Origin of the sequence: Frankia sp. AgB1.9 (assembly GCF_016786355.1) — a bacterium.
In the GTDB taxonomy this organism is placed as follows: Bacteria; Actinomycetota; Actinomycetes; order Frankiales; family Frankiaceae; genus Pseudofrankia.
Genome location: NZ_JADWYX010000020.1, coordinates 1 through 43,300 on the forward strand (window position 1 = coordinate 1; position 43,300 = coordinate 43,300).

The following is a 43,300-nucleotide window of genomic DNA, read 5'->3' on the forward strand; positions in this document are numbered from 1 at the left end:
CTCGGGTACGCCCGAGCGGGCCGGCGGCCGCCCTCAGCCGGTAGCCGACGCGCGCGCGTGCCGCTCGCGGTCGGCCCTCGCGGCGGATTCGGCGGATTCGGTGGCGGCCACGCTGGCCACGGTGGGCGCGGCCGGCAGGTCGAGCGCGACCAGCAGACCGCCCGACTCCGCCTCCGCCAGCCTGACCTGGCCTCCGTCGGCCGCGACCAGCGCGTGCACGACGGCCAGGCCGAGGCCGTTCCCGCGCCGGTCGGCCCGGACCGCGCGGGACTTCGCCGTCTCCGACCGGAACCGCTCGAAGGCCCTGGCCCTCGCGGCCGCGGGCATTCCCGGCCCGTCGTCGGCCACCGTCAGCCGGAGCATCGGGACCTCGCCCACCAGGGCCGGGGCCGGCGCGGTCGCCACGACCACCCGGCCGCCCGGCGGGCTCGCCTCCAGCGCGTTGGCGAGCAGGTTGTCCAGCACCTGCTCCAGATGGCCGGGGGTGAGCAGCGCGGCGGTCGTGTCGCGGACGTCGGTCCACAGCTCGACGCCGGCGGCCTGGGCGACCGGCCACCAGGTCACCGCCCGCTGGGCCACCACCTCGTCGACGGCCACTGGCAGCCGGGCGGTGTCCCTGGCGTGCGCCCGGGCCATCGCGAGCAGGCCGTCGACCATCCTGGACAGCCGGTGCACCTCCGTCAGCGTGCCGCTGACCTCCATGGCGGCGACCGGGTTGTCCAGCAGGTCCTCGGTGAGCAGCTCCAGGCGCAGCCGCATGGCGGTCAGCGGGGTGCGGATCTGGTGGGAGACGTCGGCGAGGAAGGCCCGCTCGCCGCCGACCAGCCCCTCTATCCGGTCGGCCATCGCGTCGAAGCTCGCCGCGAGCTGGCGCACCTCGCCCGGCCCGCCGACCGCCCGCGCGCGGGCTGACAGCTCGCCGTCGCCGAGAGTCGCGGCGGCCCGCTCCAGCCGCCGCAGCGGGCGGCTGACCCACTGGGCCAGCAGCACCGACAGCGCCAGCGCCACCAGGCTCGCCAGCCCCGCGCCGCCGAACAGCCGGATCCACCGGTTGCGGATCGCCACCTGGGTCGAGTGGTCGGACCGGGCCAGCACCAGGACCGCCAACAGGCCCTTGTCGCTGTTGACCGGCGTCAGGACGATGACGCGCCGGCCGTCGGTGGCCGAGGGCGACAGCACCACCCGGGTGGCACAGGCGGAGTGCAGCTGCGCGGCCGTCAGCGGGATGGGCCGGCCGGACGAGGAGGTCAGCACGCCGTCGGGGCTGTAGAGCGCCATGTCGTCGTCCTCCTCACTGGGCAGCGTCGACTTCCCGGTGGACAGCCGACGCCACTTCACCTCGGAGGCGTAGGCGTCAGCGGCCGCCGCGGCACGCGCCGTCAGCAGGTCGCGGTCGTGCTCGGCCGCGTCCATGCCCAACGGGATGCACACGCCGACCAGCAGCAACGCGATCAGCAGGAGCTGGATGGCGATGACCCGCTTGCTCACGGCTGCCTCGTTCCCGGGTCAGCCGGCCGGCTCGGCCGGGTCGGCCAGCCGGAAGCCGACGCCGTAGACGGTCTCGATCAGCTCGGGCCGGCCGAGCTTGCGCCGCAGCGACCCGATATGAACGTCCAGCACCTTCGTCGAACCGAACCACGGGCCCCAGATCTCCTGGAAGATCTCCCGGCGGGTGCGGACCCGGCCCGGGTCGGCTGCCAGGTACGCCAGCAGGTCGAACTCGCGCGCCGTGGCGGCCACCGACCGACCGGCCAGCGTGATCCGCCGGGTCCGCCGGTCCACGACCAGGGTGCCGTGCCGGATCACATCCGGGTCCAGGCCGCCCCCGCCCGTGCCGTCTGACTCGGCGGCGCGGGGTGCCGGCGAATCGTCCTCGGCGGCCAGCGCCGCCGTGACGCCGGAGGTCGCCGCGCGGGCCGCGTCGACGAGCGCCTCCGCGCGGGCGAACCGGCGGCGGACCGCCCGGATCCTGGCCAGCAGCTCGGCGAACCCGAACGGCTTGACGAGGTAGTCGTCGCCGCCAAGGTCGAGCACCTCGACCCGGTCGGACTCGTCGCCCCGGGCCGTCACCACGATCACCGGGATGTCGGCGTGGGCGCGGATCCGCCGGCAGACCTCGGTGCCGTCCAGGTCCGGCAGGCCCAGGTCGAGCAGGACGAGGTCCGGCGGCCTGGGTCCCTCGACCGCGGCCAGCGCCGCGGTCCCGGTGGCGACCCGCGTCGCCGTGTAGCCGGCGCGGACCAGCCCGCGCACCAGCTGGACGCCGACCGCGTCGTCGTCCTCGACCACCAGCACCGCCGCGTGGTCCGCGGTGGCCTCCGGTGACGCCAGGTCCAGCACCCGAGCCGTCATCGTCACGGTCGGTCCTCCTCGCTCGCCCGCGCGCCGCCGCGCGGGGTGGCTGTGGTCGCCAGCAGGTTGGTCGCGGGCCGGGTCGTCACCGCGTCGGCGGTTTCAGCGTCGGCTGTTCCAGCGTCGGCGGTTTCAGTGTCGACGATCAGGGCGTCGGCGGTCTCGGCCGCGGCGGCGAGGACGGCGGCGAGCGTCCGGCGCGGCAGGTCGACCAGCCGGGCGGCCAGCACGTCGGCCGCGGCGGGTACGCCAGCCAGCGCGGCGGTGACCCGCTCGCCGGCCTCGCGACGGGACAGCTCGGCGCCCGTCGCGTCGCGGGCGAGCCGCACGAGGCCCTCGCGCCAGACGTTGCCGACCCGGCCGTGCGCGCGGTCCAGCAGGTACCGCGGTAGCTGGCCCGCGCCCGCGCCGGGACTCCGCCGGCTCTGGTCGGCGTCGACGGCGGTGTAGGAGACCACCCACAGCGGCTCGGTCCGGTCCTGGCTGGAGCCGGCCGGGCGCGGCGGGCGCGGGCGCCACTTCGCCGCGAGCAGCGGCTGCCCGGCGGCCAGGACCGGATGGTCGGCCCGGACGAGCGCGGCCACGCCGTCGGCGTTGGCCGCCAGCAACAGCCTGGGCAGCCAGCCGCCCGGGTCGTCGGTCAGGTCCGCCGCGACGGCGACCCGGCGCGGCCCCTTCGCCGCCGGCAGGCCCTTCACGAGCAGCGTCGCCAGCCGGGTGTGGCCGGCGCCCGCCAGCTCGGCCGGCGGGGTGTCCGCAACGACCACCAGCCGAAGCTCCGCGCCGCCGGGCACGCCGCCTGCCTCGGCCGCGGCGTCACGCAGGATGGCGACGGGCGGGCCCGCCAGGGCGGCGGGTGCCGCGGCGGACTCCAGGGCGGCCCGGCCCCGCGTGTAGATCGCGGTCTGGCCGGCCCACGGGCCGGTGGAACGGTCCAGCTGGCGCCAGGTGTGCGGCGTCGGCCGGCAGACGTAGTGGTCCGCGCGGGCGCCGATCGCCTCGGCGCCGTCGTAGGCGTGGAACCCGGGCAGCATGGCCTCGATCACGAAGCCGGCGTCGGACAGGGCCCGCTGGACCTTCCAGCCGAGCGTCGGCGTCCGGTCGGAGAACCCGTAGGCCAGCAGCACCCGGCCGCGCTCGCGGTCGCGCAGGGCCTCGGCGCCGCGCGCGCAGAACAGCGCGACCCCGTCCGGGGTGTACGGCGGGTCGGTGAAGACGAGGTCCGCGTCGCCGGCGACCGACGGCGGCAGGCCGAACCGCAGGTCGGCGAACAGCGTCCGGACGGGCAGCCGGCGGCGCGCCGCCTGCTCGCCGACGAAGTCGAGTAGCTCCTCGTCGACGTCGACGACGGTGACCCGCAGGCCCGGGACGAGACTGGCGGCGGCGAGCGAGGTCAGGTCGTGGTCGCCGGCGCAGAGCAGCCGCGCCCCGGCGAGGTCGTAGTTGTCGCGCAGCCAGACCGCCCTGGCCAGCGCGGTCGTCGCGGTCGCCGCCACGTGGTCGAGATCGGCCCGCGCCCGCGGCGCGGCGGCGATCAGCGCGCTCAGGTCGTCGTGGATGGCGCCCTGGTCGGGTTCCTTTCCCGGCGCCCCGCCGGCTGGCCCGAGGGAGCCGGACCAGCCTGGGGCGAGCAGCGGGCGGTAGGCGTCCACCCGGTCGGGACGCAGCCGCGGCCCAGCTCCCGGGTCCTCGACGACGTCGTCGCCGAGCGCCGCGAGCACCTCCTCGACGGTCCGCCGGGGCAGCCCGACGCCGCGGACCAGCCGGGCCACGCCGGCCGAGCCCGCCTCGCCATCCAGCGCCGTGGCGGTGACCAGCCGCGCGAGCAGGGACCGCAGCGGCCGGCCGTAGGGGCCGTAGGCGCCGAGCAGCTCGGCCAACCGGGCGGGGCCGTCCGCCGGCGGCGCGTCGGTGGCGGGTCGATCGCCGGAGGTCACCCTTCCAGCGTGCCACCCCCCGCCGCGCGGCCGGGCGCCGCGTGCCCGCACCGAGCGTCGGATACCCGACTTTCCCGATCGTGCGCGCCGCCGGGGCCCGTCGGCGGCGGCTGATCGGTGGCTGACCGATGCTCACTGTGAGACCACTGTGTGATATCGGTGCACGGGAGATCCGCGTTTCTCGTACGCCGGCCGATACCCTCGTGTGCGTGTGGAGAAGGCTGGACCTGCGCGGCGACGCCGCCACCGTGACCAAGCTGTCACCCGTCGAGATCCGTCGGCGGCTGCCTCGCGCGGCGCTCGACGTCGACGTGGCGGTCGAGACGGTGCAGCCGATCTGTGACGACATCCGGGACAGGGGCGACGCCGCCGTCCTGGAGTACACCGAGCGGTTCGACCAGGTTCGCCCCGCGAGCCTGCGGGTGCCGGCCGAGGCGCTGCGCCGCGCGCTCGACGAGCTCGACCCATCGGTTCGGGATGCCCTGGTCGAGGCGATCCGGCGGACCCGCGTGGTCCACCGGGCCCAGCTGCGCGAGGCGGTGACGGTCGAGGTCGCCCCGGGTACCACCGTCACCGAGAGGTGGGTGCCGGTCGACCGGGTCGGGCTGTACGTGCCGGGCGGTCGGGTCGCCTACCCGAGCAGCGTGGTGATGAACGTGGTGCCGGCGCAGGAGGCCGGGGTCGGCTCGCTCGCCGTCGCCTCCCCGCCCCAGCGCGACCTGTCCGGCCCGGGCGGAACACCCGGCCCCAGGGACGGCCTGCCGCACCCGGTCGTCCTCGCAGCCTGCCAGCTGCTGGAGGTCGACGAGGTCTACGCCGTCGGCGGTGCCCAGGCTGTCGCGATGTTCGCGTTCGGTACCGAGAGCTGCCCGCCGGTCGACCTGGTCACCGGACCGGGCAACGTGTACGTCGCCGCGGCCAAGCGGCTGCTGCGCGGGATCGTCGGCATCGACGCCGAGGCCGGGCCGACCGAGGTCGCGATCCTCGCCGACCACACCGCCGACCCGGCCTACGTGGCCGCCGACCTGATCGCCCAGGCCGAGCACGACCCGCTGGCGGCCTGCCTGCTGGTCACCTCCTCGGCCGACCTCGCCGACGCCGTCGAGGTCGAGCTGGGCAAGCAGGTCCCGGCGACGCGCCACCGCGAGCGGGTCGAGGAGGCGCTGAACGGCCAGGGCGCCGTCGTGCTCGTCGACGACGTCGACGCCGGCCTGCGCGTCGTAGACGCCTGGGCCGCCGAGCACCTGGAGATCCAGACGGAGAACGCGGCGGCGGTCGCCGCCCGGGTCCGGCACGCCGGTGCGGTGTTCGTCGGCCCGTACGCGCCCGTCCCGCTCGGCGACTACCTGGCCGGCTCCAACCATGTGCTGCCGACCGGCGCGACCGCCCGCCACTCCAGCGGGCTGGCCGTCGGCGCCTTCCAGCGCCAGGTGCACGTCGTGGAGTGCACGAAGGAAGCACTCGCGGCCGTCGCGCCACGCATCGCCGCGCTCGGCGCGGCCGAGGACCTGCTTGCCCACGTAGACGCGGTGGAGGTGCGCTCTCAATGACGAGGCCCACGACCAGTTCCCGAGTCCAGGCCACCGGCCACGCCGCGGCGGTGCCACCGCCTTCGGCGCTCGGACCCCAGCAGACGCAGGCGGTGGCCCGGTGAGCCCCTTGAGCCGTGACAACGTGGACGTGTTCGGGTCGGGCCGCCCGGTGGTCCGGGTCAGCGCCCGGCGCCCGGACGAGACGACGTCGACGGACCGGCCCTGGCGGCCGGTGACCCTCGACAGCCTGCCGCTGCGCGACGACCTGCGCGGCCGGTCGCCCTACGGCGCGCCCCAGCTGGACGTCGCCGTGCGGCTGAACACCAACGAGAACCCGTACGCCCCGTCGGCCGAGCTGGTGGACGCGCTGGGCAAGGCCGCGACGCTCGCGGCCACCGAGGCCAACCGCTACCCGGAGCGGGAGGCCGAGGCGCTGCGCGCCGACCTGGCCTACTACCTGACCCCGGACGCCGGCTTCGGGCTGCACACCAGCCAGCTCTGGGCGGCGAACGGCTCCAACGAGGTCCTCCAGCAGCTGCTGCAGGCGTTCGGCGGCCCGGGCCGGCGCGCGCTCGGCTTCGAGCCGTCGTACTCGATGCACCGGCTGATCTCGCTGGCCACGGCGACGCAGTGGATCGCCGAGGACCGGTCCGACGACTACACCATCGACCCGGTCGCCGCGGCCGACGCGGTCCGCCGCCACCAGCCGTCGGTGGTGTTCCTGTGCTCGCCGAACAACCCGACGGCCACCGCGCTGCCGCTGGACGTCGTCAAGGCGGTCTGCGTCGTGGCCGAGGAGATCGGCGGCTGCATGGTCGTCGTCGACGAGGCCTACGGCGAGTTCCGCCGCGAGGGTGTGCCCAGCGCGTTGACGCTGCTGCCCGAGCAGCCGAAGCTGGTCGTCACCCGGACGATGAGCAAGGCGTTCGCGCTGGCCGGCGCCCGGGTCGGCTACCTGGCCGCGCACCCGGCCGTCGTGGACGCGCTGCAGCTCGTCCGGCTGCCGTACCACCTGTCGTCGTTCACCCAGGCGGTGGCGCGGACCGCTCTCGCGCACGCCGACGAGCTGCTCGGCACGGTCGAGGCGGTCAAGGCACAGCGGGACCGGATCGTCGACGAGCTGCCGACGCTCGGCGTGCGGGTCGTCCCGTCGGACGCCAACTTCGTGCTGTTCGGGCTGTTCAGCGACCAGCGCGCGGTCTGGCAGGGACTGCTGGACGCCGGTGTGCTGGTCCGCGACCTCGGCCTGCCCGGCTGGCTGCGGGTCACCGCCGGTCTGCCCGGCGAGATGGACGCCTTCGTCAACGCGCTGCGCACCGTGCTGGCCACCAGCCCGTCGTTGCTGGCGGGGGAGTAGGGGACATGGCAGGAACCCGGACCGCCCGGATTGAACGCAAGACGCTGGAGTCCGACGTTCTCGTCGAGCTGGACCTCGACGGGGCCGGCGTCTGCTCCGTCGAGACCGGCGTGGGCTTCTACGACCACATGCTCGCCCAGCTGGGCAAGCACGGCGGCTTCGACCTGACCGTGCGGACCAGGGGCGACCTGCACATCGACGCCCACCACACCGTTGAGGACACCTCGATCGCGTTCGGCGAGGCGCTGCGGGCGGCCCTCGGGGACAAGGTCGGCATCCGCCGGTTCGGCGACGCGATGGTGCCGCTCGACGAGGCGCTCGTGCAGGTGGCCGTGGACCTGTCCGGGCGGCCGTACTGCGTGCACGTCGAGCCCGACCTGGCGCCGATGATCGGCAGCTACGACACGACGCTGACCCGGCACATCTTCGAGTCGATGACCGCGGCGGCGCGGATCGCGCTGCACGTGCGGGTGCTTTCCGGGCGCAACGCCCATCACGTCGTCGAGGCGCAGTTCAAGGCGGTCGCCCGGGCGATGCGCGACGCGGTGGCGTACGACGCCCGGGTCACCGGGGTGCCCTCGACCAAGGGCGTCCTGTGACCCTCCGGCACGGGCGGCCGATGACCCTCCGGCAAGGGCGGCCGATGACCCGTCGGCCCGCGGGGACGGCGCCGTGAGCCAGCCGAACGTCGTCGTGCTCGACTACGGGTCGGGCAACCTGCGCTCGGCCCAGCGGGCCGTCGAGCGGGTCGGTGCCACCGTCACCGTCACCTCCGACCTGGCCGCGGCAGCGGAGGCGGACGGTCTCGTCGTCCCTGGGGTCGGCGCGTACGCGGCCTGCATGGCGGGCGTGGAACGGATCGGCGCCGGGCCCGCGATCCGGGCCCGGGTGGCGGCCGGCCGGCCGGTGCTCGGGATCTGCGTCGGCATGCAGATCCTCTACGAGCTGGGCGACGAGCACGGCGTTCAGACCGAGGGCCTCGGGCTGCTGGCCGGTGAGGTCCGCCGGCTGGCCGCCCCGATCCTGCCGCACATGGGCTGGAACACCGTGACCGCGCCGGCCGGCTCGACGCTGTTCGCCGGGCTGCCGGCCGAGACCCGGTTCTACTTCGTGCATTCCTACGCGGCCAAGCCCGATCTCTCGGCCGGGGACACGACAGCCGAGCACGGCGAGCCGTTCACCGCCGCGGTCGAGCGCGGCGCGCTGTGCGCCACCCAGTTCCACCCGGAGAAGTCCGGCGACGCGGGCGCGCACGTCCTCGCGAACTGGCTGCGCACGCTGGGCTGACCGCCGGACCGAGCCCGACCGGCCGTCACAGGAGCACCCCGCTGTGCGCGAGCCAGGTGTCGGCCGCGATGACGGGCCAGAGGGCGACCAGTCCGTGCTCGGGCACCGCCGGCGGCCGGCCGCGGCGCAGCGCGGCCACGGCGGCGTCCCAGCAGTCGGTCGCGACGTCGACGTCGACCCAGCCTGCGCCCACGAGCGGCCCGCCGGCCAGCAGCGCCCGCAGCCCGCCCGCGCCGTCGACCGCGTCGGCCAGCGCGTGCAGGAAGTGCGCCCGGCCGGCACGGTCGCGGACCACCGGCGCCAGCACGTCGCCCGCCGCGGCCCGCAGCACGGGCTTGGTCAGGTCACGGCGGTACATGGTCGCGCCCGGGGTCGACAGCGCTGCCTCGATCACCCGCCGGTCGTGCAGCGGATGGCGCCAGTCGATGCCGGCGCTCGCGTAGAACGTCCGCGCCGTGTCGATCAGCGGCGTCGCGACCCGGTACGCCGCCGGGACCCAGCGCCCCCGATGGTCCGCCGAGGCGAACGCCGCCGTGTCAGCCGCCGTCGCCACGGCCAGCCGGTCGGCCAGGTAGAGCGGGCGCAGCCACTGCGGCCGGATCCACGGCGGCACCACCGACGGCGGCCCGGCGGCATGGGCGCTCGACGCCGCGGCGGCGAGCGCGCGGGCCGTGCGCGCCTTGGCCAGCAGCCCGCGCGGGCCGCCGACCGGGCCGATCTGCCGGCGCAGCGTGGCCAGCCGGCCGGCCCGCAGCAGGTCCGGCCAGTGGCCGCGCCCGCCCCTGAACCAGTCGTCGCCGCCCTCACCGGACAGCAGCACCCCGACGCCCTCGCGTCGCGCGGCCGCGCGGACGGCGTCGGCCAGGGCCAGGTTGGCCCAGGGCGGCAGCTCACACGTCGCCGCGGTCCAGGAACGCCAGCGGTCCCAGTCGTAGGCGTCGGGCTTCACCCGGAGCACCGGGACTCCGGTGTGCTCCTCGACCGCGTCGATCCACCGTGACTCGTCGTGCGGCTCGCCCGGGAAGACCATGCTGATCGGCAGCAGCCGCGCCGCGCCGTCTGGGCCCAGGCGGCCGGCAGAGGCGAGCCGGGCGGCGATCCCCGTCACGGCGCTCGAATCGACCCCGCCCGACAGCCCCACGGCGACCAGCCCGCTGCCCGCCCCGGCGAGGCGCGGACCGGTGCTCGACGCCGCCAGCTCCGGGCCAGATCGCGTCGGGGCCAGGGTCGGGCCGGGTCGCGTCGGGGCCAAAGTCGGGCCGGGTCGCGCGGCGCCGCCCCGGGCGGCGTCCGCGACGGCCCCCCAGAGCGCCGGCCTGGCCCGCGCGGCCGCAGCGTCCACGGGCTCGGCCGCCAGCGGCGGAACGAGGGCGTACAGCGAGCTGTAGGCCCGGCGGCTGGGCCGCTCGCCGGCCCGCGCCTCGATCCTGACGAGGTGGCCGGCCGGTACCCGCTCGACGCCGCGTACCAGCGTCTCGTGCTCCGTGGTCGGGCCGTGCAGGAGCATCTCCGCGAGCACGGTCGGGTTCGCCTCGAACGCCGGGCCGGCCGCCCGCAGCTGGGCGAGGTCCGTGGCGACCAGCAGCCGGTCGGCACCGTGGCGCAGCACCAGCGTGCGCATGCTGCGCGGGGACCGGGCCAGCACCAGCCGCCCGGTCCGCTGCTCGAACACGAGTGCGGCCCAGTCCCCGAGCAGCCGGTCGAGGCCGAAGGCCCCGAACCGGGTCCAGGCGGCGGCGAGCTGGCCGGAGGCGCTCCGTGGGTCCAGGGCCGGGCCGCCGGGGTCGGCCTGGGAGAGTCCGGCCACGGGTGGTGACCAGCCGTCGACGACGGCGACCAGGCCGCCGACGGTTCGGGTGACGTCCGCCCCGCGGCCCCGCCCCCCGGCCCCCGCCAACCCCACTGCCCCCCCCCCCCGGGCCCGGCCCCGCCCGCGGGCGCGCCGGGCCCGCGGCGGCCGCGACTGCCAGCGGCCCGACGACGAAGGCGCGCACGTCGCCGCCGGTGGGAGTACTGGAGGCCGCGAGCATCCGTTCGACGAGCGCGATCGTCGGCGGCTGGCCGTCGAGGCGGAGCTCGGCGCAGAACGTCATGTCGATGCCCTCCGCTGGTCGGCGAGCGGGTAGGTCGCGATCGGGTGGTAGGCGATGGTGGGGTCCTGCTCCTCGGCGTGCACCGCCCCGTCCACCTCCAGCCAGGCGTGCGCCCCGAACGGGGTGCCCGGCTCGCGGCGGACACCGACGACGAGGGACACACTGCGACCGGCGGTCGCGGCGAGCCAGCCGCGCAGGAGGGACCTGGACAGGCACGCCGAGTCGCCCCGCCAGAACGCGCCGGAGTCAGCGGCGAGCTCGTCCAGCCGGGTGGCGGTGAGCGCCCGGCGCCCCGCCGGGTACCAGCGCGCGGCGGGTGATCCGGCGGCGCGGCCGGCGGCCGCGACCAGGTCCGGCACCCGGCGGTGGCGCAGCGCGATCTCCACCAGGCCGGCGGCGAGCCACAGCTGCGCTCGTACCACCCGGTCCCACGCCGCGGGCGCGCGGCCCGGCGCCAGGGCGGCGCCGGCCGAGGTCATGACGCCGGTCGGGGAGTGACCGTGACGAGACGGCGGCGGGCCAGCTCGTCCAGCAGCTCGCGCAGATCGTGCTCGGCGTGCGGCTGGTCGATGAGCCAGCCGTCGCTGACGGTCGCCGCGGCCCGGCGGATGGCCGCGCCGCGAGGCACCCCCGTCGGGCCGAGCTGGCGCCAGAGCTGGGCGCCGGTCTCGTTCAGCGCGAAGTACGCGCCGTCGTCCGGATGCAGCAGGACGATCTCGCCGCCGATGTCGGCGGCCTGCACGCCGGGCCCGATCCGGACCTCGTCGTGGTCGTCGGCCCGGTCGGTGCCCGGCCCGCTGCCCGGCTGGCGCTGGTCCGCGTGGCCGGTGGCCTGGCTCGGGCCGGCGTCGCGGGTCGCTGGGCGCGGGCCTGCTGGTGCCTGCTGGCTGGCATCCGGCATCCAGACCTCCGTCACGGTCGCGGGGGCGGCGCACACACGGCCGCCACGGTTTCTACTGGCAGCGAGAATGAAAGCATCCTGGATGCGGAGAGTGAGGCGTCGACACTCGCCATCGACGCATCAGCGCGGGCGCGTGTCGTGGAAGCGCGAGTGGTATCGCTGCATCGTTGATCTGATACGTTCGGTAATCGATGATGTCGTAGGGTGACATCCGGCAGGCGGTGGTCGGCGGGTAGAGATCGGGGATCTCGGGCCGGTCCGCCGGGCGCGGTGCGCTCGGGTCGCCGTGGCGACGCGAGCGGACCCGGCCGGGGCTGGCGACCAGGGGGAGCGACGATGTCCGTGCCAACAGCGCCGACCGCCGCCGGCGAGACGGCCGCCGGGGGTCACCCTGGACCCGCCCCGGAGCCGGCCGATCCGCAGGCCCGGGACCTGGCGCGCCGGGTCGCCCGCGCGGCGGCGGAGCTGGTGCACGACGCCGCCGACGCCGTGCTGATCGAACGTCTGCACCAGGCCGGAATCCGGCCCATCCTGCTCAAGGGACCGGTCACGGCGCACCGGCTCTACCCCGGCGAGTACCGGCCGCGGGCCGACTGCGACCTGCTCGTCGCCTCCGGCCGGCTGGCCGCGGCCCGAGCGGTCGCCGTGGCCGCCGGCTACTGTCCGCGCGAACCGAGCCCACACGCCCAGGCCTACTGCCATCCGAACGGGCAGGTGCTCGACCTGCACTGGACGTTGCCGGTCGTGTCGCCGCCAGCCGAGCGGGTGTGGGCCACGCTGTCCCGCCATCGGGTCGCGTTCGCGCTCGGCGGGACCGCCGTCGACGCGCTGGACCTGCCGGCGCACGCCTTCCACCTGCTCGTGCACACCGCGGGGGCGCCGGCCCGCTCGTCGGGCGCGCGCCGTGATCTCGACCGCGCCGTGGCGGCCTTCGACCTCGCGACCTGGCGGGGCGCCCTGGAGGTGGCCGACGAGCTGGATGCCCGGGCGGCCGTCATCGCGGCGCTGCGGACCGGCTCACCGGCCTGCTGGCGGCTCGCGGACGAGCTCGGTCTCCCGGTGCGGGTGCCGTTCACCTGGCGGCTCTGGCTCGCCGACCAGAGCCTGTTGCTGAACGCCCAGCTGATCCTGCGGAGCGCGTCGCCGCAGCGTCGGCGCACCATCCTGCGCCGGTGGCTGGTCCCGACCCGGGCGGAGCTGGCCGGCTGGAGCGCCCGGCCGGAGGTCCAGGCCGCGACGCCGGCCGCCCTCCCGCCGGCCGCCCGGCTGCTGTGGTACCGGGTCCACCAGCTCGCGCTGTTCTCCGTCGCCCTGCGGCGCGCGACCCGGCAGCCGGCCGCCCCGCGCCCGGCTCCGGCGCAGCCCGGGAGCGCGCCCTCGGGCTGACAAAGGTCGCCAGTGTGCATTTCGGGAGAGTTGACTACCCAAACGACACGTGCGGGCGCGTTAGGTAATCGCCTTTGCGTGAATCCAGCCACGCTGATCCCCATGGGGACCGGATGAGGCCCGCATGACCCGGCCAGGCCCGCGTCTGGCCGCAGGCGACGCTGGCCGCCGACTGGCCTCGCAGGACACGGACGGCGCCGCCATCCGGTCGGGCGAGGACGTGGACATCGCGGACGCCGAGACACTGACGTCGTTCGTGCTCGATCGGGGCCGGCTGCCCTGGCTCACACCCGTGGCGGACGCGGCCCCGGGTGTGAACCTGGAGCGCCAGGGCCCGGCCACGAACCCGGCCCGCCCGGCCTCGGCCCGCCCGGGTCCCGCGCCGGCCCGTCCTGGTCCCGCACTGGCTCGCTCGGGCCCGGTGCCGGCGCGGCCCGACTCGGTCGGCACCGCGCGAGGTCCCGGCCCGGCCCCCTCCCGGGACAAACCTCGGCCGTCGGGCCAGCCGGCCGCGTGGCCGGCCCGCACCCGGCCAGGGCGGCATGCCGAGCCCCCACGGGCCCGTGGGCATCGGCTCAGCTACGGCGAGGTCGCGCTGCTGGCAGCCGTCGCGGGGATCGTGGTGTGCCTGGCCGGAATGTGCGCGGCCGCCGCCTGGCAGCGGGCCGCCTCCGAGCGCCGGCTGCCCTCCGTGACCGGCCCGGCCGCGTCGCCCGCGATGAGCGATTCGCGAGCCTCGACCGCCGCGTCGACCGCGCCGTCCGCGCGGCTGGCCCCGACGCCCGAACCGCTGCGTGCCGCCGGCTCGGACGGTTCCGTCGACTCGCGCCCGAGGCTCGCGGACGGCTCGATCGTCCTCGACGCGGACCGGGCGGCGACGCGCTCCGGTGATCCCCGCGAGCCGGCCGCGGGCCCCGGCGCGCCGGGACCGACGTCCACCTCGGCGGTGGCCACGACGGAGGCGACGACCGTCGCGGCGTCGCTTCCCGCGACCACCGCGCCCCGCGAATCGGCCACCGCCACGGCGTCACCGTCATCGCCGCGGCCGTCGGCGACCGGCCAGCCGGCGACGAGCCGGCCGGCGACCACCGGAGCCCCCACCCGGCCGGCCGCCACCGCCGGCGCCACCAACCCGCCGGCCACCACCGGGGCTGGAGCCTCGGCGCGGCCGTCCGCCACCGGTTCACGAGCCACGCCGCCGGTGACGCATTCGGCATCGGCCGCGGCCTCCGCGCGGTCCGCCGCCGCGGGCGGCGCCCCGTAGGCTGGGCGGGTGACGTTGACGTTGTTGCCCGCGGTGGATGTGGCGGACGGAGTGGCCGTCCGGCTGGTGCAGGGAGAGGCCGGGTCGGAGACCGTCTACGGCGACCCGCGCGAGGCGGCGCTCGCCTGGCAGCGCGACGGCGCCGAGTGGATCCACCTCGTCGACCTGGACGCCGCCTTCGGCCGTGGCTCCAACCGTGACCTGCTCGCCGCCGTGGTGAAGTCCCTCGACGTCGCCGTGGAGCTGTCCGGTGGCATCCGGGACGACGCCTCGCTCGACGCGGCGCTCGCCACCGGGGCCGCCCGGGTGAACGTCGGCACGGCCGCGCTGGAGAACCCCGACTGGGTGCGCCGGGCGATCGACCGGGTCGGCGACAAGATCGCCGTCGGGCTGGACGTGCGCGGCACCACGCTGGCCGCCCGGGGCTGGACCAAGGAGGGCGGCGAGCTGTTCGACGTCCTCGCCCGCCTCGACGCGGACGGCTGCGCCCGTTACGTCCTCACCGACGTGCGCCGCGACGGCACCCTGACCGGTCCGAACCTGGAGCTGCTGGCCGCGGTCACGGGCGCCACCGACCGGCCCGTCGTCGCCAGCGGCGGCGTGTCCTCGCTCGCCGACCTGATCGCCATCGCCGGCGTCCCCGGGGTCGAGGGCGCGATCGTCGGCAAGGCGCTCTACGCCGGCGCGTTCACGCTCCCCGAGGCACTCGCCGTCGCGAACGGCGCGGCCGGCGTGGCCCAGTGAGCGTCGCCGTCCGCGTCATTCCCTGCCTGGACGTGGACGCTGGACGGGTCGTAAAGGGCGTCAACTTCCTCGATCTGCGCGACGCCGGCGACCCGGTCGAGATGGCCAGGCTCTACGACGCCGAGGGCGCCGACGAGCTGACCTTCCTGGACATCACGGCCTCCAGCGGCAACCGGGAGACCACCTTCGACATCGTCCGGCGCACTGCCGAGCAGGTCTTCATCCCGCTGACCGTCGGCGGCGGCGTGCGGGCGGCCGATGACGTGGACCGGCTGCTGCGGGCCGGCGCCGACAAGGTCGGCATCAACACGGCCGCGGTCGCCCGCCCGGAACTGCTGCGCGAGTGCGCGCTGCGCTTCGGCAGCCAGTGCGTCGTGCTGTCGGTCGACGCCCGCCGCTCCCCGGACCCGGACGGGCCGGCTTTCGAGGTCACGACCCACGGCGGCCGGCGCGGCACCGGCATCGACGCGGTCGCCTGGGCGGCGCGTGCCGTCGAGCTCGGTGCCGGGGAGATCCTCCTGAACTCCATGGATGCCGACGGGACCCGCGACGGCTACGACCTGGAGATGATCACCGCCGTGCGCCGTGAGGTGGACGTTCCGGTGATCGCGAGCGGTGGCGCCGGCCAGCTCGCCGACTTCGCGCCGGCGGTCGCCGCCGGGGCCGACGCGGTGCTCGCGGCGAGCGTCTTCCACTTCGGCCAGCTGCGGATCACCGACGTCAAGGCCGCGCTGCGGTCCGCCGAGGTCCCCGTCCGCTGAGTCTCTGTTAGCTGAGTCTCTGTTAGCTGAGTCTTTGTCCGGCGGCCGTGCGCCGCGGAGATGTCCGCCGGCCGTGAGCCGCGGCGGAAGCCGGGCCGGCCGGCTGACGCCAGGAAATCCGTGGCGTCGCCTGCGCGTTGCCGTTTTGATGCCATGGGGCTGTCACACAGCCGTAGCACCACGCGGCCAGCACCCGGCGTCGTCGTCGCCGCGCGACCGCGGCGCCGCGCGAGAGGAGAACGGTGTCCCCATCCGCTGACGCTCCGGACGGATCGGGCGGTCTCACGGGGTCCAGCTCCGCCGGCCCCGGTGGCTCCGCCGTCAACCCGGCGTGGTTCGCCGACGCGGCGCGGGCGGTCGACGCGTCCGGCTCGGTGATCCGGCGCGGCCTGCGGGTCCTGGGCCTGGCGGTCCGCGAGGAGCCTCGGCTGTTCGCGCTCTCGGTCACCGGCAGCGCGCTGTTCGGCCTGGCCACCGTCGCGAGCTCGTACGTCCTCGGTGAGGTCACCCAGCGGGTCGTCGTCCCGTCGCTGGACAGCGGGCACGCCGGCTGGGGCGGCGTCGTCGGCGCGGCGCTGCTGGTGTTCGCGGTCGGCGCCGCCCGGGCAGTCGGAATGTTCTTCCGCCGGTTCGCCGCCGGCATCCTCCAGTTCCGGATGCAGGCGCACTACCGGCGCCGGGTCACCCGCCAGTACCTGCGGCTGCCGCTGGCCTGGCATCAGCGGCACTCGACCGGTGCGCTGCTGTCCAACGCGAACGCCGACGTCGAGGCGCTGTGGGCGCCGATCGCGCCGTTCCCGTTCGCGGTCGGCGTCGTGGTCATGCTGGCGGCGGCGGTTGCCCTGCTGGTCGCGACCGATCCGGTGCTCGCCGCCGTCGGGTTCGTGGTCTTCCCGGTCGTCGGCGTGCTCAACTACCTCTACTCGCGGCGGGTGTCGCCGTTGTTCGCCCGGGTGCAGGGGCTGCGCGCCGAGGTGAGCGCCGTCGCCCACGAGTCGTTCGACGGTGCCCTGGTCGTCAAGACGCTCGGCCGGGAGGCCGACGAGACGGCCCGGTTCCGCCACGCGGCCGAGGAACTGCGCGACGCGATGATCCGGGCCGGCCGGGTGCGCGGGGCCTTCGACCCGCTGATGGAGGCGCTGCCGAACTTCGGGGTGCTCGCCGTTCTCCTCGTCGGGTCACAGCGGATCGCGGGCGGCCACCTGTCGGTCGGCGACCTGGTCCGGGTGGCCTACCTGTTCACGCTGCTGGCCTTCCCGATCCGGGCGATCGGCTGGGTGATCAGCGAGCTGCCCCGCTCGGTGGTCGGCTGGGGCCGGGTGTCGGCGGTGCTGACCGCGAGCGGCGAGCAGGTGTTCGGGCCGGCACGGCTGACGAGCTCCGGCCCGGCCGCGCTGCGGCTGGCGGGCGTCGGCTACCGCTACCAGGCCGCCGAGTCCGACGCGCTCAACTCGACCGAGGACGGCCGCGAGCCGGCGACCGAGCGTGCCGGGCGCGCCGCCGCGCTCGCCGACGTCACCTTCGACGCCACCCCAGGGAAGATCATCGCGGTCACCGGGCGGACCGGCTCCGGAAAGTCGACCCTGGTCGGCCTGCTCGCCAGGCTGGTCGACCCGGACGCCGGCTCCGTCCGCCTCGACGGCACCGACCTGCGCGAGCTGGCCGTCGGCGAGGTGACCGGCGCGGTCGCGCTGGTGGCCCAGCAGGCGTTCCTGTTCGACGACACGGTCCGGGCCAACATCACCCTCGGCGCGGACCTGCCCGACGACGAGGTCTGGGACGCGCTGCGTCGCGCCCAGGCGGACCGGTTCGTCGCGGTGCTCCCGGCTGGCCTGGACACCGAGGTGGGGGAGCGCGGCACCACCCTGTCCGGCGGCCAGCGCCAGCGGGTCGCGCTGGCCCGGGCACTGGTGCGCCACCCCCGGCTGCTGGTGCTGGACGACGCGACCTCCAGCGTCGACCCCAGGGTCGAGGCGTCGATCCTGTCCGGGCTGCGCGGGCTCACCGCGTCGACGGTCGTGGTCGTCGCCCACCGGCGGGCGACGATCGCGCTCGCCGACGAGGTCGTCTACCTGGAGGACGGTCGGGTCGTCGCCCAGGGCCGTCACGACGAGCTGCTCGTCGGCTCGCCCGGCTACACCGAGCTGCTCACCGCCTACGAGCGGGCCGCGCGGCTGGCGGCCGGCGCCGACGCGGCCCGAGACTCTGACGCGATCCGAGACTCTGACGCGGCCCGGGACTCTGACGCGACCCAGGACTCCGACGCCGCCGACGAGGGGGTGCTGTCGTGACGGCTGACGCCGCGATCCCACCGCAGCGCGGCTCGGTGCCGCCGGCCGCCGTGATCGAGGAGCGGGACCGGGCCGGGCGCCGGGAAGGGCTCCTGGGCACGGCCCGCCGGCTGCACCGGCTCGCCCCGGAGGCGACCCGCGGCCTGTCGGTCACCCTGCTGCTGGCGCTCGTCGCCACCGTCGGCAAGGTCGTCATCCCGCTGACCGTCCAGCAGACGCTCGACCGGGGCATCTCCGGGCCGCACGGCGTCGACCTGGGCATCGTGCGCACGGCCGTCGAGATCGCCGCCGGCACGATCGTCCTGACGGCGGTCGCGACGTACCTGATGAACGTCCGGATGTACCGGATGTCCGAGGGCGCGCTCGCGGCGCTGCGGGTCCGCGCCTTCCGGCACATCCACGACCTGGCGATGCTCACCCAGGCGACCCAGGCCCGCGGCGGGCTGACCGCCCGGGTCACCACCGACGTCGACCAGATGTCGCAGTTCCTGCAGCTCGGCGGCGTGATGCTGGTCGTCTCGGTCGGCCAGATGATCGTCGCGACCTGCCTGATGCTGGTCTTCTCCTGGCCGCTGACCCTGCTGGTCTACGTCTGCTTCGTCCCGATGGTGCTCGCCACCCGGGGCTTCCAGCGCAAGCTGTCGGTCCGGTACGCGATCGTGCGCCGCCGCGTCGGAGACCTGCTCGGCGCGGTGTCGGAGGCGGTGGTGGGCGCGCAGGTGGTCCGGGCCTACGGCTCGCAGGGCCGCACGGCAGCCCGGATCGACCAGACCGTCGAGGCCCACCGCTCGGCGCAGACCCGGGCCCAGGTCCTGGTCGCCGTCGTGTTCTCGACCGCCGAGCTAGTCTCGGCGGCGGCGCTGGCCGGTGTCGTCCTGCTCGGGGTAGCCCTGGGAGTCGGCGGCCATCTGTCGACCGGCCGGCTGGTGGCGTTCCTGTTCCTGATGACGCTGTTCGTCATGCCGGTCCAGACGCTCACCGAGGTGCTCAACGACGGCGCGAACGCGCTCGCCGGCCTGCGCCGGGTGCTGGACATCCTCGACACCCCCAGCGACATCCGCGACCCCGCCGAGGCCCTGCGCGGCCCCGACGCCGCACCCGGCGGCCGTGACCTGGCACCCGGCTCGCTGGACGTGACCTTCGAACGGGTGACGTTCCGCTACCCGACCGGCCCGCCCGTCCTGCACGGCGTCGACCTGCGCGTCCCGGCCCGCGCCCGGGTCGCGGTCGTCGGCGAGACCGGTTCGGGCAAGACGACGATCGCGAAGCTGCTCACCCGGCTGATGGACCCGACCGATGGCCGGGTCCTGATCGGCGGGGTTCCGCTGACCGAGGTGCGCTTCTCGTCGCTGCGTGGCCGGGTCGTGATGGTCCCGCAGGACGGCTTCCTGTTCGACGCGACGATCGCCGACAACGTCCGCTACGGCCGGCCGGCCGCGACCGACGAGGAGATCGTCGCCGCCTTCAGCCGCCTCGGCCTGGCCGACTGGCTCGCGCGCACCCCGGCCGGGGTGCTGACCCAGGTCGGCGAGGCCGGCGGGCTGCTCTCGGCCGGCGAGCGCCAGCTGATCGCGCTGGCCCGCGCCGAGCTCGCCGACCCGGACCTGCTCGTCCTCGACGAGGCGACCTCCGCTGTCGACCCGGCCACCGAGGTCCGCCTCGGCGCCGCGCTGCTGGAGCTCACCCGCGAGCGCACCTCTGTGACGATCGCCCACCGCCTCTCGACCGCCGAGACCGCTGACCTGGTCGTCGTCGTAGACGCCGGCCGCATCGTCCAGCAGGGCACTCACGCGGAACTGGTCGACCGCCCCGGCGTCTACCAGCGCCTGCACGCCTCCTGGTCCGCGGGCGTCGCCGCGCTCTGACCCGGCCGCGGGGATGCCCCCGCCCCCGTCAGTGGGCGCGAGCGTCCTGGACCAGGAGGATGCGGCTGGTGGGGCCGGCGAGCTGGCGCCAGCGGTGAGGCAGGACGCCGGGGTAGTAGAGGGTGTCGCCGGGGCCGACGACGAACAGGCCCTCGCCCTGTACCTCGACCTCGATCGTGCCGGCGATGACGTGGACGAACTCGTCGCCCGGGTGGGTGTAGGCCTGGCCGAACTCGGCCGGCGCGCCGTCGAAGAGGACCGGGTAGATCGCCCGGGCGCCGGCGACGAGGGAACGGGCGACACCGCCGGGGTTGTCGACGGGCACGCCGCTGCCCTCGGTGACCAGGCTGACCCGCCCATCCGGGGACAGCGCCGCACCGTCGTCGGCCGCCATCGACATCAGCGCCGGCTGGGTGGTGCCCAGGGCCTGCGCCAGCCGGTGCAGCGACGACATGCTGGGCCGGGCGAGGCCACGCTCCAGCTGGCTGAGGAACGGGTGCGACAGCTCGGCCTTCGTCGCGAGCTGGACGAGGGTCAATCCCTGGCGCCGACGCAGCACCCGGATCGACCGCCCGATCCGGGTGCTCAGGTCCTCTCCGGCGGCTCCGGCGTCAATTGCCATACCGGTCATGGTCCCATCACCACCCGCCGCGCGGCGCTCCCGCCGCCGGCTCGGCCGCCCCGACCGCCCGCCGCGTTGATCGCTGTTTTGGCCCTCTGGTGGCTGCGAAGCGGCTCCGATTGCGACCACCGCAGGGCCGAGGTAGCGATCATGGGGTTCAGCTGCCCGCCGCCGTGGAGGCAGGTCCGCCGCGGGGTGAGGACGCCGGAACGGGTGAGCCTTGCCTGCGGCGGCACTGGCTAGTCGGCGGTGTGGGCCTGTTGGGGCGGGCAGGCCGCGGCGGCGCGGGTGGCGAGGGCGAGCAGGGCGCGGTCCGTTCCGGCGGCGCCGATCAGGGCGACCCCGACCGGGCGGTCGCGGACGCGCAGCATCGGCAGCACGACCACGGGCAGGCCGGCGAGCCCGGCGCCCGCCGTCAGGGTGAGCGTGGCGGCCCGGACCCGGTCCTTCACGTCGACGGCGAGGTCCATCCGTGGCGCCGGGCTGCTGCTCGCCGGCGCGACGAGTACGGTTCCGCCGGCCAGCGCCGCCGCGAGGGCGTCCCGAGCCTGGGCGCGCACCCGCTGGGCGGTCCTGAGCTGCCCCTCGGTGACAGCCGCGGCGGCGGCGAACCGGCCGGCCACCCCGGGCCCGAGCGCGCCCGGGTGCGCCGCGACCCAGGCGCCGTGCGTCGCGTTGGCCTCCCAGCCCTGGTTCTGGCGGAACGCGGTGACCCAGTCGTCGAGCCGGGCGCCGGCCACCTGGGGGACGTGCCGCGTCGGCAGCCCCACCGCGGCGGCGAGCGCGGGCAGCACCGCGGCCAGCGCGGCCGCGACCTCCGGCTCGGCGACGGCCACGAGGTCGTCGGCTACCAGCAGCCGCGTCGGCGTCGGCGCGGCCGGGTCCGCCGGCGGCAGCAGCACCCCGCCGGCCCGGGCGAGCAGGTCCGCGTCCCGGGTCAGCCAGCCGACGGTGTCGAAACTGGGCGCGAGCGGGACGAGCCCGGCGGCGGACACCGCGCCGTGGGTCGGGCGAATCCCGAACAGGCCGCAGTAGGACGCCGGTACCCGCACCGAGCCGCCCGTGTCGGTTCCGAGGCCGACGTCGACCAGGCCGAGCGCGACGGCACTCGCCGGCCCGCTGGTGGAGCCGCCGGGGACGACCCCGGGCGCGGTCGGGTTGGGCGGGGTGCCGTAGTGGACGTTCGTCCCGGACAGGCTGTAGGCCAGCTCGTCGGTCTGGGCGATGCCCGCCACGTCGGCGCCGGCGGCGAGCAGCGCGGCGACAGCCGGCGCGTGTTCCGGCTCCGGGGCGGCCTCGGCGAGCCACACCGGGTTCCCGGCCCCGGTCCGGTGGCCCTGGACGGCGAACAGGTCCTTGACGGCGACGGTGAGCCCACGCAGCGGGCCCTCACCCGCGCCCGCGACCAGCGGACCCCCGCGCACGCGCCACACCGCGCTCGTCTCGTCAGGCGCCGCGCCGGCTGCCGAGCCGGCCGAAGGCGAGACCGAGCCGGCCGACGAGCGTGGGCCGGATGACGAGGCCGGGCCGACCGGCGAGGACGCCGCCGGGGCTCCCGTCGGGGAGGCACTGACGTGGGCCGCCACGACACGCCACCGGGGCCCGTCGCCGTCGGTGCCGACGGCGGTCCACAGCTGGGTCTGCAGGCCGCGGGCCCCGTCCTCGTCGCGCAGCACCTCGGCGATCAGCAGCGCCGCCGCGGGGCCGTGTACCTGGACGTGCAGCCGCTCGACCGTCCGGGCCCCGGGCAGCCGGGCCCCCGCGCCCCTGGACCGGCGGAACAGGCTGATCTGGGCGTGTCCGACGAGGACCCCGGCGCCGTCGGCGCGCAGCGTCCCAGGGTCGTCGAGGAACAGCTCGTCCAGGACCTCCAGGTCGTTCGCGAGCAGCGCGCGCTCGTACCGCCAGAACGCGGCCTCGAGACCCTCGCGCCAGGCGGGGTCGTCGGCGGGGGCATCCGCCGTCGGGCCGGCGGGCTGGCCGACCGCGTGATAGCGGACCTCGGTGGACACAGACATGCTCCTTAGGCACCCGGGACCGTCGGCCTCCCCTGGTACCCGGAGGCCGACGGCCCCAGTAGACCACCGCAGGATGACGGTTCACGACGCGCGACGGCACGAGCGGGCCGCGGTCCTGCGGACCAGCTGGCATCCTGGCGCGGTTCGGCCGCGGAGCCCGCTGACCAGCGGTTCCGGGGCGCGACGGCGGCCGGCGACCAGAGGCCTAGGTCCCGAGACAGTGGTCCGCGGGCCGCGGGCGGCGGCCCCGGGGGAGGCTCCGTCCGGGTGTTACGGGTGCTTGACGATCCTGAAATACGTGGCCGGCAGTGTTGATGACACCAACAATCAACCGCCTGCCGGCCCAGGCCGGCCCGGGTGCGGGCCGCGCGGCGAGCACGAGGCCACGCACGACCCGACCCGGACTGAGGGGAGCGCGATGCGCGTCGGCGTCTTTCTTTTCGGGGCCGTCGAGATGGGCGACACGCTCGGCGCCGGCGGCATCGAACCGACGTCGCGCCGCTACGGGCAGCCGGAGGTGCTCCGGGCGATGCGGCGCCTCCTGGACACCGGGGCGCTCGCCGACGAGCTCGGCTACGACGCCTTCTGGCTGACTGAGCACCATTTCCAGCACGAGGGTTACGAGGTCGTGCCCAACGGCCTGATGTTCGGCGCCTTCCTCGCCGAGCGGACCAGCCGGATCCGGATCGGCACGATGTTCAACGTCGTCGGACAGTGGCACCCGCTGCGCCTGGCCGAGGACTTCGCCATGCTGCACAACCTGTCCGGCGGACGCGCGGTGCTGGGGCTCGGCCGGGGCACGGTGCCGCGCGAGATCGAGCCGCTGTCGCTCGGCCGGGTGTCGATCGGCTCCACCGACAATCCGGACGCGCAGGCCGCGGACACCGTCAACCGCCAGGTCACCGCCGAGGCCGTCGACCTCCTGCTGACGGCTCTGGACAACGAGACGTTCACCCACCGGGGCCGGTACTTCCAGGCCCCGCCACCCGGCATCCCCGACCGGGGCGGCGAGGTCGAGGAGCTGACGCTCATCCCGCGGCCGGTGTACCCGTACGACATCTGGCAGGCGATCAGCAGCCCCGGCTCGCTGGCCGAGGTGCCGACTCGGGGCTTCGGCGGGGTGTTCTGGCTGGTGAGCCGCTCGCTGCTGAAGGCCCGGTGGGAGCGCTACGCCGAGGTGTACGCGGCGGCCCACGGCGGCGCGCCCGAGCCCGGCGAGAAGCGGATGGTCGTGCTCAACACCTACGTGGGCGACACCCACGAGGACGCGATGGAGCGGGCCAGGCCGGGCCACGACGAGTTCTGGCGTTTCCTCGGGCCCTACGGCTGGACCAGGGCCTACCTCGGTCCTGACGGCGGCCCGCCGCCCGCCGGCTGGGTGCCGACCCTGGAGGACTCGGTCGAGCAGGGCGTCTGGGCGGTCGGCACCGCCGAGGAGGTCGCCGCCGCGATCCTGAGGCTGCGCGACGACCTCGGCGGCCTGGCCGACCTGACGATCTTCCCGACCGGCCCGGGCGAGAGCTACGACGCCACCGAGGAACAGCTGCGCCGTTTCGCCCGCGATGTCCGCCCGCTGCTCGACGCCGCGGCCGAGGTGCTCATCCGGTGACGGACGATCCGGTGACGGACGACGACCGGCCGCGACCAGCCGTCCGCCTCGGCCCGACCGCCGTCAACAGCTGGCTGGTCGGTCCGGGGGCGGTCGACCTGCGCCGCCCGGCCCGCCCGGACCGCGCCGTCACGGTGGCCGCGCTGCCGCAGCGGCTCACGTTCGACCTCGCCCGGTCCGCGATCGTCGTCGTCGACATGCAGAACGACTTCTGTCACCCCGACGGCTGGCTCGCCGGCATCGGCGTCGACATCAGCGGGGCGCGGGCGCCGATCCCGGTGCTGGCCGCGCTGCTTCCTGCGCTGCGCACGGCCGGCGTCCCGGTCGTCTGGCTCAACTGGGGCAACCGGGCCGACCGCGCCAACCTGCCCCCGGGCGTGCTGCACGTCTACAACGGTGACGGCGCCGCGACCGGCATCGGCGATCCGCTGCCGAACGGCGCGCCGGTGCTCACCGAGGGCTCCTGGGCGGCGGCCGTCGTCGACGAGCTGGTGATCGAGCCCGGCGACCGGTGTGTGTCGAAGTACCGGATGAGCGGCTTCTGGGACACCCCGCTGGACGCCGTGCTGCGCAACCTGCGGGTCGACACGCTGCTGTTCGCCGGCGTCAACGCGGACCAGTGCGTGCTCGCGACGCTGACCGACGCCGCCTGCCTCGGCTACGACGTGGTGCTGGTCCAGGACGCCGTCGGCACGACTTCGCCGGAGTTCTGCGCGCGGGCGACGGAGTACAACGTCCGGCAGTGCTTCGGCTTCACCCTGACGGCGGCCGACCTCACCGACGCGGTCAGGGCGCTCGCGTGAGCGAGGCGCAGCGCGCCGGGCCGCCGCTGTCGCGGCCGCTGACCGAGGTGACGGCGCACCGGATCTCGCCGGACGACACGGTCCGGCTGGCCGTGCTGTCCGGGCCGGAGCAGGGCTCGCCGACCACCGTGGTGTTCGAGGTGTGGGAGCCCGGCGGAGCCCAGCCGCCGAACTCGCACCCGGTCTCGACCGAGACGTTCGTCGTGCTCGCCGGGCACGGCGTGGCGCACAGCGACGAGCACACCCGGGCGATCGGGCCGGGCGACGTCCTTGTGCTCCCGCCCGGGTCGGTACACCGGATCGTCAACCCGTCGACCACCGACCGGCTCTACACGATCACGGTCATGGCCCCCGACGACGGCTTCGCGGCGCTCGTCGAACGCGGCCCGCTGGCCCCTCTGGACCCAGAGGACCTCGCAGTCCTGCGGGGGCAGCGTCGCTGAGGTGCCGCCCCGCCGGGCGGGAGAGGCAGTATCCCGTCGGGCCGGCACAGTGTCGCTGCGGTGCCGCCCCGCCGGGCGGAGGAGGCAGTATCCCGTCGGGCCGGCACAATGGCACCGTGAGTACCACGTCCCCCGGGCTTGATCCCGCCGTCGCCGGCCGGCTGAAGCGGGACGCCGCCGGGCTGGTCGCGGCCGTCGTCCAGCAGTACGACACCGGGAAGGTGCTGATGGTCGGCTGGATGGACGACGAGGCGCTGCACCGGACGCTGACCACCGGCCGGGCCACCTACTGGAGCCGTAGCCGCCGGGAGTACTGGGTCAAGGGAGACACGTCCGGACACGTCCAGTGGGTGCGCTCGGTCGCGCTCGACTGCGACGGGGACGCGCTGCTCGTCCAGGTCGACCAGGTCGGCCCGGCCTGCCACACCGGGACGTCGACCTGCTTCGACGGCCGTGACCTGGTCGCGGCCGTCGGTTCGCGCGCCGGGCCGAAGCCTCCGACCGCCGCGGCCCCCGCCGTGGATCCGACCGCGGGAGACCAGCATGACGACCGGTGAGATCAGCCCGACCCGCGCCGAGTTCCGGGCGCTGGCCGCCGAGTACACCGTCGTCCCGGTCGCGCGCCGGCTGCTCGCCGACGGCGAGACCCCGGTCGGCATGTACCGCAAGCTCGGCGGCGGCCCCGGCACCTTCCTGCTGGAGTCGGCCGAGCACAGCGGGATGCGGTCGCGCTACTCGATCGTCGGTGTCCGGGCGGCGGCCACCCTCACCGAGATCGACGGTGAGGCCCGCTGGACCGGTGGCGAGGCCCCGCCCGGCGTGCCGACCGGCGGCAGCCCGCTGGCCGCGCTGCGCGCCGTCGAGCGGTCCCTGCGCGCGCCCCGGCTGGACGAGGTGTGGCCAGGCGCCGGCACGTCGGGGATGCCGCCGCTGATGGGTGGCCTCGTCGGCTACCTGTCCTACGACTTCGTCCGGCGGATCGAGCGGCTGCCCGAGCATGCCGTCGACGACCTGCACGTGCCCGAGCTGCGTCTGCTGCTGTGCATGGACCTCGCCGTCCTCGACCATGCCGACGGCTCCTGCCTGCTGGTCGCCAACGTGTTCACCCACGCCGCCGCGCCGCCCGGGCCCGACGGGCTGCCCGCGACGGTCCCGCTGGACGAGGCCGCGCTCGACGCCGCCTACGACGACGCGGTCGGCCGGCTGGAGCTGATGACCGCCGAGCTGCACAAATGGACCGAACCGACCGTCGCGGCCACCCGCGAGATCGCGCCGCTGGACCTCAGCCAGTTCACCTCCGCGATGGCGCCCGGCCAGTTCCAGCAGGCCGTCGAGCGCTCGATCGAGGAGATCCGCGCGGGCGAGTGCTTCCAGATCGTGGTGTCGCAGCGCTTCGAGCGGGCCACCACCGCCGACGCCCTCGACATCTACCGGGTGCTGCGCGCGTCCAACCCGAGCCCGTACATGTACCTGCTGCGGTTCGGTGACTTCGACGTCGTCGGCACGTCGCCCGAGGCACACGTCAAGGTCACCGGTGACCGGGCGCTGCTGCACCCGATCGCCGGCAGCCGGCCGCGCGGGCAGACTCCGGAGGCCGACGCGGCGCTGGCAGCCGAGCTGCTCGCCGACCCGAAGGAGCGGGCCGAGCACGTGATGCTCGTCGACCTGGTCCGCAACGACCTGGGCCGGGTCTGCGTGCCGGGTACCGTGCGGGTGGTCGAGTTCGCCACGATCGAGCGCTACTCACACATCACCCACATCGTCTCCACCGTGATCGGCCAGGTCTCGCCCGAGCACACCGCGATCGACGTGCTCGCCGCGACCTTCCCCGCCGGGACGCTGTCCGGCGCGCCGAAGGTGCGGGCGATGGAGGTCATCGACGAGCTGGAGCCGACCCGGCGCGGCCTGTACGGCGGGGTCGTCGGCTACCTCGACTTCGGCGGCGACCTCGACACCGCGATCGCGATCCGCACGGCCCTGGTCCGGGACGGCCGCGCGTACGTCCAGGCCGGTGCCGGCATCGTCGCCGACTCGGTGCCCGACGCCGAGGACCACGAGAGCCGGACCAAGGCCGCCGCCGTGTTGCGCGCGATCGAGATCGCCGAGACCCTGCGCGCGCCGGGCTGACCATCATCGCAACCGACGGGACCACAGGCATGAGCGCAGACACCGAGCAGGCCGCGTCGACCGGTCTCGCGACCGACCCGGCGACACCCGCGCCGGGCGGTCCGTCCGCCAACCGGCTGGCCGGGCGGTCCGGGCTTGGGGTGGCGGTCGCCGGCTGTCTGCTGGGCGCGGTCCTGGCGCTGCTGGCCGCGTCGGCGACCTGGGTCCACACGGGGGTGCGCGACGCCGCGACGGCCGGCAGCGGGGCGACGGCGGCTCCGCTGGCGGTGAAGCTGGGCGGCGGCGACCTGGCCCCCGCGATCAGCGCCTTCGGCCTGCTGGGCCTGGCCACCGCGGTCGCGCTGGTCGCGACCCGCGGGGTGGCCAGGTGCGTCGTCGGGCTGCTCGTGGCCGCGGCCGGCGTCGGGGTGATCATCTATGCGGCCCGGGTCGGCCTCGACCCGGGCCCGGTCGTGCGGTCCGCGCAGCCCGTCATCGCCCTCGCCCCCAGCGGGCACCCGAGCCTCGGCCCGATCCGGGTGTCGGCCGCGCCCTGGCTCGCGCTGGTGGGCGGGCTGGCGCTGCTCGGCGCCGGCCTGCTGGCCGTCGCCTTCGGCCGCACCTGGCCGGCGATGGGCGGCCGGTACCAGACCAGGTCGCCGCGCCCGCTGGACGCCTGGGAGGCCATCGAGCGCGGCCAGGACCCGACCGTCACGGCGGACTGACGGCCCGCGTCGCCTGCCCGCCCGCGTCGGGCAGCCGGCCAAAAGGTAGCGAATGCATGGCCGAAGGGTGGCCGTACGACACGCCGAACGGCGCGCCGGCCGCCCCGTCCGGTTCGCCGGAAGTGGCGCGCTAGACACGAACGTCACCCCGTGGCAATCCTGTCGCTTGGCGTCGCCGGGCCCGTGTGCTGGGCAACAAGGGGACAACCACGCTGCGTGACCGGTTCGGGCCCACCCCTTGCTGGGTATGGGCTGTTTGGCGGTTGATCGGCCCGACGGTTCCGGCCCGGACAATCAGTGGGCAACTACGGACCGTCAGTGGGTTGATGCGTGCGTGGGGGGCGATGTGCGATGTCCGGCTGGGGGCCTACCATCGGCGCCATGGCAGCGAGAGCCACCGGAGCCCGGCCGTGACCGTCCTCGACGAGATCATTGCCGGCGTCCGCGCCGACTTGGCCGAACGCGAGTCCCAGACCCCGCTTGACGTGCTCAAACAGCGCGTCGAGAAGGTGCCGGACCCGCGCGACGCGCTGGCGGTGCTGCGCGCCCGCCGGGTCGCGGTGATCGCCGAGGTCAAGCGGCGCAGCCCGTCGAAGGGTGACCTGGCCAACATTCCCGACCCGGGGAAGCTGGCCGGTATCTACGAGAGCGCCGGCGCCGCGGCCGTCAGCGTGCTGACCGAGAAGCACCGGTTCGGCGGCTCGCTGGCCGACCTGGACGCCGTCCGGGTAGCGGTCGACGTGCCCGTGCTGCGCAAGGACTTCATCGTCGCGCCGTACCAGATCTGGGAGGCGCGGGCACACGGCGCCGACCTGGTGCTGCTGATCGTCGCGGCGCTCGACCAGCCGCGCCTCGTCGGCCTGCTGGAGCGGATCGAGTCGCTCGGGATGACCGCCCTCGTCGAGGTCCACGACGAGGAGGAGACCCACCGCGCGCTGGACGCGGGCGCCCGGTTGATCGGCGTCAACGCCCGCGACCTCAAGACGCTGGAGGTCCGGCGGGACACCTTCGCGCGGCTGGCGCCCCTGGTGCCGCCCGGCATCCTGAAGGTCGCCGAGTCCGGCATCCGCGGCCCGCGTGACCTGCTCGGCTACGCGGAGGCTGGCGCCGACGCGGTGCTCGTCGGCGAGGCCGCCGTCAGCGGCCCCGACCCGCGGCAGACCGTCGCCGACCTCGTCGCAGCCGGCGCCCACCCGGCGACCAAGGTCGGCCGTTAACCGGCTCGCGTCCAGAAAATCGGTTGGCGGTGGCCGATAGAGTCGGGGCCGTGAGTGCTTCCAGCGCCGGGTCGACCGGTCTTGCCGCTTCGCCAGCTGCCGCTGCCCCGGATGCTGGGGAGTGGGCCAGCGTGCCGGACGGGCTGGGCCACTTCGGACCGTTCGGTGGGCGGTTCGTGCCGGAGGCGCTGATGGCGGCGCTCGACGAGCTGACCGCGGCCTACGACGAGGCCCGCCACGACCCGGCGTTCGTCGCCGAGCTCGACGGCCTGCTGGCCAGCTATGCCGGCCGGCCGACCCCCGTCACCGTGGCCCAGCGGCTCACCGAGCGGATCGGCGGGGCCCGGCTGCTGCTCAAGCGCGAGGACCTCGCGCACACCGGCTCCCACAAGATCAACAACGTCCTCGGCCAGTGTCTGCTGACCAGGCGGATGGGCAAGACCCGGGTGATCGCCGAGACCGGCGCCGGCCAGCACGGCGTCGCCACCGCGACCGCCTGCGCCCTGCTCGGCCTGGAGTGCGTCGTCTACATGGGCGAGGAGGACACCCAGCGCCAGGCGCTGAACGTCGCCAGGATGCGGCTGCTCGGCGCGACCGTCGTCCCGGTCACCTCCGGCAGCCGCACCCTCAAGGACGCCATCAACGAGGCGCTGCGGGACTGGGTCGCGACTGTCGAGCACACGCACTACTGCATCGGCTCGGTGATGGGCCCGCACCCGTTCCCGATGCTCGTCCGCGACTTCCAGCGGATCATCGGCGTCGAGGCCCGCGAGCAGGTGCTCGAGATCACCGGACGGCTGCCCGATGCGGTCGTCGCGTGCGTCGGCGGCGGCTCGAACGCGATGGGCATCTTCCACCGGTTCATCCCCGACACCTCGGTCGCGCTGATCGGCTGCGAGGCGGGCGGCGACGGCCTGGCGACCGGCCGGCACGCCGCCGCGATCGCCGGCGGCGGCTCCGGCGTGCTGCACGGGATGCGCTCCTACTTCCTGCAGGACGAGGACGGCCAGACCCAGGTCTCGCACTCGATCTCCGCGGGCCTGGACTATCCCGGCATCGGCCCCGAGCACGCCTGGCTGCACGACACCGGCCGGGCCACCTACCGGGTGGTCGACGACGCCGCCGCGATGGAGGCTCTCTCCCTCGTCGCGAAGACCGAGGGCATCCTGGTCGCGATCGAGAGCGCCCACGCGTTCGCCGGGGCCTTCGACGTCGCCCGTGAGCTCGGCCCGGACGCGACCGTCCTCGTGAGCTGCTCAGGCCGGGGCGACAAGGACGTCGACACGGCCGCCCGCTGGTTCAACGTTCTCGACGGCGCCGACGGTACGGCCACGAACGGCTGACCGCGCCAGCCAGACAGCACAACGGCCAGCGCCCGGGCAGTCCGGGCTCGCAGAGGTCGGCCGGGCCAGCCGGCCGGGAGATGGACAACCACGTGGTGGGACAGGGCACGCCTGGGCGGATCGCGGACACCTTCGCCGCGGCGCGCAAGGAGGGCCGTTCGGTCCTCATCGGCTACCTGCCGGCGGGCTACCCGTCGGTGGACGGCGCGATCGAGGCGATCCGCGCGATGGTCGAGGCCGGGGTCGACATCGTCGAGCTCGGCCTGCCGTACTCGGACCCGACGATCGACGGGCCGGTCATCCAGGAGGCCGTCGACGCGGCGCTGCGGGCCGGTGTCACCACCGCCGACGTGCTGCGCACGGTCGAGGCGGTCACCGCGACGGGTGCGCCGACGCTCGTGATGACCTACTGGAACCCGATCGAGCGGCACGGCGTCGAGCGGTTCGCCGCCGATCTCGCCGCCGCCGGTGGCGCCGGCACGATCACCCCGGACCTGCCGCCTGAGGAGGCCGGCCCGTGGCTGGAGGCCGCCGGCCGGCACGGCCTCGACTCGGTGTTCCTGGTCGCGCCCAGCTCCTCGGACGCCCGGATGCGACGGGTGACCGGCATCGCCAGTGGCTTCGTCTACGCCGCGTCGCTGATGGGCGTCACCGGCGTCCGCGAGTCGGTCGGCGCCTCGGCCGAGGGTCTGGTCAAGCGAGTGCGGGGGGTCACCGACCTGCCGGTGGCGGTCGGGCTGGGGGTCCGGGACGGGGCCCAGGCCGCGACCGTGGCGGGCTTCGCCGACGGAGTGATCGTCGGCACCGCGCTGGTCCGCTGCCTGGTCGACGCGGAACGCTCTGGCGCCGGCCGCGAGGCCGGCCTCGCCGCGGTCCGCAAGCTCACCGCCGACCTCGCCGCCGGCGTCCGCGCCGGTTCCTGACCGGGGCCTGCCCGGCCGCCGGTCAACGGCCGCCGCTGGCCGGCTGTGCTCTGCCTCGCCGCCGCGCCGGCCCCAGCTCGCGGCTTGATCGCTGTTTTGGCCTTCCAGTGGTTGCGATCCGGCCCAGCTGACGACCACTACAGGGCCAAAACGGCGATCATCAGGTCACGGCCGGACGCGCGGGGCCGCCACCGGCCGACGGCCGGCCCGGGTTCTCGTGACCGGCCCGGTCGGTAGTCCCTCCGGGGGCGAGGTTGGCCACGGCGGCGTCCAAACTGGCCGGAGTTGTCAACCTTTGTTCCAGGACGGGTAGACGACAGTGGGTCCCCGCTAGGTAGCCTTGCGCCGTGGTCCTAGCCGCGATCCCTAGCCCCTCTCGAGGTGTCCTGCACCTCGGGCCCCTGCCGCTGCGCGCCTACGCCTTTATGATCATCATTGGCGTCATCGTCGCCGTCTGGCTGACCGGCCGCCGGCTGCAGGCCCGCGGCGTCGACCCGAACTTCGCCAGCGACGCGGGCGTGGGCGCGGTGCTGCTCGGCATCATCGGTGCCCGGATCTACCACGTCCTCACCAGCCCGCAGGCCTACTTCGGCAAGAACGGCGACCTGGTCCACGTCCTGTACGTGTGGAACGGCGGGCTCGGGATCTGGGGGGCGGTCGCGGGCGGCGCGCTCGGTGTGTGGCTCGCCTGCCGCCGGGCCGGCGTGCCGTTCCTGCTGTTCTCCGACGCCGCCGCGCCTGGCCTGATCTTCGCGCAGGCGATCGGCCGCTGGGGCAACTACTTCAACCAGGAGCTCTTCGGCCGGCCCACCACGCTGCCGTGGGGCCTGAAGATCGACCCGGCGCACCGGCCCATCGGCTACGAGCAGTACGCGACCTTCCACCCGACGTTCCTGTACGAGTCGATCTGGGACGTGGCGGTCGGCGTGACGCTGCTGGTCATCGACCGTCGGGCCAGGCTCGGCCGCGGCCGGCTGCTCGCGCTCTACATCCTGATGTACACCGTCGGCCGCGGCCTGATCGAGGCGCTGCGGATCGACGACGCCGAGCACTTCCTCGGCCTGCGCCTCAACGACTGGACCAGCATCGTGGTCTTCCTGGGCGCCGTGGTGATGTACCTGCTGATCCGCAAGCCCGTCGACCGGGACGTCAGCTCGGCCGACGAGATTGCCGTCGGGACCGAGTCGGCCGAGATCGCCGCTGCCCCCGAGGCGGGTGGCGCCGGCGACGCGCAGGACGGTGCCACGGTCACCGCCGGCGCCGTCAGTGGGCGGCCGGCGGCGGACACACCCGCCGCCGTGGCCCCGTCCCCAGCGACGGACGGCGGTGACAACACGGCCGTGCCTGGCCGCGCCGATGGCTGACGAAGGCCCGGCCCACGGACATCCGGGTGACGGAGGCTCGGCCGACGGGGGCTCGGGTGACGGGAGCCCGGCTGCCGGGGCCCCGCTGGACGGGAGTCTGAGCCGGGCCGCTCGCCCGGACGACGCGATCCCTCCTGACGGGAGCCAGGCCGGCCGACGGGGTGCTCGCCGGGCGTCCAACCGGTCGGAGGCCGCCTACCGGCCCGGGATGCACCAGCACCACCATGACGCCCACCGCGACGTCTCCGGTGGCTGGCTGCGCCCGGCGGTGTTCGGCGTGATGGACGGGCTGGTGAGCAACGTCGCACTGCTGTCCGGGTTCGCCGGCAGCAACGCGTCCCACTCGACGGCGACGCTGGCCGGCCTCGCCGGGGTGGCGGCCGGGGCGTTCTCGATGGCGACCGGGGAGTACACCTCGGTCCGGTCGCAGAACGAGGCGATGGCCGCGGAGATCGAGGTCGAGCGGCAGGCGCTGACGCAGTTCCCGTTCGACGAGCGGGCCGAGCTGGCCGCGACCTACGCCCGCAAGGGCGTCGACCCGGCGCTGGCCGAGGCCGTCGCTGGCCAGCTGCACGACAACCCCGAGGTCGCGCTGGCGGTGCACAGCCAGGAGGAGCTCGGGGTGACCCCGGGCCGGCTGCCGAGCGCGGTGCTGGCGGCCTTCTCGTCGTTCACGGCGTTCGCGCTCGGTGCGCTGGTACCGGTGCTGCCCTACCTGGTCGCGCACTGGGTCCTGGGCGGCTACACGTTCCTCGCGAGCGCGGTGCTGGCCGCCTGCGCGCTGTTCGGGGTCGGGGTGGCCGTCAGCCGGTTCACCGGGCGCTCACCATGGCTGTCAGGGGGCCGCCAGCTCGTGCTCGGCGCACTGGCCGCCGCCGCCACCTACCTGGTCGGTGCCCTCGTCGGCGGCGTGGTCAACTGACCGGAGGCGCCGGCGCCGCGATGGGCCGAACTCCGAGGTGAGAACAGCTCTAACCTCGGCGGACAAGAAGGTTAGCAAAGGTAAGGCTCGCCCGCTTGGAACACAACCGTCACATTCATGTGACCTGCCGGACACTGACGATCTCAGCGAATCGGGCGGCGACATGGCACACTCGGTGGAGCGCAAGACGCGGCTGGCTCACCGCGCCCTGTCCCAGCTGTCTCGGCTCTGGCCGCGCGGACCCGGACGCCCGGCACCCGGGCTCCCGAAACGCCCGAGCGCCGGCTAACCGGGGCGTCCTGGGGTCACGGCTCCGGTGCGCGGCGCCGGTGCCGCCTGGTCGTCGTCGATGCGCTCCCGGACAGCGTCGTCCGCACCCTTCAGGCACTGAAGACGGACAGGACACGCCGGATGCCGACTAAGCAAGGTCTCTACGACCCCTCGTACGAGCACGACGCCTGTGGTGTCGGCTTCGTTGTCGACGTGCACGGCCGCCGCAGCCACGAACTGGTCGACCAGGGCCTGACAGTACTGCGCAACCTTGACCATCGTGGCGCCTCCGGCAGCGACCCGGACACGGGTGACGGCGCGGGCATTCTCGTCCAGGTCCCGGACGTGTTCCTGCGTGACGTGGCGGGTTTCCCGCTTCCCGCGGCCGGCCGGTACGCCGTCGGCATCGGCTTCCTCCCCCAGGTGGCGGGCGACCGCGACGAGGCCGTCCGCACCATCGGCCGGCTGGCCCGCCAGGAGCGCCTGCGGGTTCTCGGCTGGCGTGAGCTGCCCGTCGTCAGCCACATCGTCGGGCACGCGGCCCGCGAGGTCGAGCCCCGGATGCGTCAGCTGTTCGTGACGCTGCCGGGCACCGCCGTCAGTGCGGCGGTCGGCGCGCCCATCGACGACGACGCCCCGTTCGACCAGCTCGAGCTGGAGCGCCGGGCGTTCTGCCTGCGCAAGCGGATTCAGCGCGAGACGGGCGTCTATTTCCCGTCGTTGTCGGCGCGCACCATCGTCTACAAGGGAATGCTGACAACGCACCAGCTGTCCGCCTATTTCCCGGACCTGGACGACCCACGGTTCGCGAGCGCTATCGCTCTCGTGCACAGCCGCTTCTCGACGAACACCTTCCCGAGCTGGCCGCTGGCGCATCCCTATCGCCTGATCGCGCACAACGGTGAGATCAACACCGTCCGCGGCAACCGGAACTGGATGCGCGCCCGCGAGGCGCTGCTGGAAAGCGATCTGATTCCCGGCGATCTGGCCCGGCTTTTCCCGATCTGCGCCGACGGCGCCAGCGACTCGGCCAGCTTCGACGAGGTGCTGGAGCTCCTGCACCTGGGCGGCCGCAGCCTGCCGCACGCCGTCCTGATGATGATCCCGGAGGCGTGGGAGAACCACGCCGAGATGGACCCGAAGCGCCGCGCCTTCTACCAGTTCCACGCGACCCTGATGGAGCCCTGGGACGGTCCGGCGTCGATCGCCTTCACCGACGGCACGATGATCGGCGCGGTCCTCGACCGCAACGGCCTGCGCCCGTCGCGGTACTGGGTCACCGACGACGGTCTGGTCGTCATGGCCTCCGAGGTCGGCGTCCTGGACATCCCGCCGCACCGGGTCATCCAGAAGGGCCGGCTGCAGCCGGGCCGGATGTTCCTGATCGACACGGCCAAGGGCCGGATCGTCAGCGACGACGAGATCAAGTCTGAGCTGGCCTCCGCCGCGCCGTACGACGAGTGGCTGCACGCGGGCGTCATCGCGCTGAGCGACCTGCCGGAGCGCGAGCGCGTCGTCTACAGCCACGAGTCGGTCACCCGCCGTCAGCAGGTCTTCGGCTACACCGAGGAGGAGCTGCGGGTCATTGTCGCGCCGATGGCGCGGTCGGGCGCGGAGCCGATCGGCTCGATGGGCACCGACACCCCGGTCGCGGTGCTCTCCGAGCGGCCCCGGCTGCTGTTCGACTACTTCCAGCAGCTGTTCGCGCAGGTCACCAACCCGCCGCTGGACGCCATCCGCGAGGAGCTGGTCACCAGCCTGGGCCACTACCTCGGCCCGGAGGGCAACCTGCTCGACGCCGGCGCGGCGACGTGTCGCGTCGTGGAGATCCCCTACCCGGTGATCAGCAACACCGAGCTGGCGAAGATCATCGGCATCAACGACGACGGTGACATGCCCGGCTTCGCGGCCGTCACCGTCCGTGGCCTCTACGAGGTCGCCGGCGGAGGTACGGCGCTGGTGGCCCGGATCGAGGAGATCTGCGCTGGCGTCAGCGCGGCCATCGCCGACGGCGCCCGGATCGTCGTGCTGTCCGACCGGGACTCCGACGCGCGGCTCGCGCCGATCCCGTCGCTGCTGCTCACCGCGGCGGTGCACCACCACCTGATCCGGGAGAAGACCCGGACCAAGGTCGGCCTGATCGTCGAGAGCGGCGACGCCCGCGAGGTGCACCACGTCGCGCTGCTGAACGGCTTCGGCGCCGCCGCGGTCAACCCGTACCTGGCGTTCGAGTCGGTCGAGGACCTGATCCGCCGCGGCGAGATCACGGGCGTCACCCCGGAGCAGGCCGAGAAGAACATCGTCAAGGCGTTCGGCAAGGGCGTCCTGAAGGTGATGTCCAAGATGGGCATCTCCACCATCGCCAGCTACACCGGCGCCCAGGTGTTCGAGGCGATCGGCCTGCGCTCCGACGTGATCGAGCGGTACTTCACCGGCACCGCGTCCCGGATCGACGGCGTCGGCATCGACGTGCTCGCCGCCGAGGTCGCCGTCCGCCACGCCAGGGCCCATCCGCGGGTGGCCTCCGAGCTCGCGCACCGGGCGCTGGAGACCGGCGGCGAGTACCAGTGGCGCCGCGACGGCGAGGTGCACCTGTTCAACCCGGAGACGGTCTTCCTCCTGCAGCACGCGACCCGGACCCGCCAGTACGAGGTCTTCAAGGAGTACACGGCCAAGGTCGACGACCTCTCGAAGCGCAACGCGACCCTGCGGGGCCTGTTCGAGCTGCGCCCCGGCCTGCGCCGGCCGATCCCGATCGAGCAGGTGGAGCCGGTCTCCGAGATCGTCAAGCGGTTCGCCACCGGCGCGATGTCCTACGGCTCGATCAGCGCGGAGGCGCACGAGACCCTGGCGATCGCGATGAACCGGCTCGGCGGCAAGTCGAACACCGGCGAGGGCGGCGAGGACGCGGAGCGCTTCGTGCCCGACGCCAACGGGGACCTGCGTCGTTCCGCGGTCAAGCAGGTGGCGTCCGGCCGGTTCGGCGTGACCAGCGAGTACCTCGTGAACGCCGACGACCTGCAGATCAAGATGGCGCAGGGCGCGAAGCCGGGGGAGGGCGGCCAGCTGCCCGCCCACAAGGTCTACCCGTGGATCGCGCGGACCCGGCACTCGACGCCGGGCGTCGGCCTGATCTCGCCGCCGCCGCACCACGACATCTACTCGATCGAGGACCTCGCCCAGCTCATCCACGACCTGAAGAACGCCAACCCGGCGGCGCGGGTGCACGTCAAGCTCGTCGCCGAGGTCGGCGTCGGCACGGTCGCGGCCGGCGTGTCCAAGGCGCACGCCGACGTGGTGCTGATCTCCGGCCATGACGGCGGCACGGGGGCGTCGCCGCTGACGTCGCTCAAGCACGCCGGCGCTCCCTGGGAGCTGGGCCTGGCCGAGACGCAGCAGACGCTGCTGCTCAACGGCCTGCGCGACCGGATCGTGGTGCAGGTCGACGGCCAGATCAAGACCGGCCGTGACGTCGTCATCGGCGCGCTGCTCGGCGCCGAGGAGTTCGGCTTCGCGACGGCGCCGCTGGTGGTCGCCGGCTGCGTGATGATGCGGGTCTGCCACCTCGACACCTGCCCGGTCGGTGTCGCCACCCAGAACCCGGAGCTGCGTGCGCGTTTCACCGGCAAGCCGGAGTTCGTCGAGAACTTCTTCACCTTCATCGCGGAGGAGGTCCGGGAGTACCTGGCGCAGCTGGGCTTCCGGACGCTGAAGGAGGCCGTCGGCCGGGTCGACATCCTGGACGCGACCTTCGCCGTCGAGCACTGGAAGGCCGCCGGGCTGGACATCAGCCCGCTGCTGCACACCCCGGAGACGCCGTTCGGTGGCTCGCTGTCCAACGCCGCGAGCCAGGACCACGGCCTCGACAAGGCGCTGGACAACTCGCTGATCCAGCTGTGCGAGGGCGCCCTGGAGGACGGGCGCCCGGTGTGGCTGGAGATGCCGATCCGCAACGTCAACCGCACCGTCGGCACGATGCTCGGCTACGAGGTCACCCGCCGCTACGGCGCCGTCGGTCTGCCCGACGACACGATCTCGCTGCGGTTCACCGGCTCCGCCGGTCAGAGCTTCGGCGCGTTCGTCCCGCGCGGCATCACCCTCACCCTTGAGGGCGACGTCAACGACTACACCGGCAAGGGCCTGTCCGGCGGGCGGATCATCGTCTTCCCGCCGAAGGAGGCGCCGCTGCGCGCCGAGGAGAACACGATCGCCGGCAACGTGCTGCTCTACGGCGCGACCGCGGGCGAGGCGTACTTCCGGGGTGCCGTCGGCGAGCGCTTCTGCGTCCGCAACTCGGGCGCGACCGCGATCGTCGAGGGCGTCGGCGACCACGGCTGCGAGTACATGACCGGCGGCACCGTCGTCGTGCTCGGCCAGATCGGGCGCAACTTCGCCGCCGGCATGAGCGGCGGCGTCGCCTACCTGTACGACCCGGTCGTGGAGCGGATCAACGGCGAGATGGTCGACATCGAGCCACTCGACGCCGAGGACCGGGCGCAGCTCGTCTCCCTGCTGACCCGCCACCGGCGCGAGACCGGCTCCACGGTCGCCGCCGGGCTGCTCGCGAGCTGGGAGGACGAGCAGGCCAAGTTCGTCAAGGTCATGCCCCGCGACTACAAGCGGGTACTGACCGTGATCGCGCAGGCCAAGGAGCAGGGCGTCCCCGCCGACGAACTGATCATGGCAGCAGCCCGAGCCTGACCCAGCCGTCTAGAGACAAGGACCTCAATGGCTGACCCGACTGGGTTTCTCCGGCACCACCGGGAGCTACCGGCGCGCCGGCCCGTGGATGTGCGGATCCAGGACTGGCGGGAGGTCTACCAGGACTTCCCGGCGCCTTCGCTGTCCGCGCAGGCCTCCCGTTGCATGGACTGCGGGATCCCGTTCTGCCACAACGGCTGTCCGCTGGGCAACCTGATCCCGGAGTGGAACGACCTCGCCCGCCGGGACGAGTGGCAGGAGGCCATCGACCGGCTGCACGCGACGAACAACTTCCCGGAGTTCACCGGGCGGTTGTGCCCGGCGCCGTGCGAGACCGCCTGCGTGCTCGGCATCTCCGACGACCCGGTGACCATCAAGCAGATCGAGGTCTCGATCATCGACCGGGCGCTGGCCGAGGGCCGGGTCGTCCCGGTGCCGCCGTCGGTGCGGACCGGCCGGAAGGTCGCCGTCGTCGGCTCCGGCCCCGCCGGGCTCGCCGCCGCGCAGCAGCTCACCCGCGCCGGCCACGACGTGACCGTCTTCGAGCGGGCCGACCGGATCGGCGGCCTGCTGCGCTACGGCATCCCCGAGTTCAAGATGGAGAAGGCCGTCCTCGACCGGCGCCTGGAGCAGATGGCGGCCGAGGGGACCACGTTCGTCACCTCCTGCGACGTCGGCGTCGACCTCTCCGTCGAGGAGCTGCGCGCCACGTTCGACGCGGTCGTGCTGGCCGGTGGCTCCACGATCGGTCGGGACCTGCCGGTGCCGGGCCGGGAGCTCAACGGTGTCCACTTCGCGATGGAGTTCCTGCCGCTGGCCAACCGGGTGCAGGAGGGCGACCTCACCGAGCCGGAGATCAGCGCCAAGGGCAAGCGCGTCGTCGTCATCGGCGGCGGCGACACCGGGGCCGACTGCCTCGGCACCTCGCATCGCCAGGGCGCCGTCTCCGTGCACCAGCTGGAGATCATGCCGCGCCCGCCGGAGAAGCGGCCAGCGGCGAGCCCGTGGCCGACCTACCCGATGCTCTACCGGGTGACCTCGGCGCACGAGGAGGGCGGCGAGCGGGTCTACGCCGTCTCCACCGAGTCCTTCCTCGGCGACGAGGAGGGCCGGCTGCGCGCGCTGCGCCTGTACGAGGTCCAGTCGGTCGACGGGAAGTTCCAGAAGGTCGAGGGCAGCGAGACGGAGCTGCCCTGCGAGCTGGCACTGCTGGCGATGGGCTTCGTCGGCCCGCAGCGCGAGGGCCTGGTCGAGGGCCTCGGCGTCGAGCTGGACGCCAGGGGCAACGTGGCCCGCGACGCAGGGTGGCAGTCGTCCGTCCCCGGTGTCTTCGTCGCCGGCGACATGGGCCGCGGCCAGTCGCTGATCGTCTGGGCGATCGCCGAGGGCCGCTCGGCCGCCGCAGCGGTCGACCGCTACCTCAGCGGCGCGACCGACCTCCCGGAGCCGATCACTCCCACTCGCCGATAAAACGAGCCCACCGGTGGCCGGTATGCGTGTCCTCCGACACGGCATACCGGCCACTGGTCTTTTACGGAGCGCGCTATGCGGATCTGAGAATGGGATTTTCAGACTGGCGTGCATCGTCGGCAGGCCGCGTGGGTGACCTGTGTGGACCTCGGCCCGACGCCGGCCGGGGGCATTGATCTCGGGTCCACGTCAGTTCCGGGTGGACGTATGACGACGCTGACCGATAGGCTGCGCGGGCCGCGGCAGGCAGTCGACCATGCCGGCGGACGCCGTTGGTGCGGACCTGGGCCGTGCCCCTGGGCGGGACCGCCAGATGCCTGAGACGAGTTGGGTTAGCCGTCTCCTTTAGGCGCACGAGTCTGGGCGATTCCGGCCGTTGTTCCCGCGAAGTCAGGTCATATTTCTTACAGGTCATCCAGCTATGTGGGGGATTGGTGCGCGGTAGCGTCCATTCGGTGAGAGTCGTGCTGCTCGGACCTCCGGGCTCTGGAAAAGGCACGCAGGCCGCACGGATCAGCTCCCGCCACGGCATCCCGGCGATCTCCACGGGCCGGCTGCTCGACGCGGAGATCGCCGCTGGTTCACCGCTCGGCCGTCGCGCCGAGGAGTTCGTCCGCTCAGGCGAACTGGTCCCCGACGAGCTCGTGCTCGACCTGGTCGCGGACCGCCTGTTCGGCTCGTCCGCCGCTGCCGTGCTCGACCACGAGCCCGTGGCGGCCCTCGCCGCCAGCACCCCGGTCGCCGCGGCCGTGCCGCTGTCCGCCCTGGCCGGGCCGGGCGCGTACGCCCCGGTGCCGGTCGCCGCGGACGTGTGCCGCGGCTTCCTGCTCGACGGGTTCCCACGGACGGTCGCCCAGGCCGAGGCGTTCGACGCCCGGTTCGGGGACGCCCTGGAGGCATACCGCGAGACGACGGAGGAGCTTCGGCTGCCCCCGGCCGACTGCGCCGGCAAGGCCCGCGCCGTGGACGTCGTCCTCGACCTCGACGTCGACGAGTCGACCGTGCTGCGCCGGATCAGCCACCGCTCCAGCACGGAGGACCGCCTCGACGACAACGAGGAGACGGCCAAGCGCCGCCTCAAGGTCTTCGCCGAACGAACCGCCCCGCTGCGCGCCTACTACGCCCGCGCCGGCGTCCTGCGCACCATCGACGGCTCAGGCACCCCCGACGACGTGGCCGCCCGCATCGAGGCAGTCCTCACCTCCCTGACCTGACGAACCGGGGTCAGGCTGTCCCGGGCAGCCTGACCGGTGGGCGGGCCCGGGTGGCCTTGATCGCTGTTTTGGCCCTGGGTGGTCGTGGCGCGGGCGTTTCCACGACCACCTCAGGGCTCAAACGGCGATCATGACGGCGGAGCGGGCGGTGGATCTTCGCATTCGGCGGCGCCCACGGATCTTCGCTCCGCGCGGTGCGGTGGATCTGCGTGGCGGCTGGGTTCGCCGCGATGCGAGCTGCGGCAGGCGCGGGCCGGGAGCCGGGCGGTGGGTGGTCTCGTCGCCCGGGTCGGTGGCCTTCTGGGGGGCTCGCGAGGGGCTTGGCCTTGCTCTGGGATCGCAGATTGGATACTTTATGCTCATTGGGGCCGAGTTCGGGCCCTGGCGCGACACCGCGGCCGCGGTGCGCGGTCTCCTTCTCCGCCGGGCTTGCGTCGTGTCGTAGAGCCGCGTGGCCCGGTATCTGTTCGGGAGCGCGGATGGTCGAGTTCAACCCGTACGACCCTGCGACTTATCGCGACCCTTACCCGGTGTACCGCGCGTTGCGGGACGAGGCGCCCGTCTTCCACAACCCTGACCTGAGGTTCTGGGCGCTGTCCCGGCATGCCGACGTGTTGGCGGCCCACAACGACTGGGACACGTACTCCAGCGCCGGTGGTGTCACGATCGAGGGCACCGAGGCCGGCTCGCCGATGATCATTCTCCGGGATCCGCCGGAGCACCGGTGGCACCGCAAGATCGTCGGCAAGGTGTTCACGCCGCGCCGGATGCTGGACCTGGAGCCCTACATCCGTCGACGGGCCGGCGAGCTGCTCGACCGTTTCGCCGACTCCGACGAGTTCGACATCGTCCGCGAGTTCTCGGTCACCCTCCCGCTGGACGTGATCAGCGAGCTGCTCGGCATCCCCGAGGAGCACCGCGCGACCGTCAACGAGGCCGCCGACGCGATGCTGATGCGCGGCGACGGCGCCGACGACGAGCAGGTCTTCGCCGAGAGCGCGGGGACGCTGCTCAACCTCTACCTCTCGCTGGTGGCCGAGCGGCGCAAGAAGCCGACCGGCGACCCGATCAGCCTGCTGATCGAGACCAAGGTCGCCGACGACGAGGACGGCGCCACCCGGGCGATGGACGACGACGAGATCGCCTTCCGGTTCATCGAGCTGAGCGTGGCCGGCCACGAGACGGTCGCCAAGGCCATCCCGAACGGGCTGATGGCGTTGACCCGGTTCCCCGAGCAGCGCCGCCTGCTGCTGGCTGATCCGAGCCGTTACGACCGGGCGGCCGGCGAGACGCTCCGTTTCGACGCGCCGTCGCAGCTCCAGGGCCGGACCACGAAACGGGACGTCGAGCTGCACGGCGTCACGATCCCGGCCGGTGACCGGGTCATGCTGATCACCGGGTCGGCGCTGCGTGACGAGCGGGTCTACGAGAACCCGGACGTGTTCGACCTGAACCGCCGGGACGAGCCGTCGACGGTGTTCTTCGGCTTCGGCATCCACCGCTGCCTCGGTGCCCACCTGGCCCGGCTGGAGGTCAGGGTCGCCCTGGAGGAGGTCCTCCGACGCTTCCCGGACTTCGTGGCCGACCCGACCCGCGCGGTCATGAAGGTCTCGTCCAACGTCCGAGGCGCCGCCAACCTCCCGTTCGCCACCAGGGGCGCCGCCATCGCGGTCTGAGCTACCTGGTTTGAGTTACGTGGCTTGAGCTACCTGGTTTGAGCTAGCTGGTTCGGGACCCCGGGGGCCCCCGGGGCCCGGGGCGCCCGCGGGGCGGCGCGCCC

Annotated in this window: 33 protein-coding genes; 25 read left to right on the forward strand and 8 right to left on the reverse strand. The window is 74.4% G+C overall.

The features are described from left to right. Positions 1 to 33 precede the first annotated feature (33 nt). From I6A60_RS09830 to I6A60_RS09840, 3 genes are read right to left on the reverse strand one after another with little or no spacing between them, the layout of a single operon-like run. On the reverse strand, positions 34 to 1,488 hold the full coding sequence (locus I6A60_RS09830) for a HAMP domain-containing sensor histidine kinase (RefSeq protein WP_203021757.1): 1,455 nt from the start codon (positions 1,486 to 1,488) through the stop codon (positions 34 to 36). 18 nt (positions 1,489 to 1,506) lie between these two features. Then, a complete protein-coding gene (locus I6A60_RS09835; protein ID WP_238435125.1) occupies positions 1,507 to 2,352 on the reverse strand; it encodes a response regulator transcription factor in 846 nt (281 codons plus the stop codon). Between the two features lie 2 nt (positions 2,353 to 2,354). Beyond that, positions 2,355 to 4,289, reverse strand: a complete 1,935-nt coding sequence (locus I6A60_RS09840) for a bis-aminopropyl spermidine synthase family protein (protein ID WP_203021759.1) — start codon at positions 4,287 to 4,289, stop codon at positions 2,355 to 2,357. 209 nt (positions 4,290 to 4,498) lie between these two features. On the opposite strand from I6A60_RS09840, the gene hisD reads away from it, so the two are divergent. The 4 genes from hisD (at position 4,499) to hisH (ending at position 8,465) form a co-directional block, all read left to right on the forward strand. Further along, complete coding sequence (gene hisD / locus I6A60_RS09845; protein WP_203021760.1) at positions 4,499 to 5,839, forward strand: histidinol dehydrogenase; 1,341 nt, start codon at positions 4,499 to 4,501, stop codon at positions 5,837 to 5,839. 100 nt (positions 5,840 to 5,939) lie between these two features. Beyond that, a complete protein-coding gene (locus tag I6A60_RS09850) occupies positions 5,940 to 7,178 on the forward strand; it encodes a histidinol-phosphate transaminase (protein WP_374113326.1) in 1,239 nt (412 codons plus the stop codon). A 5-nt stretch (positions 7,179 to 7,183) separates the two neighbouring features. Next, positions 7,184 to 7,777, forward strand: a complete 594-nt coding sequence (gene hisB / locus I6A60_RS09855) for an imidazoleglycerol-phosphate dehydratase HisB (protein ID WP_013426098.1) — start codon at positions 7,184 to 7,186, stop codon at positions 7,775 to 7,777. 73 nt (positions 7,778 to 7,850) lie between these two features. Further along, positions 7,851 to 8,465, forward strand: coding sequence for an imidazole glycerol phosphate synthase subunit HisH (gene hisH, locus I6A60_RS09860; RefSeq protein ID WP_203021761.1), 615 nt, complete (start codon positions 7,851 to 7,853; stop codon positions 8,463 to 8,465). Between the two features lie 25 nt (positions 8,466 to 8,490). On the opposite strand, the gene I6A60_RS09865 is transcribed toward hisH, so the two are convergent. The 3 genes from I6A60_RS09865 to I6A60_RS09875 all read right to left on the reverse strand — a co-directional run bounded on the left by I6A60_RS09865 (position 8,491) and on the right by I6A60_RS09875 (position 11,459). Continuing rightward, a complete protein-coding gene (locus I6A60_RS09865) occupies positions 8,491 to 10,368 on the reverse strand; it encodes an asparagine synthase-related protein (RefSeq protein ID WP_307873609.1) in 1,878 nt (625 codons plus the stop codon). A gap of 186 nt (positions 10,369 to 10,554) precedes the next feature. After that, a complete protein-coding gene (locus I6A60_RS09870; RefSeq protein WP_203021763.1) occupies positions 10,555 to 11,037 on the reverse strand; it encodes a lasso peptide biosynthesis B2 protein in 483 nt (160 codons plus the stop codon). Further along, positions 11,034 to 11,459: a PqqD family protein gene (locus I6A60_RS09875; RefSeq protein ID WP_203021764.1), complete on the reverse strand. Its 426-nt coding sequence runs from the start codon at positions 11,457 to 11,459 to the stop codon at positions 11,034 to 11,036. Before I6A60_RS09875 ends, I6A60_RS09870 begins: the two co-directional genes overlap by 4 nt. Positions 11,460 to 11,795: 336 nt before the next feature. Between I6A60_RS09875 and I6A60_RS09880 the strand changes: the two genes are divergently transcribed. The 6 genes from I6A60_RS09880 (at position 11,796) to I6A60_RS09905 (ending at position 19,770) form a co-directional block, all read left to right on the forward strand. After that, positions 11,796 to 12,845, forward strand: a complete 1,050-nt coding sequence (locus tag I6A60_RS09880) for a nucleotidyltransferase family protein (protein ID WP_203021765.1) — start codon at positions 11,796 to 11,798, stop codon at positions 12,843 to 12,845. Positions 12,846 to 12,969: 124 nt separating this feature from the next. Continuing rightward, positions 12,970 to 14,109 (forward strand): hypothetical protein, encoded by a 1,140-nt coding sequence (locus I6A60_RS09885; RefSeq protein WP_203055596.1) that lies wholly within the window; start codon positions 12,970 to 12,972, stop codon positions 14,107 to 14,109. Between the two features lie 9 nt (positions 14,110 to 14,118). Beyond that, a complete protein-coding gene (priA, locus tag I6A60_RS09890; RefSeq protein ID WP_203019298.1) occupies positions 14,119 to 14,853 on the forward strand; it encodes a bifunctional 1-(5-phosphoribosyl)-5-((5-phosphoribosylamino)methylideneamino)imidazole-4-carboxamide isomerase/phosphoribosylanthranilate isomerase PriA in 735 nt (244 codons plus the stop codon). After that, positions 14,850 to 15,614, forward strand: coding sequence for an imidazole glycerol phosphate synthase subunit HisF (gene hisF / locus I6A60_RS09895; protein WP_203019300.1), 765 nt, complete (start codon positions 14,850 to 14,852; stop codon positions 15,612 to 15,614). Before priA ends, hisF begins: the two co-directional genes overlap by 4 nt. Positions 15,615 to 15,856: 242 nt before the next feature. Further along, entirely contained in the window at positions 15,857 to 17,905 is a 2,049-nt protein-coding gene (locus I6A60_RS09900; protein WP_203019302.1) for an ABC transporter ATP-binding protein, read from the forward strand. After that, positions 17,902 to 19,770 (forward strand): ABC transporter ATP-binding protein, encoded by a 1,869-nt coding sequence (locus I6A60_RS09905; RefSeq protein WP_374113465.1) that lies wholly within the window; start codon positions 17,902 to 17,904, stop codon positions 19,768 to 19,770. Before I6A60_RS09900 ends, I6A60_RS09905 begins: the two co-directional genes overlap by 4 nt. Positions 19,771 to 19,798: 28 nt before the next feature. On the opposite strand, the gene I6A60_RS09910 is transcribed toward I6A60_RS09905, so the two are convergent. Then, positions 19,799 to 20,392 carry a helix-turn-helix domain-containing protein gene (locus I6A60_RS09910; RefSeq protein ID WP_238435117.1) on the reverse strand — a complete coding sequence of 198 codons (594 nt, stop codon included), beginning with the start codon at positions 20,390 to 20,392 and terminating at the stop codon, positions 19,799 to 19,801. 239 nt (positions 20,393 to 20,631) lie between these two features. After that, positions 20,632 to 22,404, reverse strand: coding sequence for an amidase (locus I6A60_RS09915; RefSeq protein WP_203019306.1), 1,773 nt, complete (start codon positions 22,402 to 22,404; stop codon positions 20,632 to 20,634). Between the two features lie 424 nt (positions 22,405 to 22,828). Between I6A60_RS09915 and I6A60_RS09920 the strand changes: the two genes are divergently transcribed. From I6A60_RS09920 to I6A60_RS09990, 15 genes are all read left to right on the forward strand, one after another. After that, on the forward strand, positions 22,829 to 24,019 hold the full coding sequence (locus I6A60_RS09920; protein ID WP_203019308.1) for an LLM class flavin-dependent oxidoreductase: 1,191 nt from the start codon (positions 22,829 to 22,831) through the stop codon (positions 24,017 to 24,019). Then, positions 24,016 to 24,822, forward strand: coding sequence for an isochorismatase family cysteine hydrolase (locus tag I6A60_RS09925; protein ID WP_307873610.1), 807 nt, complete (start codon positions 24,016 to 24,018; stop codon positions 24,820 to 24,822). Before I6A60_RS09920 ends, I6A60_RS09925 begins: the two co-directional genes overlap by 4 nt. Continuing rightward, positions 24,819 to 25,265 carry a cupin domain-containing protein gene (locus I6A60_RS09930; protein WP_203019310.1) on the forward strand — a complete coding sequence of 149 codons (447 nt, stop codon included), beginning with the start codon at positions 24,819 to 24,821 and terminating at the stop codon, positions 25,263 to 25,265. Before I6A60_RS09925 ends, I6A60_RS09930 begins: the two co-directional genes overlap by 4 nt. A gap of 116 nt (positions 25,266 to 25,381) precedes the next feature. Then, on the forward strand, positions 25,382 to 25,822 hold the full coding sequence (hisI, locus tag I6A60_RS09935; RefSeq protein WP_203019321.1) for a phosphoribosyl-AMP cyclohydrolase: 441 nt from the start codon (positions 25,382 to 25,384) through the stop codon (positions 25,820 to 25,822). Next, on the forward strand, positions 25,809 to 27,392 hold the full coding sequence (locus tag I6A60_RS09940) for an anthranilate synthase component I (RefSeq protein ID WP_203019323.1): 1,584 nt from the start codon (positions 25,809 to 25,811) through the stop codon (positions 27,390 to 27,392). Before hisI ends, I6A60_RS09940 begins: the two co-directional genes overlap by 14 nt. Positions 27,393 to 27,421: 29 nt before the next feature. After that, entirely contained in the window at positions 27,422 to 28,096 is a 675-nt protein-coding gene (locus tag I6A60_RS09945) for a Trp biosynthesis-associated membrane protein (protein WP_203019325.1), read from the forward strand. 410 nt (positions 28,097 to 28,506) lie between these two features. Beyond that, complete coding sequence (trpC, locus tag I6A60_RS09950) at positions 28,507 to 29,313, forward strand: indole-3-glycerol phosphate synthase TrpC (protein WP_203019327.1); 807 nt, start codon at positions 28,507 to 28,509, stop codon at positions 29,311 to 29,313. Positions 29,314 to 29,363: 50 nt separating this feature from the next. Continuing rightward, positions 29,364 to 30,656, forward strand: coding sequence for a tryptophan synthase subunit beta (trpB, locus tag I6A60_RS09955; protein ID WP_203019329.1), 1,293 nt, complete (start codon positions 29,364 to 29,366; stop codon positions 30,654 to 30,656). Between the two features lie 80 nt (positions 30,657 to 30,736). Beyond that, a complete protein-coding gene (trpA, locus tag I6A60_RS09960; RefSeq protein ID WP_203019331.1) occupies positions 30,737 to 31,579 on the forward strand; it encodes a tryptophan synthase subunit alpha in 843 nt (280 codons plus the stop codon). 347 nt (positions 31,580 to 31,926) lie between these two features. Next, positions 31,927 to 32,943 (forward strand): prolipoprotein diacylglyceryl transferase, encoded by a 1,017-nt coding sequence (lgt, locus tag I6A60_RS09965; protein WP_203019341.1) that lies wholly within the window; start codon positions 31,927 to 31,929, stop codon positions 32,941 to 32,943. Between the two features lie 208 nt (positions 32,944 to 33,151). Then, entirely contained in the window at positions 33,152 to 33,865 is a 714-nt protein-coding gene (locus tag I6A60_RS09970; RefSeq protein WP_203019364.1) for a VIT1/CCC1 transporter family protein, read from the forward strand. 411 nt (positions 33,866 to 34,276) lie between these two features. Beyond that, entirely contained in the window at positions 34,277 to 38,836 is a 4,560-nt protein-coding gene (gene gltB / locus I6A60_RS09975) for a glutamate synthase large subunit (RefSeq protein ID WP_203019345.1), read from the forward strand. 27 nt (positions 38,837 to 38,863) lie between these two features. Continuing rightward, positions 38,864 to 40,306: a glutamate synthase subunit beta gene (locus I6A60_RS09980; protein ID WP_203019347.1), complete on the forward strand. Its 1,443-nt coding sequence runs from the start codon at positions 38,864 to 38,866 to the stop codon at positions 40,304 to 40,306. A gap of 455 nt (positions 40,307 to 40,761) precedes the next feature. Then, entirely contained in the window at positions 40,762 to 41,520 is a 759-nt protein-coding gene (locus I6A60_RS09985; protein WP_307873611.1) for a nucleoside monophosphate kinase, read from the forward strand. A gap of 479 nt (positions 41,521 to 41,999) precedes the next feature. Continuing rightward, on the forward strand, positions 42,000 to 43,196 hold the full coding sequence (locus I6A60_RS09990) for a cytochrome P450 (protein ID WP_203019358.1): 1,197 nt from the start codon (positions 42,000 to 42,002) through the stop codon (positions 43,194 to 43,196). Positions 43,197 to 43,300 lie beyond the last annotated feature (104 nt).

Bases quoted from the DNA above. Each gene is read 5' to 3' on its own strand.
- I6A60_RS09835 (WP_238435125.1), bottom strand. From the start codon at position 2,352: ATGACGGCTCGGGTGCTGGACCTGGCGTCACCGGAGGCCACCGCGGAC.
- hisB (WP_013426098.1), top strand. From the start codon at position 7,184: ATGGCAGGAACCCGGACCGCCCGGATTGAACGCAAGACGCTGGAGTCC.
- I6A60_RS09870 (WP_203021763.1), bottom strand. From the start codon at position 11,037: ATGACCTCGGCCGGCGCCGCCCTGGCGCCGGGCCGCGCGCCCGCGGCG.
- I6A60_RS09875 (WP_203021764.1), bottom strand. From the start codon at position 11,459: ATGCCGGATGCCAGCCAGCAGGCACCAGCAGGCCCGCGCCCAGCGACC.
- I6A60_RS09880 (WP_203021765.1), top strand. From the start codon at position 11,796: ATGTCCGTGCCAACAGCGCCGACCGCCGCCGGCGAGACGGCCGCCGGG.
- I6A60_RS09885 (WP_203055596.1), top strand. From the start codon at position 12,970: ATGACCCGGCCAGGCCCGCGTCTGGCCGCAGGCGACGCTGGCCGCCGA.
- I6A60_RS09910 (WP_238435117.1), bottom strand. From the start codon at position 20,392: ATGGCAATTGACGCCGGAGCCGCCGGAGAGGACCTGAGCACCCGGATC.
- I6A60_RS09920 (WP_203019308.1), top strand. From the start codon at position 22,829: ATGCGCGTCGGCGTCTTTCTTTTCGGGGCCGTCGAGATGGGCGACACG.
- I6A60_RS09940 (WP_203019323.1), top strand. From the start codon at position 25,809: ATGACGACCGGTGAGATCAGCCCGACCCGCGCCGAGTTCCGGGCGCTG.
- I6A60_RS09945 (WP_203019325.1), top strand. From the start codon at position 27,422: ATGAGCGCAGACACCGAGCAGGCCGCGTCGACCGGTCTCGCGACCGAC.
- trpA (WP_203019331.1), top strand. From the start codon at position 30,737: ATGGACAACCACGTGGTGGGACAGGGCACGCCTGGGCGGATCGCGGAC.
- I6A60_RS09970 (WP_203019364.1), top strand. From the start codon at position 33,152: ATGCACCAGCACCACCATGACGCCCACCGCGACGTCTCCGGTGGCTGG.
- gltB (WP_203019345.1), top strand. From the start codon at position 34,277: ATGCCGACTAAGCAAGGTCTCTACGACCCCTCGTACGAGCACGACGCC.
- I6A60_RS09980 (WP_203019347.1), top strand. From the start codon at position 38,864: ATGGCTGACCCGACTGGGTTTCTCCGGCACCACCGGGAGCTACCGGCG.
- I6A60_RS09990 (WP_203019358.1), top strand. From the start codon at position 42,000: ATGGTCGAGTTCAACCCGTACGACCCTGCGACTTATCGCGACCCTTAC.